This is a genomic window from Sphingopyxis sp. C-1, assembly GCF_001047015.1.
Classification (GTDB): Bacteria; Pseudomonadota; Alphaproteobacteria; order Sphingomonadales; family Sphingomonadaceae; genus Sphingopyxis.
Genome location: NZ_BBRO01000002.1, coordinates 171,319 through 228,989 on the forward strand (window position 1 = coordinate 171,319; position 57,671 = coordinate 228,989).

Here is a 57,671-nt window from a genome sequence, read left to right on the forward strand (position 1 = left end):
GGCCGTCGCGTCGAGCGTGCCCTCGTGCGGGACATAATATCCGCCTCGTTTCGCTCCGCCCGCATCGGCGGCACTCTTCCAGCGTACGTCATCGGCGACACTCTCGAACCGCTCGTCGACTGGCGCTTTCAGATAATTCACCCCCGACGCAAAATAGGAGGTCGGCACGCCATCCGGGCCGGTTCGCTGCTCGGTCCGGAAATCGGGCCCGCGGCCGCGATCGACATATTGGAATCGGACGCGGCGGGCATCTCCCTCGGTCGCAACCGTCATTTCGCCCTTCACGGTCCCCATGATCAATATGTCATATGTGCCGTCGGCTGCGGCTGGCGTCGCGACCCATGCCGCAGACGAAGTGATGCACGCAGCGAGCAGGGCCCGGGTACGGCGAAATGAAACCATCGTTGCGCTTCCTCTTTTTCTACCTTCAGGAAGCGACAGTCTCGACCGGGTCTCATTTCTTTCATGGCATGGCAATATCGGGCCCGACGGGAGCTTCGATCGGCAGACAAGCGCACGACCTCCAGAGATATAGTCCGGCTGCGAACCACATTCTTTCAGCGCGATCGCAAAAAAATAAACCGCTGGAATTTTGCCTTCCGGAATCAAATAATTCCCGCGCCAGCTCATCTTCCCAACGAAGACAGGATCAGTCGATGGATAGCCTTGACGACCAAAAATGGACGGCGCTTGCCGCAATCTGGCAATCGCCCGCCGACGAGCCGAACATCGACGAGTTGAAACGCGCGCTCCGCCGGCGTTCGCGGAACGCAAACATCCTGTTCCTTTTCGACCTGTTGCAGGGCGCGATCCAGATCGGTCTCGGGATCATGTTGTTCGCGCGCTGGACCTGGCCCTCCAATCTCGTTGGAGTGTCGCTGCTGCTCTTCGGTATCTTCGCGCTCGCGCTCGCCATATGGACCCGCTTCGGCGCCGACGGCGGCGAGGCAGCGAGCGAGGACAATGCCCTGGCGCTGTCGATGCGTCATGCGGAGACCGGCATTCGCTGGGCCATTTCGGGATATCTTGTGATCGGCAGCGGCGTCCTGCTGTTGTTGATCCTTGGCTATGCCCACAGCCAGCCGGGCTATCAGAGCATCATACCTCTCCCCTATTGGCTCAAGGCCGGTTTCGCCGTGAGCTACCTCCTCTTCTGGCTCTGGCGCTGCACTCGCCTGCTCCGCGACAATCGCCGTCTCGCGCAGGGGCTGCGCGCGATCGAACAGGATCTCTATCCGGCGGACACCGGTGCCGGCTTACCCGACCGCGACGTCTGAGATGATGCAACGGGGCGAATTCGAAACATTGATGCGCGAGCATGGCGCCATGCTCGGCCGCATTGCCGCGAGCTACGAGGCCGATCCCGCCAAGCGCCAGGAACTTCAGCAGGATATTTTCGCATCGATATGGCGCGCGCTTCCGGGGTTCCGGGGCGAAGCTTCGCTCCGGACCTTTGTCGCCCGGATCGCGCATAATCGTGCCATCACCCATGTCGCACGCGCAGCGTCCGAACCGCGAATGAGCGAGCTCGACGACGCGCTACCCAGCGATCAACCCTCTCCGTTCGAAGATGCCGAACGCGCCGATCAACAGCGCCGGCTTCTCGATGCGGTCAGGACCTTGCCGCTCAGCCTGCGCGAGCCGGTCGTCCTCACGCTCGAGGACTTTTCGCCGCGCGAGATCGCGGAGATGCTCGCGCTCAATCCGAACATCGTCTCGATCCGCCTGACGCGCGCAAAGGCATTGCTGCGGAGCGCCCTCGACGACGGCAGTTGATCGTCAATCGCTTTCTCTGCAGTCGATCAACCGCGGTCGGCCGACAGGATAGCTTTCAAGATCGCTTCCGACCGGCGTTGGCCATAGCCCCGGCCATATGCACTCGAGGTGATGGCAACGACCATATGCCGGCATGGGATGACATAGAGCTTGTTGCCGCCATTGCCCGAGGCGAAGGAAACAGACACCGGTTCGCCGCCGATATCGTGAACCTTCGAAAACCAGAAATAGCCATAGCCATCGGCGAAGGGGTCATCGGCCGATATATGGACGCGGGGGGCAAGTGCTTCCCCGATCCAGCGCGCACTTATGATCCGGCGTCCGCGATATACGCCCTTGCCGCGCACCATCTCGCCGATGGTCGCAAAGCCGCGCAGCGTGAGCCACAGATTGCCTTGCCCTTTGGTGTACCCCGCCGCATCCGAGGCCCAGTTCCAGCGGTCGATCCCCAGCGGGGCGAATAGCGACGATTTCGCAAAATCGGACATGCTCGTCCCGGTCGCTTTCGCCACGACGATTCCCGCCGCGTAGGAGGTGACCGAATTGTAGCGATAGCGCGACCCCGGTGGATCGGCATTTGGAACCGCAAGGAGGAAGGCGGCCGGATCATCCGCCATATCGAGCTTGTCCTCATTGCCGGGCGACGCCGGATCTTCATCGAACGCGGCCAGTCCCGAACGCATGGTGAGCAGGTCGCGGATCGAAACCATCCCGATCGCGCTCGACCTGGCCTCGGGCCAATATTTCGCGACACGGTCGTCGGGGCCGCTGATCCTGCCCCCATCGATCGCGATTCCCATCACGAGCGCCGTCACGCTCTTGCCGGCTGACCTGACGTCGTGCAGCGTATCGGCCGTTTCGCCGTTAAAATAGCGTTCGGCGACCGTCCTGCCATCGCGCAGGACGATTACCCCGCGAAGATCGGGATGCTCGTCGCGATCGAACGCGACGAGCGCGTCCTGAAGCGCGGCATCCGCTTGCGGCGGTGCCGGCGAAGCCCCGCAAAGCGCAAGCGCGCCGGCAGCAACGCCGATCGACTTCACCCATATATTCAAATCCGCCTCCCTTAGCCTGGACGCTATACCGACGGCCGGAGGACCGCTGCCAGCAATCGGTGAAAATTGCCGCCGATGACGGCTTCTATTTCCTCGTCGGAATAGCCGCGCACAACCAACGCTTCGACCAGGTCGAACATACGCCGTGGATGATCGAAGCCATCGGTGTCCATCCGCTCGCGAAACGCCATGCTCGACTTGTATGACGTCCTGAGCGCTGCATTCATGGCGGGGGGCATGTCGTCATAGCCGTGCAGGTCGATATCCGAACCGACGCCAACATGCTCGATCCCGACCAGTTTGCGGACATGATCGATATGATCGACGATATGCATCACGTTGGTCGGCTCGCGCGAGCGGACGAAATTGCGCATCCCCGTCATGCCGATCACCCCGCCCTTCGCGGCGAGCTTGCGGATCGCCTCGTCGGTCTTGAGGCGGGGGTTATCGTTGAGCGAGCGGCAATTCGAATGGGTGATCGCAATCGGGCCGTCGGACATTTCGATTGCATCGAGCGTCGTCCGGTCGCCGCAATGCGACACGTCGATCAGCATGCCCGCCTGGTTCATCGCCGCAATGATTTTCACGCCGAAATCCGTAACGCCGCCATCGACCCGCTCGGTCGAACCCGCCCCGATCAGATTCTGTCGGTTATAGGTCAGCTGCGAACAGCGCTGGCCGAGGGCATAGAAGGTCGCGACATCGTCCGCGGAACGGAAATGTTCGGAATCCTGTACGCCGAGAACCACCGCGATGCGGCCGTCGCGGCGCGCCCTTTCCATCGCGGGAATATCGGTTGCCAGAAGAAACAGGTCGCTGTGACGCGCAAGAAAGCCGCTCCATCCGGCAAAATAGCGCAGCCCCTCGGCATGGGCGTTCGGTCCCGAAACGGGCAGGGCGCTGTGCAGCACATCCACCCCGCCCGCGCGAAAGGCCTTCCTTTCCTCTTCCGTCAGTGTCCAATCCCACGGGTTGACGGAAAAATCGAGGCGCAGCGGCGCGAGCATGTCGACCACAATATGGCGCTCGACCAACGCCCGCGCCCGGCGGGAATAACCCGCTGACGCAAAACCGATCGCCTCAAAGGGCGCCCCCAACAAAGCAACCCCGAACGCCGTCGCTCCGAGCAGTTGCCTCCGGCCGACCGGCACGCGCCGCTGCACGGGCTAGAACCGCGTATCGACGCTGAGGCCGATGGTCCGCGGTAACGCGACCGGCGAATTGAGCTGCACGATCGCCCCGCCCTGCCTGAGCGCACCAGGAGCCGTATAGGCCCGTGTATCCATAAGATTCTTTGCGTAGATGCGGACGGTCCAGCGATCGCCGACGAGCGCGGCGCTGACATCGACCAGTTCGTGGGGCCTCGCACGTACCGCGGTGGGGCTGCTCTGAAGCGTGTTATAGCTTGCGCCGACGCGGCGCAGCCCCCCGTCGAAATGCAGCTTCCAGCCATCGGCAACATCGGTTTGATAGCGGATTGTCGCGGCGCCGCTGAATCTCGGCACATAAGGCATCCGGTCGCCGTCTGCGCCGCCCAGCGGCACGGCGCCGGCCGTAACCTTCGCATGAGTATAGGCTCCGTTTAGCCCGAGGATCAGGCCGTCGACCGGCTCGATCTCGGTCTCGAACTCGAACCCCTTGCTGCGCGCCTCGCCGCCATTGGCAAAATAGGTGATGTTTCCGGGGCCGAGAAGATTGATCTGGATGTCCGACCAGTCGATCAGGAAAGCCGAAACATTGAAGTTCGCGCGGCCGTCCAGCAGGTCCGATTTCAACCCCACCTCATAGTTGACGGTGGAGTCCGACTTGACCGAGGGCGGCACGCCCGGAAGCGCGAGATTGGGCCCGCCCGGACGATAGCCGCTTGCGATCCGGGCATAGATGGTCACGTCCTGCGAAGGCTGCCAACGCATATTACCCATATAGTTTACGACCGTCTCCTTCGATCGCCCGGGCGTAACGGCTGGCACCGCCGCCGCGCCGCCATCGATCTGTCGGAAATCCTGTTTGTTCCAGCCGACCCGAAGGCCGCCGCTGATGTCGAACCGATCGTTGAATTGATAGGTCAGGTTCGCGAAGCCCGCATATTCCTGATATTTGGTCGGGATCGTCGCGGTGAGCAGCGGGTTGAGGAGTGCCACGGGCGTACCCTGCGCGGTGAATGCGCCGATACGCTGATCCTGCAGCGCTTTTTCGTCCGAATAGAAGAGTCCCGCCATCCACAGGAACGGTCCCTGATCGGGCGAAGCGAGACGGAACTCCTGCGTGAAGCGCTTGAGATCGACCTGGAAATCGAGCGGCGTCAACCCTGGCCCAGGAAGCCCGCCGTTCGCCGCCGCGCATCCCGGCGTGATGCTGCAGAAAACCGGAATCAGTGGGCCGAACGCGATCGACTGGTCGAGCGTCTGGTCAGCGTTGGCCTTCGAATAGCTTGATGCCGAGGTAAAATCGGCCCAACCGAAATCCCAGTCGACGGTCGCCGCGTAATGCTGGATCTTCTGCGAATAGGGCGTCGCAAGCCGGCGGCGCTGCGACAGCGAATTGTCGCCCGTAAACGGTCGCCCGGTCGAGGGGTCGAGCGTGACAACCGCTACGCCGTCGCCCTGGGTCTTCTGGATCAACGCCGACAATTTGACCGAAATATTCGCATCCGGCGTCCACAGCAGCGCCACCCGTGCGCTGTCCTGGTTGGTATCGTTGACGTCGCGACGCCCGAGCAACGAATTGTCGATAAAGCCCGGCGATCGTCGCAGCAGATAGCTCGCGCGCGCGGCAAGCCGTTCCCTTGCCAAAGGCACGTTGACGGCGCCACGCAACACCCATCCCGCATCGGCCGCGCCTCTCGTCGCGAAGAGCTCCCCGCCCGCCTCGGCGCCAAACGCCACGGTATCGGGGAGTCGCGTGACATATTTGATCAGCCCACCCAACGAATTCGCGCCATAAAGCGTACCCTGCGGCCCGCGCAGCACTTCGATCCGATCGATATCATAGGGCGCGAGGTCAAGAACGCGCGTAGACCCCGCCGCCCAGGCGTTGCTCGAGCCGAATGGCGTCTCGTCGACATACATGGCGACCGCCGCGGTTTCCCCAAGCGGCGGAACACCGCGCAGGACAATCCGTCCCTGGCCGGTCCCCCCCTGGCTGACGAAGTTCAGCCCCGCGACATAGCCCGCATAGTCGGAAAGCTGTTGCGCCCCGACCGCCTGTAACCGGTCGGCGCCGAGCGCCGTGACCGATGACGGCACGTCCTGCAGGCGTTCGGATCGCTTGTCCGCCGTGACGACGATATCCTCGTCGTCCGCCGGGCCTTCCGTGCCCGAACCATCCGAACTTGCCATCGCGGTCGGCACGGTCGCGAGCGCGATGCCCGCAACGGCGCTGGTCAAAAATAGGCGCTTATGCATGTCGATTCCCCCCCTGTTCGCCGACGCCGATCGCGAGTTCCGATCGATCCGGGTGCTTCCGGATTTCGGCCGAGGGAATAGTCCCGGGCATGCCGATATGCTTTCAAACAAACTGTAATATACTGAAATTTAATTGTAATTATCGACACCAGCTTGTCATCGGCGACCAACCAGCGTTTTCCATCCCGCTACGATACGCCCGATCAGGACTTTGCGAGTTTCGACCAGCGTCAAACCGAGCGCCCAGGCGATAGCCCAGATCAGTCCCTCGCCCGTGACCGCGGCCGCTATGACGACGAGCGTCCACATATCCCCGTCCAGCCCCATCGACGCGCCCACCAGAAATCCCGCCCAGCTTGCTAAGCAAAGAAGGGCTACCACTTTGACGATCAGCCAGCGAATAGTCCGGCGACCTTCCCCGCGATTCATATCTTCATCGTTCATTGTTCGCCGCTCTTTCCATAGCCGTCCGCAACCTCGCCACGACGCCCGGCCGTGCCGCGTCCAAAGCCGATAGTCGGAGGCGCACGACATTTCTTTCAATGTTCACCGTGGCCGGACGCAGTTCTTGGGACGATGATGGACGTCTATTCGCGCTGGATCGCGGGGAGCCAGCCTGCCCCTCGGCCAATCTTCGATATTTCCAGAGACAGCACTCGGCTCGTATCGCCGGCACATCTTCAGTGCGTCGGCGTCGGGACCATATCTATGTGGGCACGCCAAATATGGTCGACGCTGTCGTCCGGCTGACGGACCGGCCCAGCCGCCCGTCTTCTATTCTAGCGCTAGCAGAAACTCACCTGACGGGGCTGTGGCCGCGGGGTGATCGTCAACAGGCCCATCACGACTGCCTTGGTGATGAGATGCGCTCGATTGCGTGCGCTCAGCTTCAACCGCACATTCTCGATATGCCGCTCGACCGTGCGCGGGGCAATTTCGATTTCGAGCGCTATTTCCTTCGCCGACTGCCCAACCGAGACCAGCTCCAGAATCTGCTGCTCCCTGTCCGTCAGTTGCCGTTCCATCCAAAGAAGACCAGATTCCACGTCGCATCTCCTGCACGCATTTCGCGCGGTTAAACAAGCGACCGATGGAGTTTTTTGCGCGACTCACGCGCTGCCCCTTTGCATGAGACCGTAGGTGCGCCCTATACCCTAGGCAATTGCGATCGCGACGAGTTGGTGCTGGCGCGCGATGATGCTGGTCGCGGCGATAATCCTCCGCCCCGGCCCTATCCATAAATGATGTCGTCGGCTATCTGGACCCGCCCGACGGCCAATGGAGTAATCGATGTCGACATCCCTCTTCCTCGACGATCTGAAAATCGGCCAGCAATGGCACGGCGGTCCGATCGAGATGACCGAGGTCGACATCATCCGCTTCGCACGCGAGTATGACCCGCAGCCGATGCATATCGATCCCGCGGCTGCGGCCGGCGGCCGTTTTGGTGGCATCATTGCCAGCGGCTGGCACGTCGCCTCGGTCGTAATGCGCGATTTCGTGGACAACGCTCCGTTCGGCGATACACCGCTCCTCGGGCTCAAGATCGACGATCTGCAGTGGCGCCTTGCCGTGCGTCCGGGTGACGTCCTGCACATCACGCGCGAGGTGGTCGACATCGCTCAGTCCCGAAGCAAGCCCGACCGCGGCGTGCTCACCATGCGGATGACCGTCACCAATCAGGATGGCGTGGTCGTTATGTCGTTCGTCAATCTGATGCAGATGCCTGTCCGGCCCGCAGCCTGAGCCTATGGGCCTAGCCCGCAGCCAGGCTTCAGCGCGAAATATCCTGCGCGACATCCGATAGCTGATCGACGGTCGCGCGCGAAAAGGGCGCGAAATCACCGCGGATGCCATGTTTGAGGACCGACAGGGCGAGGCCGTGTTTCGCGGCCGCCGCCAGGTCCTTGCCCTGCCATAGCCCGTCGAGAACGCCCGCGGCGAATGCGTCACCGGTTCCGACCCGGTCGATCACCGGCGCGACGACCGCAGGGTCACTTGCCCCGCCTTCGTCGCGAGTATCGATCCGCGCCGTGATCCGGTGAACGTCCGGGCCGACAATCTCGCGCGCGGTCGACGCGACATATTCGAGCGAGGGGAAGCGATCGAGCAGCGCAAGCGCCGCCTCGCGCCGCCGGTCCGCACCCTCACCCGAAAATTCTTTCCCGAGGAGCAGCCCCGCATCGCGATGATTGCCGAACAGAACGGTCGCCTGCGCGACGATCGGTTCCAATATCGCCGCCGGATCGGGCTGCCAGCGTTCCCAAAGGCGGCCGCGCCAGTTGCCGTCGAACGATACGCCGATCCCTGAAGCCCGCGCGCGCGTCACAGCTTCAAGCACCGCTTCGGCGCTCTGCGGTCCGAGCGCGGGGGTAACCCCCGACACATGCAGCCACTCGGGGGTGGCGAGGTGATTATGCCAGTTCCAGGCTTTCGGTGTGGCCTTGGCGAAGGCGGATTCCGCGCGGTCATAGACGACCTCGGCGGGTCGCAGCGGTCCGCCGGGGAGATAATAATAGAGGCCCATGCGGCCTGCGGGGCGGATAACGGAGGCGATATCGACCCCGTGCCGGCGCAGTTCGCCAAGGACGCCGTTGCCGATCGGGCCTTCGGGAACCGCACTGATCATCGCCGTGCGATGCCCGAGCGCAGCGAGCGCAACGGCGACATTTGCTTCGGCGCCGCCGACATGCGCGTCGAAATACGACGATTGCAGCGGCAGTTCACCATGCGGGACCGAGACGCGCATGACAATCTCGCCAAAGCAGGCGATGGTCGAGGGAGTTTTGATCATTTCCCGAATCCGGTTTCCGCGACGGCGACGCAGGCAATATCGGCGGCGGAACCGAAACGCGCGGTCGCGGTCTGGCCAATTGCGAGGGGATGGACCCCGGTAATCGCACCCGCCGAAATCCATTGCCCCGGCTGCAGCTCAATGACGCCGCGCCGATGGAGGTCGACAAGGAAGTTCAGCGATCCCCAAGGCCCGTCGAGCACGTCGATCGCGCGCCCGGTTCCAACCGTCGCGCCATCGACCCGCGTTTCGACCGTCAGCGTCTGGAAATCGGCGTGATCGAGCGATGGGCCGAGGAGCAGGCCATTGTTGATGCCGATGTCGGCGATGATGCCATAGGGCGCATGGTCGTGGACGTCGGGCGCGGGCGAACTCGCGACCTCGAAGCCCGCGCGGATCTCGTCGATCCAGGCGGCGCCATCGGCGCTGGCGGTCACGCGTCCGTCGGGCACCGCCCGCAGGCGCAGCATCACTTCGGCCTCGATCGCGCCCGCGCCGCCGGCAAAGATCGCCGCCCGGCCCGGAACCTCTCCGTCCAGTTCGGCGATACGCAACACCGGCCCGGCGACCCGCTCGGCGCCAAGCGTCTCGATCAGCGCCGGCGGAATACGCCCGACCTTCCAGCCGAGCACCGGCGCTCCTAGTGCGGCGATCAGGCGTTGCTGTATCGCATAAGCCTCTGCGAGCGTGGTCGGCACCGGCGCCGGAAAAGCTGCCAGCGCACGTCCCGACAGGCGTGCATCGAGCAATGCCGCTGCCGGATCCGGCGCGGCCGGTGAAGACGAAATATCAGACATCAGGCCAGTTTTGCGCTCAGCAGATAGCGTTGACGACTTTCGGCGGACTGCCGGCGCAATTCGACCATCGCCCGCTCCTCGGTCTCGTCGAGCATTGATTCGAGCAGGCGGTTGAAGTGGCGCCGCATCGCGAGCCGCGCGCCGGCCGCATCACGCTTGCGCAGCGCGGCGACGACGTCGGCATGTTCGGCCTGACGTGCGCTACCGTCCTTGCGGCAAACCATCGAATGGCTCGTACGCACTTCGGGCAGTTCCATCCGCATCCGCCACAGGCTTTCGATCACATGGATGATCGCCTTGTTGTTCGATGCTGCGGCGATCGTCATGTGGAACTCGCGGTCGATCGCGCTGATGTCATCCTCGCTTGCGGTGTCGTCGGCCATCGCGGTGAGCAGACCTTCGAGCTTTTCGAGCGTTTCGGCAGAAATCGTCGGCGCGGCAAGCGCTGCCGCTTCCGCCTCGAACAGCGACCGTGCCTCCGTCAGTTCGAACGCGCTGACCTTTGGCAGGATCGCATTGTCGCCGGGAAGGATCGCCTCGACATAGGCGCCAGCGCCGGTGCGGATGTGGATCCACCCAGTCGCCTGCAACGCGATTTCGGCTTCGCGGATCGTCACCCGACTGACCTCGAACCGCTCAGACAGTTCGCGTTCACCGGGAAGGCGCGTTCCGGGCGGGTAGCTTCCGTCGAGAATCAGACGCCGGATTTCGTCGGCGATATCCTCAAAAAGGCGGCGTTCGGCCATGGCTCAATCATCTCCCCAAATGCGCTTATGGGAGTCCATACAATCCGGTATGACAAGTTTGAAGCCCATGACCGAACTTAGTTCTAAATCCGAGCCCGGATACCGATGAAATATTTCGCACCATAATAATGATACTGACGGCTGCTGCCATAGACCGGCATATAAGTCGCCTTCGGCTCGTTAAAGATGTTGAGCGCCTCGAAGCGTAGCGACACGCCCTTCATCAGATCGAGTGAGGCGCGGAAATCGACGGTTTCGCTGGGCGCGACATAGCGAAGCTGGCTGTTACCGCCGACGAAGTCCTGGAAATATTTCGCGCGGTAATTGTAGATCGCCTGCAGCGAGACGGGGCCGATTTCATAATAGGCCTGCGCCGACAGCACATGTTTCGAATAGCCCGACAGGTTCGCGGGCGGGATAATCCCGGCGCTCACCGTATCGGTTTCAGGATCATAGACCTCGCCGAGCCGGATATCCTGCGTTTTGAAATTGGAATCGGCGTAGTTGTAGCTGACCTTGGCGCCCAGCCCGTCGAGCGGTTTGGGCAGGAAGCTGAAGCGCGTCGCCGCGGTCAGTTCGAGGCCATAGATGCGCGACTTGTCGGGGCTGTTGCGCGTCTGCGTCACCGGGATCGATACCGACTGGCCGTCGATCGTGAAATCCTCGTCGAACACGACCGGCTGGAAGCCGCCGGTGAACTGCTTGTAATAGACAGTCGCCGACAGCAGGCTGTCCTTGTTCGGATACCATTCGAGCGAGAGATCGCCATTCCACGACATCAGCGGTTTCAGGCGCGGGCTGCCGTTCGCGGTGATGTTGCGGATCGCATCCTCGATCGAGGTGAAGCTGGTGCCGTCCTCAAGCAGGATCGTGCGCCCGGCGCCGAGCGAGCTGGGATTCGGTCGCGACATCGCGCGATAAGCCGCGGCGCGCAGCAAGGTGTTCGGCGCAACTTCGAAGATCGCGTTGACGCTGGGCAGGATGCGCGTGTTCTGGCTCTTGATCGTCACCGTGTCGAAATCGCCCGAGGTAACGAGGCGGATCGAACCGTCCGGATTGGTCACGACGCTGAGGTCGCTGCGCAGGCCGTCAGAGGTCACGCGCGTGTTGACGACGCGCACGCCGAAGTTGCCGCGCACCGGCATATTGCCCAGATCGGCGTCATATTCGGCCATCACATAGCCCGCGAGCGTGCGTTCGGTGACATCGCGGTTCGCAACCGAGCGCGTGTCGGGCAGATTGCCGGGGTCTTCAGCCCCCATATATTCGCGGAACAGGCAGTCGACATCGAAGGTCGCCCAGCTATTGATAGTGTTGCCCTTGGCTGCGGACAGATAATCCTGCTGCGGGAAGGCGGTGCGGCAGAGATTATTGATGCGGCGGTCCTCGGCAATTGCCGGGTTCAGGTTGAAGTCGCCGTTGCGCACGTCATAGTCGCGGTACGTCAGGTGCGACCAGCGACCGCCCGCCGAAACCTTGCTGAGGAAGCCGTCCATTTCATAGGCGACGTCGAAGCGGCCGGCGTAGATTTCGTTGTGCCGCTTGCTCTCGTCGCGGCGGAAGCGCGCATCGTCCCAGAAGAGATTGTGATTATTGAGGTCGAAGCGCGGGTCGATCGTGATCGTCGGCACGAAACTGCCCGGCGTGATCGAGTAGGTGTAGGGAATGCGCATGTTGTTAAAGACGGTGCGCACGCCGTTGACGTCGGTCGGGTCGGTGCGCAGGCGGAAATTGCGCTCGATCTCGGTGCGGACGGTGCGCGAATAGCTGCCGTCCAAGGTGACCGTCAGCCGGTCCGACGGCTGCCATTCGACCGACAGGCCGCCGCCCAGATATTCTTCCGACCGCGACAGCTCGGAGCCGTTCGATTCGAGCGAGCTCAGGCCATTGAGGCTCTGAACGATGCCATTTTCGTCGAAGACGACATTGGTCAGGCCATAGCGGCCTTCGGACAGGTTAAGGTCGCGACGGTTCTCGACATAGGTGCGGTCCGAATATTGGACGTCGAGGTTGATGTTGAACTGATCGGACGGGCGCCACTGGATCGATCCGAAAATCGCGTCGCGTTTGTCGGTCTCGCTGATCTGACGGAACGTGTACGCGTTGGGGACGAGATAGAAGGGCAGATTCTGTCCATACTCGTCGCGCGTATATTCATTGCAATTGTTGTTCGCGACGACGGGCGAGGCCTGGCACGCGGTCCAGGTCGTCGATGCCGCGAAGGTTTCTTCGGGATTGTTCGTGTCGTTACGCTGGACGCCGATCGCGATGCCGATCGTGTCGTTCGCGAACTGGTCGACATAGCTCAAGGTCCCGCGCCAGCCGATGCCGCCCGACCCGACGATGCGGTCGCCATAGGGATTATACTGCGCCTTGACGTCGGCCTGCAGGCGGCGCTTGCCGAAATCGAGCGGCCGCAGCGTGCCGATCTCGATCGTGCCCGCGACGCCGCCTTCGACGAGGCTCGCCTGCTGGGTCTTGTAGATCTTGATATTGTTGACGAGTTCGGACGGGAACTGGTTGAAGTTCACCGAGCGGTCGCCGCTGCCGTTCGTCGCATCGCGGCCGTTGAAGGTCGCATTTGACAAAAAGGGGCCGAGACCACGAAGCGCGATTTCCGACGCGTCTCCCTTTTCCCGGTGCGTCGTCGCGCCGGTAATCGTCTGGATCGCTTGTCCGACCGAGATCGCCGGGATGTCGCCGATGTCGTCCGACGACAGCGCGTCGACGATCGCCGTTTCCGCGCGCTTGGTATTGATCGAATTCTGGATCGTCTCGCGGATACCGGTAACGACGATCGCGTCTTCTTCCGGTTCAGCCTGCGGTGTGGGTGCATCCTGCGCCATCGCGGGCGCCGCGGCGATCAGCAGCGTCGAACCAGCACCAGCCAGCAACGCGGCGCGCAGCGTGCGCGCGCGGATCGGATTGCGAGAATTCACGTCGTCTCTCCCTGAAAATCGATTCTGTTCTGCCGGACGCTGTCGAGCATGTCTGCCATTTTGTCAACAATGATGTATGTCAGATTGGTTAGTCCAATTTGACATACACTATATTTAGTGAACGAGCTGGCTCCGCAGCCCCGGCACCGCGCGCGCAAGCGCCTGCGTAACCAGCTTGGCGGTGACCTCCGCGCCAATGTCGCCGAGGTGGGTGTAGTCGAACTTGCGCGTCACCTGACCGCGCGCGCCATCACCCGCGATCGGCGCCGGCTCGGCGGGCGCCGGTCGAGGGGGCAGCGTCGTGCCCGCCTTCGCCGCGGCGAGTTCTTCATCGGTCGGCGGTTCCTGCGCGAGCTTCGTCGCCATCTCCGCACCCATTTCCTGCGCCTGCGCGGCGCTCAGCGCGTTGAGATCGACGAGCGGCACGTCCATGGCCTTTGCAATGGCGCGCACCTGGTCGGACCAGCTGGAGAGCGTGTTCCGAAGCTTGCCATCCTTGAACTCGCGGCGCGTCAGCGGCGTGACAAGCACCGGCGTTGCGCCCGCCGCCCTCACCTCTTCGACGAAGCGGCGGAGGTTGGCGGGGAACTCAGTCGTCTCGTCGGTCCAACGTTCGGACTTCGACGACTGATCATTATGCGCGAACTGGATCAGCACCCAGGTGCCGCGATAGCCCGGCACCTTCGCCTCGGCGAGGGCAATGTCCCATCCGCCTTCCTGCCGATAACTGCGCGTGCTGCGTCCGCCGCGACCAGCGTTGACGCAGGCGACCGACGATTTGACATGGCGCGAGCAGAACGCCCCGCCCCAGCCGCTGTGCGGTGCCATCGTCGAATCGCCGACCAATATGATCTTGTACGGCTCGAGCGGCGGCGCATCTGTCCGCTCGCGGGTCTGGGCCTGCGCCCCGCTCGCGAGCAGGGCAACGATGGCCGTCGCAACGAGCCGGCGCATCAGGAGAAGCCCAGCCCGCCGTTGATGTCGAGGCAGACGCCCGCGAGGAAGCTGGCCGCCGGCGACGCCAGATAGACGATCGTGTCGGCTACTTCGTCCGGATGGCCTTCGCGGCGCAGCGGGGTGTTGCCGGCGACTGCGGCGCGACCCTCGGGTTTCGAGAAAATGTCGTGGAAGCTCGTCCCGATCAGGCCGGGGCAGACGGCATTGACGCGAATGCCTTGCGGCCCGAGTTCCTTGGCCATCGAGCGCGTATAGGTCATCAGCGCGCCCTTCGCGGTGGCATAGACCGATGCGCCCGGACCACCGCCATCGCGGCCGGCGAGCGACGACACATTCACGACCGCCGAACCTTCGCCGAGGAAGGGCTGCGCCGCCTGCAGGACGAGGAAGACCGACTTGAGGTTCAGCGTCATGACGTGGTCGAAGAAGGCTTCGTCCATTTCGCTGAGCGTCTTGCGCGCGACCATGCCGCCCGCGAGGTTGACGAGGATGTCGAGGCGGCCGCTGAACGCGATGCCGACCTCGTCGAGCATTGCCTTGACCGCATTGCTGTCGGTGACGTCCGCCTGGATCAGGAAAGCGTCGCCGCCCGCGTCCTTGATGGTCTTCAGCGTGTCCTCGGCGGCTTCGCGACCGCTGTTGTAATTGATCGCGACGCGAACGCCGGCGCGCGCGAGCGCGATCGAGACCGATCGGCCGATATCGCGGCCGCCGCCGGTGACGAGCGCGGTTTTCCCCTGGAGGTTCATGTGATGCAGTTCCTTATTCTTGGGTGTTGGTGGGTGGGGTGACGACCGGTTCGACGCGTCCGCCGATCAGCCAGAAACAGAGAAAGGAGATCGGTACGATCGCCGCGCTCAGCGCGAAAATCGGCGCGTAGCTCGTCTTGGTGAGTACGGGGACGAGCCAGGTCGTGATGAGCGTCCCGGCGACCGCGGCAGTGCCGCTGATCCCCGCGAGGCTGCCGACCGCGCCGCCGCCGAAATAATCGCTCGGCAGCGTCTGGATATTGCCGATCGCCATCTGGAAACCGAAGAGGATGCACGCGATCAGCAGCACTGCATTTAGCGGCTCGCTCGCTCCGATGGTGAACAGCAGCGACGGCAGCATGATCGCGCAGCCGATCGCGATCGTCAGCGTGCGCGCTTTGTGAACGCCGCCGCCAGCGGTGATAATGCGCCCCGAAAGCCAGCCGCCGAACAGGCTGCCGAGCATCGCCCCGACGAAGGGCACCCATGCGAAGAGGCCGATCTGCTTGACGTCGAAGCCGAAGGTTTCAGCGAGATAGATCGGCAGCCACGACACAAAGAGCCACCACACGGGATCGAGGAAGAAGCGCGACAGGATGACGCCCCAGCTCTGGCGATAACGCAGCAGCTCGCCCAGCGGCACGCGGCGGCTGTCGTCGCGGCCGGCCTCGGTGCGGCCGGTGAGGATATATTCGCGCTCTTCCTCGCTCAGGCCGGGGTGTTTTTCGGGGTCGGCCTTGTAGAACCAAAGCCAGGGCACAAGCCAGACAAAGCCGAGGACGCCGATCAGCAGAAAGGTGCCGTGCCAGCCGAACTGGACGAAGAGCAGCGCGATCAAAGGCGCCGAGATGATGCCGCCGAGCGATGCGCCCGCGTTGAAAATACCCTGCGCCAGCGCGCGCTCGCGGGAGGGGAACCATAGCGCATTTGCCTTCGCTGCGCCGGGCCAGTTACCCGCCTCGCTGATCCCGAGCGTAGCGCGCAGCACCATCAGCAAAGGCATCGAGCGGACCAGCGCATGGGCCGCGATCGACAGCGACCAGACGACGATCGAGATGGTGAAACCCATGCGCGTGCCGATGGCGTCGAAGATGCGCCCGAAGATCGACTGGCCAAAGGCGTAGAAGATCATGAAGATCGTCACCAGCAGCGCATAGTCTTCCTTCGACGCGCCGATTTCCTTCGACACCTCGGGCCACATCACGGCAAGCGCATTGCGGTCGATGTAATTGATTACGGTCGCGAGCGCGATCAGGGCGATGACGCACCAGCGGAAGCGGCCCTTGATATTGCTCATTTTTTCGCTCCGGTTTTCGCGAGATCGAGGCGGCCTACGGGGCCGGTCCAGGCGAGGGTGCGTCCGTCGACGGAGAGACTGTGCTTCGCATCTGCCGCGACGTCGTCGGCGACCGCCAATATGATACGCCGCCCGTCGACCAGGGTGACAAGGACCAGATCGACGCTCTTTTCCTTGCGGTGCTCTAGCCCCGACACGCGCGCGCTGCTCGCGACCACCGTCTCGGCCGATGCGTCATAGGCGCCGTGCGGTTCGAGCAGGCTAACGAAAGTCGCGTCCGCCGCGCCATCGACGCGCTGGATCAGCGCGGGTTCACGGCGCAGGTTGAATTCGGGATCGTTGGCGCCGCTTTCGGCGACGATGAAACGCGCACCCGCGGGCGGTAGCATATGATAGGAATAGAAACGGCTGCCCTGCATCCATGTCAGCCGCGCCTTGCCCGCCTTCGTCCCTTCACCGTCGACCCACAAATGCTCGTAGCCGTTCGCTTTGCCCAGCACCGGCCGTTCGGCGAGCTTGCGGTCGAACGCGATGTCGCTGTCGATGATATGCCCGGAAAAATGCAGCGGCAGGTCATAGCGATGCCTGCCGCTGCCAGTCCCGTGGAGGATATCGAGCGTGAGGGGATTGGCGAGGCCTTCGACCTCGACCAGCAATAGCGTGCGGCGGATTTCGACGTCTTTGTACGCGCTGTCGATTTCGCCGATCGCATAGCGCGTCGGTCCTTCGAGCGACGCAGCGAGTTGGCGCGTTCCCGATTTCTCACCGGCTTTCCAGTCACCCGCGAAATGGCTTTGTTCATCGACGACGAGCGTGTTGTGCGCGATCGTCGCGCTGGCCCAGCTATCGTTTTCGGGCAGGTATCGCCCGCCGCGCTTTGCCTCGACATTGAGGAAGCGCGCGGCGCCATAGTCGGTCACGACCGCGCCGGTCTCGTCATAATAGAGCCAGCCGAGGCGGTCGAAATGGCCATGCCCCATGCCCTGCACGGTGTTCTTGGCGACGAGCAGCGGGCCGGTCGGGTCGGGCTTCGTGCGCAGGAGCACAAGCGCGCCGTCCTTGCCGTCGGGGCCGTCGGAAAGCAGTCGCGATCCGAACGGCCAGGGCTTCGCCTTGCCCGCTGCGAGATCGGCGGCCATTGCCTGACCCGCGGGCGTCAACACGGTGCGCCCCTGCCAGTCGGCGATCGACAGGAAAGTCGGATCCTTCGTCGCGCCATATGCGATCGCGACGGCGTGATAGAGTTCCTCGGTGCGCAGGCTCTTGTCCGGCATTGCGTCATTGATCGGCAGAAAATAGCCATCGTGCGTTACGTCGATCGCCGTGCGGATCGCCTTCAGCACGATGCCGTCGCGATATTCGAAAATCTTGCGGTCGGGATCGTTCGCCGCAATCGCAGCGGCGAAGACGACGAACGGCTGCAGCGCATAGCGCTGATAATAAGGCCCTTCGGCATAATAGCCGTCGGGCGAGAAGAGCAGGTCGAGCTGACGCAGGAAGCCCGCCTTGCCGCTCTTGTCGAGGCCGAGCAGCGCCTTGTCGACAAGGTCGCGGTCGCCGAGCAAATAGCCTGAGAGGCCGACGCCCGCCGCGGCCCAGGTCGCGTGATTATGGATACGATTGATGACTTCGGGCGAGCCGTCCGAGAGGAAATGCGCCATTGGGCGGATCACCTGATCGTCGATGCGCTTGCGGTCGGCGGCAGAAAGGGCACCGCGGATCTCCGCATAGCCCTGCACCGCGTTGACGAGGAAGACGCTGTCGTTGAGGCTCTGCCAAAAGAGGCGGCCGGGAACCTGGTTCGACGCAGCGGGATGCGGTCCGAGTTTCGGATAAAGGTCAGCATAGGCCAGCAACAGGTCGCGGACATGATCGCGGTAACGCACGTCGCCGGTCAGGCGGAAGAGCTGGCCGCCCTCGAAGATCGTACGGTAATTGCGCTTGTGCTGTTCGTGGGTGAAGCCGCCGCCCGGGTCCTTGGGCACGGGCACGTTGATGCCCGCCTTGATCGAAGCGTCGACATCCCGCCGGGCGCGCTCGACCTCGCCCGCGAAGAGCGGCGCATAGGCCTGCTGCGGCGAAGCTGCCGGTGGAGTTTGCGCCTGTGCCGCGGCAGAGGACAGCGTGGCGGCGGCGAGCAGAAGTGCAAGACTACGGGTCACGGGCGCGCCTCGACGTTGTTTTCGATCAGGCCGCGCGGGGGGCCTTTCCACGCAAGTTCCTCGATGCGCGGCGACGGCGTTGCGGCAAAGGCGTTCGAGGCGATCCGGGTTTCGGGGGCGCCGACCGAATGAATGACGACGATGCCGTCCGACTTCGCAAAGCTATTCTGTACGATGTCGGCGTGCTGGGCGCCCGAGATGCGCAGCGAAGCACCGTCCATTCCGCTGTCGGCAACGCTCGATCCGGTCATCGCGAACCACGGACCGAAAGTGCTTTCGTCGGTGCCTTTACGCAGCAGGTCGGCGACCATCGCGACGCGCGCGAAACGGCTGCCGGCGATTGTCAGCCGTTCCATCGGATACCAGCCCTTCGGTTCCTGTTCGCCGGTCGCGGCGACGACCACGCCCATCTCGGCAAAGTCGCTGTTCTTGATCGACACATCGTCGGCAAAGGTGCCGGGCGCCATCGCGATCCCGTTGAGGCGGCCCTTGCCGGGGCCGCGCACCGAAACGCCTGCAAGCGCGACGTCATAGTTGGGCGCGACGCCGCTCTCAACCACGATCAGCGCGCCGTCGCCGGACGCGCCGCTTGCATCGATCGCGACATTTTCGAGCTGCAATCCGCCGCCGCCTTCGATTTGCGCGAAGCTGGAGGCCACGCGTAGCACGGGTTTCGCATCCTTCGATCCGGCGATCGTCAGGCGGTGCTGCACCGTCAATGGCGCCGCGATGTCATAGGTGCCGGCGGCGAGCGCGAGGGTATCGCCCGCCTTCGCATCGGCGACGGCCTGCGCGAGCGAGGCGCCCGCCGTAAGTGGGCGCGTATCGCCGGTGCCGAACGCCGCTTCGGGCGTGTCGCCGCGATACCAATTGGCGCCAACCTCCGCCCGCGTCACCGGCTTCAGGTCGCGCGGCGCGCCGACCGCGGCGAGCGCTGGATCGGTCGGGTACAACAACCCGTTGGCGGCGCGTTCGAGCTTGACCTCGCGCTGCTCCACCCCCGCGCCCAGCAACGGCTTCGCGACCTTGGCCTCGACATTGCCGGCGAGCGCGATGCCGCCGATTTCGCCCTCGGCGCGGAACGGGTCCTGCCCCTTTGTTCCGACGATCAGATTGCGTTCGAACTTGCTGTCCGTGGGCGCTGCCGAACGCTCGGCATCGGCGCCCGCGGCCAAGGTGATGCGCGCGCTGTCGATGATGCTGTTGCCCTCGATCCGCGCGTTCGCGACCTGATGATAGCGGTTGATCACCGAGTTCGGCACGCCGTTCATCACGCTGAGCGCGCTCTTGAACGAGGTGCCCGCGAGCCCTTCGAAATAATTACCGCGCACGATCTGGTCGCGGTTGATTACGCGTACGCCGCCGGTATCCGCCACGCCCTTGCCGAGGAAGATGTTGCGCTCGACAAGGTTGCCGTTGCCGTGGCGAAGCACGAAGGCGCCCTGCGCTTCGAGAACGAGATTTTCGCGGATGACATTGCCGCCCGACTTGATCGAGACGATCTCGACCTCGCCGCTGGTGCGATCGAAGATGTTGCGTTCGATGATCGTGTTCGACGCCGACAGCGACTCCTCGCTGGTACCGATGCGGATCGTCTCGCCGCCGTTCGAGCCCAGCGGCGGGCGCGGGCCGAAATAATTGTGATCGATGCGGTGGCGATTGTCGAGCGGATCGCCCGCGCGGCGAATGGCCGCGAGGGTGACGCCCGCATTCGTCTTACCCTCGAAATGCGAATGATCGACGCGGTTGCCGGTGCCATAGAGCGCGACCCAAATGTCCTCGGCACGGCGGTCCGCCTTGCTGAACCCGTCGATGACGACCTCGGTCACGCGCACGTCGGTCGCGAGCGTTTTCGAATCGCGCCGGAAGCTGATCACTTCATCGGTCGGGCTGGCGCCATTTTTGAAGACGAGCCCCGAAACCACAAGGTTTTGACCACCGATGCGCAGGTTCGACTGGCCGGTGAGCAGCACCTTGCCCTTGGTCTGCGCGGTCAGGGTGATCGGCTTGGCGGCCGTGCCGGTGCCGGTAAAGACGATCTGGAAGTCGCGCCATTCGCCGTCGCCAAGGATGATCGTATCGCCCGGCTGCGCCTTTTTCACCGCCGCCTTATACTGAACCTGATCCGATACCAGCATGTCGCGCGCCAGCGCTGGGTGCGCCGTCGAAACCAGCATCGCTATCGTTAGAACCACCCTCATCTGCACTGCGCCTCACCCTTCTTATGATTCTTGCAAACTGGACTACACAACAGGTAGGACAATATCAACCGCATTTCGGTATACAAGATGGGTTGACATATTGGTCTGACAAGACGAGCCTGCCTCCAAACAAAGTCATTGAGGGAGAGTGGGATGATTCGGGGCAGCCTCGTGCGCGTTTCGCGCGGCAACATCAATTTCGCGGCGGCGCTGCTGGGATCGACGGCGATGGCGATGCTCGCCACGCCGGCCTTTGCACAGGATGCGGCCGCCGAAACGTCTGCCACCGACGAAGTGGGCGATGATGCGATCATCGTCACCGGCATTCGCAGCTCCCTTGCCACCGCGCTGGGCGAAAAGCGCGCCACCGACAATATCGTCGAGGTCATCCAGGCCGAAGATATCGGCAAGCTGCCCGACCAGAACCTCGCCGAAGTGCTCGAAAATGTCACCGGGGTTCAGATTACCCGGCAGGCAGGCGTCGGCAACGCAGTGCAGATCCGCGGCACCGATGCGAACCGCACCGAAATCAACGGCGTGTCGACAGTGGGATCGGGCGCCGGTCGCTCGGGCATCAGCTTCGAAGATCTGCCCGCTGCGCTGATCGCGTCGGTCGAGGTCACCAAGGTTCCGACCGCGCAGACGATCGAAGGATCTGTCGGCGGCACGATCAACCTGCGGACAATCCGCCCGCTGGACCTTAAGGACCCGCTGATCGCTGCGCGCGCGCAGATGGAAAATAGCGATCTGTCGAAGTCGACGCTGCCGCGCCTGTCGGCGACGCTCGGCAACCGGTGGGACACCGGCATCGGCGAAATCGGCATCGTGGTGAGCGGCAGCTATGCACGGCAGGACGTCGCGTCGTTCAAGCCGCGCGTCGACCGCGACGCGCTGGTGCTTCCGGGCTCAGGCCCAAGCGCCGAAGCTTTTCCGTTTCTGCGTATCCAGTTCCTGCAACAGGGGCTCGAGAATTACGAATATGAGACCTATAACGGCACCGCCGCGCTTGAGTGGAAGCCGAATGACGACCTGAAATTCTATTTCGACGCGACACTGAACAACCAGCGCCGCGGGCAACAAAGCCATCGCGTCCAGATTTCGGGTACTGCGACGCCTTCGGTTGTCGATGCCATGAATAACACGGCCTTCGAAACGGTCGATTTCGGCACGCTCAATGGCCCGAACGGCCCGATCGTCCTTGGCTCCGTCGAAGCTGCGCTCGCCGGCACCATCGGAATCGGCGGCACGACCGGAAGTGTGATCGATCCGAACCTGCGCACATCGAGCGACACCGGCGCGCGCGTCACCAAGAGCCGCGTCTTCGATTTCGGCACCGACTGGCAGGCAACCGACAAGCTGAATGTCCGCGCTGAAGTATCGCTGTCGACCTCGAAATCCGACTTCCCGAATTTTTCGACGACGCTCGACTTCATCAACCCGAACGGTCCGCAGCCGGTAATCGGTCGCAGCATCGACAATGGCGTGCCGATCGAATTCGACCTGCGCGGCGGCACGTTGCAATTCGGCATCGATCAGGCGAGCCCCTTTGCGCCGACGACCGCGCAATTGCTCGACCCCGCGAACTATCAGCTACAGCAGGTCACGCAGGGCGCCAATTCGACCGACAATCAGGAGCGCGCTGCGCGGCTCGATTTCACTTATGACACGACCGACCTCAACCCGTTCGTCACCTCGGTCGATTTCGGCTGGCGCTGGAACCGGACATCGGCCGAGAACAGCGAATTTTCGAACAATGTCAGCCTGACGAACACGACCAGCGCGTGGAACCGGCCGTCGGGCGACCTGTTTTCCGACATATTGATCCCGGGCCCCAGCAACTTCAATGCCGCCGACGGGCGCCGCCTCTATTTCCCGGACTTCCTGCTGATCGACGGCGGGCTGGCGTTCCGCGACCCGGCGAGCGTGCTGGCGTCGCTCAACGAAGCCATTGCCGCAAGCAACGCGGCGCGCACGCAAGGTCCGGCCGTCGCCTCGCTGGCGACGCCAACCGAATCCTTTGCGGGTTTCTTCAAGATCAAGGAAACGACGAACGCCGCCTATTTCCAGGCGAATATGGAGGGCGAGATTGCCGGCATGCCCGTCCGCGGCAATGCGGGTTTCCGCTGGCTTCACACCAAGCTGTCGTCGACGGGCAACAATATCGCGAATGGCGCGGTCACCGGCCAGACCGTCGCGAAAAGCTCGTACAACTTCCTGCTCCCGCGCTTTAGCCTCGTCCTCGAACCCGCCGACAAGCTGCTGGTCCGCGCCGGCATCGCGCGTGACATTCGCCGTCCGAATTTCGACACGCTGTCGACGTCCTTTTCGTTCGGCACCGGTGCGAACACACCGGTCGCGGTCGGCAATCCCGGCCTCGTCCCCGAAGCGGTGTGGTCGTTCGACCTGTCGGGCGAATATTATTTCGCGCCGTCGAGCCTGATCAGCATCGGCTTCTTTCACAAGAGCCGCACCAACCTGTTCGCGCAGCGGCAGGAGGATCCGGCGCCGAACCTCGACGCGAACGGCAATCTCAATATCTCGATCGATCCCGCCTGCCCGGGCGGCGGCATTTATAACCCGATCGCCAACCGCAACATCAATAACCCCATTCAGGGGGTCGGCATCTGCGTGCCCCGGAGTTCGACCTTCAACGTTCCGGGAACGACGACGCAAACGGGTATCGAAGTCGCATTCCAGCACGATCTGTCGGCATGGGAAGATGTGCTCGGCTTCGCCTCGGGCTTCGGCTTTATCGGCAACTTCACCTATCAAAAGGCGGGCGGCTCGGCGCGCGAATATCGCGTCGCCGATGGTCCGCGGACCGTGTTCACGCAGCTCGGCCATCCGGGTTCGCAGGATCTGATCTCGCTGACCAACCTGTCGAAATATGCCTACAATACGACGCTGTTCTACGACAAATACGGGCTGAACGCGCGCCTGCGCTACACGTGGCGGTCAAGCTATGTGTCGAACGATCCGTTCTTCTTTGGGCTGCCGCTGATCAACGGCGCACGCGGACAGCTCAACGCCAGCATCAACTACGACATCACCGAGAATATCAACGTCGGCGTCGAGGGCATCAACCTGCTGCGCGGCGATCAGAACCAATATTGCGTGAACGACAAGGCGCTGCTCTGTTTCCAGGGCCTCACCGATCGCCGGATCACGGCGGGGCTTAGCGTAAAGTTCTGATATGCTCCGAACGGACCGGAAGGCATCGAAGACTGCCTTCCGGTCCGTTCGGAGATCAGGCCGTCAAGGCGGCTTTGCCTGCATCGGCATAGGCGCGCTTCATTCGCGCGAAGGTCACGACCTGCCCGGTCATGATGTCGAGCTGCGACGCGATACCCTGATCGGTCAGCATCCCGTCGGGATCGAAAAGCGGCTGGCTGGAATTGGCGGTGACCGCCATCGGGGTGGGCCAGCCGCGCAACGCATGGGTGATCGAGCGCAGCGTCGCAAGCGTGCTCCCCGCCGCCTGCCACCCGCCGGCGACCGCAATCAATCCCACTGCGCGGCCATCGAAATAGGGCTGCGCGTCCGAGACAAGATCCTGCGCATAGTCGAGCGCGTTCTTGACCACCCCCGACACGGTGCCGTGATAGGCGGGCGATGCGACGATGATGCCGTCGGCATCGCGCAGCGCGGCCATCAGCGCCTGCGCCTTCGAACAACGTTCGCTGCGGTGCGGGGCGTACATCGGAAGGTCGATCGCCTCGCCCGCGAAGAGGCTTGTCTCCGCGCCTTCCGCTTCGCAGCGCATGAGCGCGTGGCGGAGCAGGCGCTCGGCCGATCCGCCGGCAGTGGCGTTGCCGCCGAGTGCGACGATGCGGGGACGATCGATCATGATATCCTCCTTCAGTTGAAGGTCACCTGGCTGCCGCCGCGCAGGAAAGCGATCGCGTTGCGGCGGAGATGGTTGGTGCCGGGGTTGAGGATCGGTTCGGGCGAATATTGCGCGAGGTAGACGCGGCGCATGTTCGGGGTCGAATTCGATCCGGTCGCATGGAGCGCGAGGCTGGAGAAAGCGACGACGCTGCCCGCGGGGACTTCGAGCGTCACGCCCTCGCTGTCGCCGGTATAGCCGACGAGGTCGTTGCTGCCCGGCTGGCGGATGTGCGGGACGATGCCGTTGCGAGTATCGGGCGCCTGCGAGAAAGGCAGGATGCGGACGGTGCCGTTGGCGACCGTCGTGTCGTCGAGCGTGCACCAGCAGGTGAGGTACGGCTTGTGATCGGCGGGGCCGCCGTTGCCGACGACATAGCCCGAATCCTGGTGCCAGCTGAACGGCATGCCTTCGCTGGCGCCCTTCACGACATATTGATCGTAGAAGAAATAGGCATCGTCGCCGAGCGTCGCGCGGCAGATATCGGCCATCGTTTCGCTGAACAGCATCTTGCGCAGATCCGGCTGTTGGCGCTGGCATTCGCCGGCGAAATAGCGCTTGCCCTTGTGGCTGATGCCGTCGACCTCGACGCCGAGGCTGTCGAGCCGTGCATCCTCGCGGTCGATCACCCGGCCGCATTCTTCGCGGAGCAGGTCGAGCAGTGGGCCTTCGAGGATGCGTTCGAAGACCGCATAGCCTTCGTTGGCGAATTGTTCGCGCTGGGCCGAGAAATCCATCTTCACTCTCCCGATGTTGTCTAAGGTGCCACGTAGCGTAACATCGTCCATCGCATCCAATCGAATTGCATCCAGCAATCATACGTCTATACTATGACCTATGCGAATGAGACAGGTCGAGGCGTTTCGCGCCGTTATGATGAGCGGGGGCATTACAGCCGCCGCGACGATGCTGAATATCAGCCAGCCGTCGGTCAGCAGGCTGATCGCCGACATGGAGCGCGCGGTCGGATTTCGCCTGTTCGACCGCCGCGGCGCGCGCGTGCATCCGACGGCGCAGGCGCAGGCGCTGTATGAAGCGGTGCGGCGAAGCTATGCGGGGCTCGACCTGCTCGACCAGGCGGCGCGGCGCATTCGCGCGCACCCGGTCGGCACGGTGCGGATTGCGGCGCTGGCGGCGATCGCGATGGCGATCCTGCCGGCGGTGATCGCGCGCTTTCGCATCCTCTATCCCGACATCAAGATCATCGTCGAATCGCTTGGGCAACGCGCGATCGAGGAGCGCGTGTTCCTGGGACAGGCCGACCTGGGCGTCGGGGTCGATATGCAGGGACGCGAGGGCATCAGGTCGACGCCGCTCGCGCGCGCCGAATATGTGTGCATCCTGCCCGCCAACCACCCCCTCGCCGCGCGCGAACGACTGGCGATATCGGATTTGGCGGGCGAGGAGTTTGTGGGCCCGATGCACGAAGCCGACGCGCTGTGGACCGGGATCGACACCGCGCTGGAAACATCGGGCATCAGCGTATCGCGGCGGCTGGAGACGCAGCATTCGCAGATATTATATGCCTTCGTCGAAGCCGGGCTGGGCGTGACGATCGCCGAGCCGTTCAGCGCCCCGCGCTTTCACCGGCTGGGGGTCGCGGTGCGCCCGATTTCGCCGCCCGTCACGCTCGATTTCGCGCTGCTGGAGCCCGATATCGGGCCGACGCCCGAGATTGTTGCGTGGCTGAACGCCGATGTGGCGCGCGAGACCGAGGCGTGTCTGGCGCATGTTAAGCGCGTGGTGGCGTTGCAATAGGGGGGGCACCCCCGGTGGGCCTGTGCGTGTCGGGTTTGGGGTGGGGAGCTGTCGCTGCCCTCTTTGGACATCGCCCGGCTGGATCCGGATCGGGTCGGCGCAAGGGCCGCGCAATATTCCAAAGTTCAGGAAAGTTCAGCCCTATGAGCGCGCCGATTTGCAAGTCGCGGCGTGCTGGATGTGCGAGGCACGTCCGATCATGGTCGTACCCGCAATCAGGGCAGCGACCACCTTTTTGTTCACCGAATGAAAGAGCCGGATGAAGGCTGACACGGCCGAATAATGTAGGAAAGACCTAATTGAAGGCGGTATTTGTTTTATATTGGGGAGCGGACACCCCGTCCCCACTTCCGTCGTCCCGGGCGTGACCCGGGATCCCGCTTCTTGAGGCGCCCACTGGTTTCGACTTCAAGCGGGACCCCGGATCAAGTCGAACGAGCCACGTGTCGCGTTCGAGGGTGACGATGATGGGGAAGTCGGCAACCCGTCACCGACGGACCATGCTCAAGTCATAGCATTTGGACATAATATACCGACATTTCTCGATTAGACTGCAATGATTTTGACGCGCATCCCTAGGTCGGCTGGTGGGCAATGGCGCCTTTCAGCCGATTCGTGGCTGCGAGCGACATAAGTTCGCGGCCTGATGTCGAAGCGGACGCGCGATCCGTCACGACAAGGGAAAGGTTGCTGATGACAAGGCCGACACGCGAGCCCGAGCGCATAGCCAGTTCCTCGCACTGTCCTGCAAGCCATAGCATATGGACATGGCATCGCGACATTTCTCTATTGGACCACAAAAATAATAGCGCGCATGGGTCGGCTCGAGATTGTCAATTGAATTAATTGACATACCGAACGGCAGCGCATCAAGGGAGGATCTGAATATGGTTTCGTCGAAAGCCAAAGCCTATCTGACAATCACGACGGCATTGGGAATGGCGATGATCGCTGCCCCCGCCGCAGCCCAAGACGCGGCCGCGCAGGCCCCGGCCGAAGCCAACGCGCCCTTCGCATCGACGGACATCATCGTCACCGCGCAGAAGCGCGAGCAGAATCTGCAGGACGTGCCGGTCGCGATCTCGGTCGTGTCGGGCGAACAGCTCGAACGCTCGAACGTCAATTCGGCCGAACAGCTTTTCCAGCGCGTGCCCACGCTGACCTTCCGCAAGGGCAACACCAACAAGGACTCCGCTCTCTCGATCCGCGGCGTCGGCACGATCAGCTTCTCGTCGGGGGTCGAGCCTTCGGTTTCGACCGTGATCGACGGCGTCGTCTATGCGCGCACCGGCCAGCAGACGTCGGACTTCCTCGACGTCGAGCGCATCGAAGTGCTGCGCGGCCCGCAGGGCAGCCTGTTCGGCAAGAATGCCAGCGCCGGCGTGATCAACATCGTGTCGCGCGAACCCGGCAACGAGCTGGGCGGCTATGTCGACGCGGCCTGGTACGAGGGCAATGAATATCGCATCCGCGGCAGCATCGGCGGCCCGATCGGCGACGGTATTCGCGCCTCGCTCACCGGCTTCTGGTCGCAATATGACGGCAACGCCCGCAACGTCTTCAACGACCATAAGGTCAACGGTTATGAACATTGGGGCGTGCGCGGCAAGTTGATCGCCGAGCCGGCCGATAACCTGAAGATCACGCTGATCGCCGATTATTCGAAGAATAGCGACAATGGGTTCGCCGACAGCATCGGAACCGTCTTTTCCTCGGCATTCAACAATGCGGTGTTCATCCCGAGCCTCGCGCCGCTGACGCTCGACGGCAAGAACAAGGATATCGACAACGACCTCGATCCCTATACCAAGGACAAGAATAGCGGTGTTTCGGGTCAGATCGATCTCGACCTGGGCGGCGTCACGCTGACGTCGATCACCGCCTATCGTCACTGGTACAACTTCCAGCAGCGCGACGGCGATTTCCGGTCGGATGCGCCGCGTTACGTCAACACCGGTACGGCCGCAGGCGACGTCCGCTCGCACGATCGCGGCGACCTGAAATTCGACCAGTTCACACAGGAATTGCGCATCGCGTCGGCGAACCCGCAATTCTTCGAATATGTCGCAGGCCTTTATTATTACCACACGAAGGAAGTCGATTTCTTCAACCGCACGGTGACCGCCTGCACCGCTTCGACGCTTCCGACCGTCGGCGGGCTGACGCCCTGCGCCGCCGGATCGTCGACCTATACGACCAACGAGGGCAACGCCGATTTCACGACCAAGCTGACGAGCTATTCGGCGTTCGGTCAGGGCACGCTCAATTTCACCGACGCGTTCCGCGGCATTTTGGGTCTGCGCTATACCGAGGACAAGGTCAGCTATGACTTTGCGCGCCGGTCGACGCAGACGGCGGCGTTCACGGGCGTGAACCCCGCCTTCGCTTCGGCGGGCTCGATCAAGGACAATGGCTGGTCGGGCAATGCCGGCCTGCAGTACGACCTGACCGATGATATCATCGCCTACACCACCTATACGCGCGGCTATAAGGGCCCGGCGCTCAACGTGTTTTTCAACATGCTGGCGCGCGACACCGGCCGCATCGACCCCGAAAAGTCGAATGCCTATGAAGTGGGCCTGAAGACGCGGTTGTTCGACCGCCGCCTGACGCTGAACATCGCGGGCTTCTATGCCAAATATGACAATTATCAGGCGAACTTCCTCGACATCGTCGCGGGTCAGGTCGTCACGCGTCTGACCAATGCAGGCACGGTGTCGACGCGCGGGATCGAAATGGACTTCAACGCCGCGATCACCGACGATTTCTCGCTGTCGGGCGGTTTCAACTATACCGATGCGCACATCAACCAGTTCATCTGCCCGCCGGGCGCCGCGGTGACCTGTGCCGATGCGATCAACGGCAAGCCCCTGCCCTTCGCCCCGAAATATAAGGGCACGGTCACGATGGACTGGCGCCTGCCGCTCAATATCGACGGGTTCAACGTCGATCTGAACAGCTCGCTCGTCTATCAGAGCCGCACCCAGTTCGACATCAACCAGAACCCCAATGCGTTCCAGGGCGCCTATGCGATCTGGGATGCGGGCGTGAAGGTGAGCACCGACGACGACAAATACAGCCTGTCGTTCATCGTCAAGAATCTGACCGACAAGCAGTTCGTGATCCAGCGCATCCCGAACGGCACGTCGTTCATGCGCCAGATCACCCCGCGCGATGCCGAGCGTTATTTCGGTGTCACCGCGCGGATGAATTTCTGAACATCCCCTGCCCCCGCCGTGGGTCGCTAGCCAAGGCGGCGGGGGTTTTTATGAAGAATATTAGCGCAGAGGCACAGAGGAGAAGAATTTCGCGCGGAGACGCGGAGACGCGGAGAAGTTTCTTTCTCTTCGTCATCCCGGACTTGATCCGGGATCCCGCTCAGCGACGGTGAAAAGCGGGACCCCGGATCAAGTCCGGGGTGACGAAAGGGGCGCGCGCGACGGTGGACAATTGAGCCACGCTCTATTCCCAAACCCTCCGCGTCTCCGCGTCTCCGCGTGAACCAAAAATCTCTGCGTCTCTGCGCGCGAAATGAATAGGTCGCCCCTGCGAAGGCGGGGGCCGTTGTTGGTTTGAAACTTGGCCGCTGTGTTCGACTTCGAGCGGCCCCCGCCTTCGCGGGGGCGACATGTGGGGTTGATAGGCGGCGTAAAAAAAAGGATCCTCCCCCATGGCGCTTGATGTGCTCGACACCGGTTTTGCGCTTCGCCTCGGCGGGCAGACGATCCTTTCGCACAAGGCAGGCGCGCCCTGTTTCTTCATCGGGCGCGGTGAGCCGCATGTTCATTCGAAGCTGGGCCATTTCGATGTGCGCCAAGAGGTGATCGAGCGGATCGCGCTCGATCATGTCGAAGTGGCGGGCGACGTCGTGCGTTTTGCCGAGAATGCGGGGGCGCCTTGGTTGCTCGAAGCGACGCTGTCGGGCGAAGGCGACAATGCGAAGATCGCGTTGAAGGCGCTCGACCCGACGCTCAACCGATTGTGGCTGCGCGTTGCCGCCGAGGCGGGCGAGCATGTGTGGGGCGGCGGCGAGCAATTCTCTTATTTCGACCTGCGCGGGCGGCATTTTCCTTTGTGGTCGAGCGAACCCGGCGTCGGCCGCGATCCGGCATCGCCCTTGTTCAAACAGGTCGAGGCGCATCGCAAGGGCGGCGGCGGCAGTTATGCGCACACCAATTATCCGCAGCCGACCTTTGTCAGTTCGCGGCGCTATGCGCTGCATATCGACAGCTTTGCCTATGCGGCGTTCGATTTTCGCGCCGCCGATTTTCATGAAGTCGAAATGTGGGAAATTCCCGCGCAGGTTGAATTATGGGCGCGGCCGCGCTTTGCCGATCTGGTGTCGGCGCTGTCGGAGCGCTTCGGGCGCCAGCCGCCACTTCCCGAATGGCTGCTGAAAGGCGCGGTCATCGGGTTGAAGGATGGCGACAACAGCTTTGCGCGATTGAAGATCTATGAGGATGCCGGGGTCGCGGTATCGGGGCTGTGGTGCGAGGATTGGGTCGGGCTGCGCATCACCAGCTTCGGCAACCGGCTGTTCTGGGATTGGCAGTGGAATGCCGAGCGTTATCCCGAATTGCCCGCGCGGATTGCCGAGCTGAAAGAGCGCGGCATTCGCTTTCTCGGCTATGTGAATCCCTATCTGGCGGTCGACGGCCCGCTCTATGCCGAGGCGGCGGCGCAGGGTTTCATGGTGATGCATCCGACGAAGGATGAGCCCTATGTGATCGACTTTGGCGAGTTCGATTGCGGCCATGTCGACTTCACCAATCCGGCGGCGGCGGCGTGGTTCGCCGATACGATCATCGGCGAGAAGATGATCGATTTCGGACTGTCGGGCTGGATGGCCGACTTTGGCGAATATCTGCCCGTCGACGTGCGGCTGGCAAATGGCGAAAGCGGGATGACCGCGCACAATCGCTGGCCTGCGCTTTGGGGCGAGGTCAATGCCAAGGGCGTTGCGGGGCGCGGCGCGACGGGCGAGACGATGGTTTTCATGCGGTCGGGCGCGACGGGCGTGCAAGGCCATTGCCCGATGCTGTGGGCGGGCGACCAGGCGGTCGATTTCGGCCGACACGACGGGATCGGCACGGTGATCTGTGCAGCGCTGTCGGCGGGGATGCTCGGCAATGCGCATCATCATAGCGATTGCGGCGGATACACCAGCCTCTTCGACACGACACGCGATGCCGAACTCGCGATGCGCTGGGCCGAAATGTCGGCGTTCACGTCGATGATGCGGACGCATGAGGGCAATCGGCCGCGGCAGAATGCGCAATATGACGACGATCCCGAGCTGCTCGCGCATTTCGCAAAGATGACGCGGATTTACGCGCATCTGGCGCCTTATCTGCGGCGGTTGTCGAAGGAGGCTTCGGAGACGGGGTTGCCGGTGCAGCGGCCGCTGTTCCTGCATTTCGAGGACGACGCGGAGACCTATGCGATCCAGACGTCGTATCTTCTCGGCCCCGACCTGCTCGTCGCGCCGGTGATCGCGGCGGGGAAAAGCGAGTGGACGACTTATCTGCCCGCGGGGGCCGACTGGGTGCATGTCTGGTCGGGGCGGCGCTATGTCGGCGGGAGCGATGTGACGGTCGCGGCGCCGTTCGGGCAGCCGCCGGTGTTCTACCGTGCGGGTTCGGCCGACGCGGCGCTGTTCGACGCGATCGTATCGGCCTGAGCGACCTCGCGCAGCACTGCGACAAAAGCGGCGACGAGCGCGCTGCGGCTGCGATTGCGGAGGAGGTGGATCGCGTCGCGCGTGACTTCGGACGCTGGCAGCGCGATCTGGTGCAGTCCCGAGCGGGCGGCGAGCGCGCGCGGGACGACAGTGATCGCGCGGCCGCTCTTGGCCATGTCGAGGCACGCAGCGGTCGAATCGAGCTCATAATCGGGAAATTGCCCGGCGGCGTAGCGGGCGCGCAGCGCGCGCGGGAGATTGCTGCCCGGCGCGGGACGCGGGAGCGCCCAGGGGAAATCGGCGCTTTCGCCCTGCCCCTTCGCGAGCGGATGATCGGGCGCGCAGACGAGCATGAGTGGCTCGGGCGGCAATGGGATGCACAGCACTTCGTCGGCGTGGGCGGATGCCGCGAACTTAGCGCGGTTGCAGACAACCAGATCGAGACGACGGTCGACGAGCGTTTCGAGAAGCTGCTCCGACGGCCCGCCCGTCACGGTGACGCGGACGCCGGGGTGCGCGGCGGCAAAGCGCGCGATCGTGTCGGTGAGCAAAGGTTGCAGCGGATAGGGGCCGCTGCCGACCGCGACGGTGCCGCTGGTCGGATGGCCGAGCCCGCGCGCTTCCTGTTCGAGATTCGCCGACGCGGCGATGACGTCGCGGGCGGAGCGGATCAGGCGGTCGGCGTCGCTGGTCGGGCGGACATAATGGGTCGTTCGGTCGAACAAGGTCGCGCCAAGCTCTTCCTCGAGCTTCTGGATCGAGCGCGTGAGCGCCGATTGCGTGAGACCGAGTTCGTCGGCGGCGCGCGCGTAGCTAGCGAGGCGGTAGAGCGTGTCGAAATGGCGAAGGCGGCGGAGGTTCATGGACCGCACCATATCATTCCCATTATGCAATACCAATGCACCTGTGATGCGCTTAGCGTGAGCGCATGAACAGCATGTCGCTCGATGCGCGCCGCCGTGCGCAGGTCTTTGCCGAGCTGGAATCGCGCAGCTTCGATCTTGCTGTGATCGGCGGCGGGATCACCGGCGCGGGGATTGCGCGCGATGCCGCGATGCGCGGGCTGTCGGTCGCGCTGGTCGAGGCGCGCGACTATGCGAGCGGGACGAGCAGCCGGTCGTCGAAGATGATCCATGGCGGGCTGCGCTATCTGGCGCAGGGCGATATTGCGCTGGTCAAGGAAGCGGCGTCGGAGCGGCAGATATTGCGCCGGATCGCGCCGCATCTGACGCGGCTGTCGCCCTTTCTGATCCCGACGACGAACATGGCGATGACCGCGAAGCTGCGGACGGGACTATGGACCTTCGAGAAATTGGGCGGGGTTCCCGAGGCCGAGAAGCATGAAGTGATCGGACTCGCCGAACTGCAGCGGCGCGAGCCGCTGATGCGCACCGAGCGGCTGAACGGCGCGGTGCTTTATCCCGAATTTCTGACCGACGATGCGCGGCTGGTTCTCGCCAATATCCGCAGCGCGCAGGGCGCCGGGGCGGTGGTGATCAACCATGCGGCGGCGTCGGACCTGACCGGCGACGGGCTGGTCGCGACCTCGACGCTGGGCGACAATCTGGGCGCGCGCATCAAGGCGAAGCTGGTGGTCAATGCCGCGGGCGCATGGGTCGATGCGGTGCGCGGGCTCGAAGCGGGCGAAAGCGATACGCGCATGTCGATGAGCCGCGGTATCCATCTGGTGCTGCCGCGCGCGCGCCTGCCGATTGAAGCAACGACCATCATCCGCGCCCCCGACAAGCGCAGCATCTTCGCGGTGCCGCGCGGCGCCTTCACCTATATCGGCACGACCGATGTGTTTCATGATGGCGCCGATTACTGGCCCGCGCCGACGCGCGAGGACATCGACTATCTGCTGCGCGCAACCGAGGCGGCGCTGACCATCGATCCGATCCGCGATGCCGAAATCGTGTCGCTATGGTCGGGGGTTCGCCCGTTGATCGCGCAGCCGGGGAAGAAGGCGAACGAGGTGTCGCGCAAGGACGAGATCTGGACCTCGCCGAGCGGGATGATCTCGATCGCGGGCGGGAAACTCAGCGCCTATCGCGCGATGGCCGAGCGCGTCGTCGATCTGGCGGTCGAACGGTTGGGCCAGACCGCGCAGGACTGTGCGACCGCCGATGCGCCGCTGCCCGGCGGGTCGCGCACAGCAAGGCTGGACGGGCTCGATCCGCTCGCCGCCGAACGGTTGGCCGGGCTCTATGGCGACGAGGCGAACGAAATCGTCATCGCGGGCGGCGATGTCGCGGCCGAGGCGAGGCGCGCGGTCACGCATGAGGGCGCGGCGACGCTCGAGGATTATTGGGTGCGCCGCAGCGCGCGGGCGTGGTTTGATGAGGGTGCGGGTCTTGCGGCGCTTGCGCCCGCCGCCGAGGCGATGGGTGCGCTGCTTGGCTGGGATGACGCGATGACGGCAGCGCAAATCGCGCATTGCCGAGCCATCAACGATGCGAGCCGCAGGCTTTTGGGAGAGTGAAATGCGTTCGATAACCGAAGCTCTGGCCAGCGCGATCGGCGCCGACCGCGTCGCGAGCGATGCCGATACGCTGAACACACGGCGCTACGACCAATGGGCGGTCAAGCATCTGCGCGATTGGCGCGGCGAAGCCGTCGCCGCGCCGGGTTGCGTCGTGCGGCCGCAGTCGGTCGACGATGTGCAAAAGATCGTGAAGCTCGCCGCGGAGAAGCGCGTGCCGCTGATCCCGTTCGGCCTGGGTAGCGGGGTTTGCGGCGGGATCGAACCGACTCCACAAGCGATCCTGCTCGACATGAGCGGCATGAAGCGCGTGCGCTATATCGACAGCGACGATCTGCTCGCGAGCTTCGATGCGGGGCTCAACGGCATGGAGGCCGAAGAGGCGGTCGCGGCGCATGGGTTTACGATCGGCCACTGGCCGCAGTCGATCGCGATCAGCAGCGTCGGCGGCTGGGTCGCGACGCGCGCGTCGGGGCAATTTTCGACGGCTTATGGCAATATCGAGGATATCATCCATTCGATCGAGGCGGTGCTGCCGAATGGCGAGCTGGTGACGCTGGGCAAGGCGGTGCGCGCCGCGGCAGGGCCGGACCTGCGCCATCTGCTGATGGGCGCCGAAGGCACGATGGGTGTCATCACCGGGGTGACCTTCTCGCTGCGCGCCAAGGCGCCGCACCGCGATTACAGCATCTTCTATGCAAACGACATGCGCGCCGGGTTCGAAGCGCAGCGGCAGATCGTCCGAGCCGACTGGCGCCCGCCGGTGATGCGCCAATATGACGGGCGCGAAGTGCGGCGATTGTTCCGCGACTATGAACGTGACGGCAAGGCGATGCTGTTGATGGTGCATGAGGGACCGAAAGCGCGTGTCGACGCCGAACTGGCGGCGATGCACGAGATTTGCGCGGGCGCGGGGCTCGAAGCGGGCGATCCGATGGCGGCGAAGCAGTGGATCGAAAAGCGCAACCATGTGCCGAGTTGGCGCGACATGTTCGAGCGCGGCTATGTCGCCGACACGGTCGAGATTTCGGGGCGCTGGAGCGAAATTGGCGCAATTTATGATGCGAGCATCGCGGCGCTGAATGAAATTCCTGGCGTGATCAACGCGTCGGCGCACAGCAGCCATGTCTATCGATCGGGAATCAACCTCTATTTCAGCTTTGCCGCAACGTTCGAGGACAGCGCGCAGATGGAGCCCGCCTATTTCGCCGGCTGGCGCGAGATCATGGAAGCGACCGCGAAACATGGCGGCGGGGTCGCGCACCATCATGGCGCGGGGCGGCTTCGCAAGCCGTATCTGCACCATGATCTGGGCGAGAATGGCGTGGCGTTGCTGCGGCGATTGAAGCAGGCTCTCGATCCCGTGGGAATTATGAATCCGGGGAATCTAATACCCGATGTGTAAATGCGTCGTCATTGCGAGCGAAGCGAAGCAATCCAGAGCGGTTACGCGCACTCTGGATTGCTTCGCTTCGCTCGCAATGACGATAGTGGGAGCGCGGTGTGAGTAGCCACGGCCACCTCCTCCTTGCGCTCGACGCGGGTACGACGGGGGCGCGGGCGATGCTTGTCGATGCGGCGGGGATGGTGTTGGGCGTTGATAAAAGGCCGATCGCCAGCCGCTTCCCGTCCCCCGGCTTTGTTGAGCAGGATGCCGCCGAGGTCTGGACGATCTGCCGCGCGGTAATCGACGGTGCGCTCGCCGCTGCGGGGCGGAGCATTGCCGATGTTGCCGCAATCGGCGTGACGACGCAGCGCGCGAGCATCATCCTGTGGGACCGCGCGACAGGCGAGCCGGTCGCGCCGATGCTGGTGTGGAGCGATCTGCGCGGGATGGACGAGTTTAAGGCGCTGCGCGCGGCGGGCTTCACCGGTTGGCCGCAGGTGCCGTCGGCGAAACTGCCCGCAGCGATCGCGCTGTCGGGGCGTAATCCCGACGATCTGCAATGGGGCACACTCGATAGCTGGCTGACCTTCAAGCTGAGCGGCGCGCATGTCACCGATGCGTCGGCGGCGTGGCTGACCGGCTATTATGACTATGCGAAAGGCAGCGGCTGGGACGCGGCGTTGCTGGCGCACCAGCGCCTGCCCGCGGCGATGTTTCCGACGCAGGTCGAGAGCTGGGGCCCCGTTGCCGAGAGCGACCCGGCGGTGCTCGGCGCGCGCGTCCCGATCACTGCGCTGATCGCCGACCAGGAGGCGGCGATGGTCGCGCATGGCGCGCTGGGGCGCGGCGACTGGAAAGCAACCTATGGCACGTCGGGCGTGCTGATGGCGGGGACCGGTGATGTGCCCGAGACGATCCACAACAGCATGCCCGCCGAGGCATTGGCGTTCGCGGGCGGCGAGGCGCGATTTTGCGTCGAGGGGATGGTGATCACGACCGGATCGCTGATCGAATGGCTGTGCGGCGGGCTGGGGCTGTTCGCTTCGCCCGCAGCGATGGAAGCCGCGGCGGCATCGGTCGCCGACGCAGGGCATGTCGTGGTCCGGCCGTCGCTCGCGGGAATGGGCGCGCCGCACGGCAAGTTCGACGCGCGCGGGCTGATCGCGGGGTTGAGCTTTGCCGACGGACCGGGACAGGTCGCGCGTGCGGCGTTGCAGGGCATCGCCTTTCGCTTTCGCGAGATTGCCGATGTCATCGCAGGTGCCTTGCCGGTGCCCGAAGCCTTGCCCGTTGCCGGCGGATTGTCGGCGAGCGACACATTGTTGCAGTTGCAGGCCGACGCGTTGCAGCGGCCGGTGCGACGTCATGCGGTGCGCGAAGCGAGTGCCTATGGCGCGGCGCTGGCGGCGGGCATGGGTGCGGGGTTGTTCGGGACAAGCGATCTGAACCGGCTGGCGCGCTATGATGCGGAGTTTCTGCCGAAGGTCGGGCGCGATGAAGCCGATGCGGCGTTCGCGCGCTGGCGGGATATGGTGATGGTGTGAGGCAATTCCACTCTCTTCCCCTCCCTGAAAGGGAGGGGCCAGGGGTGGGTCCAGCATTGGGCGGGGCTCGACGCCCCGGCCGATGCTTTTCAGGCGCGACGGCTGCTACTTCTTCCGGCGCGCAGACGCGCGCACCCACCCCCAGCCCCTCCCTTTCAGGGAGGGGAGCCTTATGCGGTCCCGCTCACCTCGCTCCACAGCCCGCGCACGATATCGCGCATCCGTTGCGCCTCGTCCCAGCGGTTCGTCAGTTCGCTGCCGTCGGGCGCGGTGATCGCGTAGGGCGGCGGGCCGAGTTCGCACATGAAGGTCAGCGCGTCGCCGTCGCGTGCCTGTTCGAGCCACAGTTCGAAACCGCGGCGCCACCAGGCGATATGCTGGTCGAGCCAACGGGCATGCTGGGGCGCGTCCAGCGCGACCTGGACTTGATGCGTCGTCGAGACGCGGCCGTGGAAATTATGGCTGCCCTGCAGGATCGTTTCGATCGCGGCGAGTTGGTCGTCGCGCAACGGCAACTCCATCTCGCCCGCGACCGGATAATGCGACAGGTCGGCGGTGAGCGGAAATCCGGGGCGTTCGTCGAGCAATTGCAGCGTGAAGAGCAGGTCGTTGGTGAGGCGGCCTCGGTGGGTTTCGAACCAGACGGGGAGCGGCGCGTCCTTCGCCGCGGCGACGAGGCTGTCGATCAGGCGCAGCGCGGCGCGAAAATCGGCGGTCGGGCCAGCGATCTGGACGTTGAGGTGATGCGCGCCGAGGCGGTGGGCTTCGGCGATCCAGTGCGTGAGCTGACCCGCGTCATGGACGAGCACCTGCCCTTCCCATGCGAGGCCGAGCGGGTTCATCGCACGCGCGACCCCGTCGGTGCGCGCGGTGCGCGCGAGGTTGACGCCGACGCCGTCGAAGCCCGCGGCGACGACCTGGCCGAGCGCTTCGTCGAGGCGGCTTTCGATGTCGAAACCGGGGCATTTGTCGAGGCCCCAGACCGATTGAAGAACGAGCAGTTCGGGCAATGGCTTTCCTTTTCAGACAACGCTGTCATATCGGGTTGGAGAGGGGAGTCAATTGGGCGCGGAGCAAATCAACACGTCGTCATGCCGCGCTTGACCCGCCATCCCGCTTTTTGCGGCCAGAGGCGGAAAGCGGGACCCCGGATCAAGTCCGGGGTGACGAAGAAGCGGATAGGATTCACGCAGGGGCGCAGAGATTTGGTTCACGCGGAGACGCGGAGACACGGAGACAGGGTGGCGGCTTGCCGCCCTTCCCCTTCTCTGCGTCTCTGCGCGAAAATCTTCTCCGCGACTCCGCGTCTCCGCGTGAACCGATAAAAACAAAGTGAGAGGATGAGATGATCAACGAAGCCCCCGCCCCGCCGATCATCAGGCCGGTGTCCCCGGCGTACCGTCGCTACGCGCTGACGGTGCTGCTGATCATCTATATCCTCAATTTCCTCGACCGGCAGATCGTCTCGATCCTCGCCGAGCCGATCAAGAATGAGCTGCACCTCGCCGACTGGCAGCTCGGCGTGATGACAGGGCTCGCGTTCGCGCTTTTCTATACCGTGCTCGGTATTCCGATCGCGCGCTTTGCCGAGACTGGCGACCGGCCGCGGATCATTGCGGTCGCGGCGGGGCTGTGGAGCATGTTCACCGTCGCGTGCGGCTTTGCCCAGAATTTCTTCCAGCTCGTGCTCTGCCGCGTCGGGGTCGGGATCGGCGAGGCGGGGTGTACGCCGCCCGCGCATTCGCTGATCACCGACTATACGCCGAAGGAGAAACGCGCCTCGGCGCTCGCCTATTACTCGCTCGGTATTCCGCTCGGCGGGCTGCTCGGGCTCGCGCTGGGCGGACTGATTGCCGATGCTTACGGCTGGCGCACGGCATTTCTGTTCGCGGGCGCACCCGGGGTATTGATGGCGATCATTGCGTGGACGACTTTGAAGGAACCGCGACGGCAGATGCACGGCGACCTGGCGGCGCTCAAGGCGGCGCGGCCCGACTTCAAGACTGCGATGACCGAGATCCGCGGCAAGCGCACCTTCTGGCTGATCGCCTTTGCCGCGGCGATCAAGGCATTCATCGGCTATGGTGCCGCGGCCTTCCTCGCCCCCTTCTTCTTTCGCAATCATGCCGAGGAGTTGACGGTGATCGCGGGCGGTTTCGGGCTGGGATTGACGGGCTTTCTTGGCGTCGCCCTTGGCATCGTGTTGGGCCTGACCGGCGCGCTCGGGACCTGGATGGGCGGACAGCTCGCCGACAAATATGGCGCGCGCGATCTGCGCGCCTATGTCGCGATCCCGGCGGTTTCGACCTTCCTCGGCATCCCCTTTTACATCGCCGGGCTGATGGCGGATTCGGCGGTGTTCGCGCTGATCATGTTCGCCTTTCCGCCGGTGCTCAACACGCTATGGTACGGCCCGGGCTTTGCCGCCGTGCAGGGGCTGGTGCGGCCGCAGACGCGCGCGACCGCGTCGGCAGTGCTGCTGTTCATCATCAATCTGCTCGGGCTCGGGCTCGGCCCGCTCGGGGTCGGCGTGGTTAGCGATTTTATCAGCGGACCGATGGGGCTAGGGTCGGCGGAAGGCGTGCGCTGGTCGCTGATGATCTTCATCATGTTCGGCGCGGTGGCGTCGGCGCTGTTCTGGATGGCGCGCAGCTCGATCCGCGAGGAGATGGTGAGTTGAGTATCGCAAGCATTGCCCTGCCCCGCATCTTCCGCATCGGCGGTGGTGCGTCGAAGCAATTGCCCGAGGTGCTGGGCGCGCTGGGCCTGTCGCGTCCGCTCATCGTCACCGATGGCTGGCTGATGAGCAGCGGGCGCGTCGATGAACTGACCGATGGGCTGGCGGCGGCTGGCATCGCCGCGCGGGTGTTTGCGGATACGGTGCCCGACCCGACGATCGCTTCGGTCGATGCGGGAGTGACGTTCCTGCTTGAAGGCGATCACGACTGCGTCGTCGGTTTCGGCGGCGGCAGCCCGCTCGACAGCGCGAAGGCGATTGCGCTGCTCGGCAAGTTCGGCGGCGCGATGGCCGATTATAAGGCGCCGCATGTGCAGGATGCGCCGGGGCTGCCGATCATCGCAATCCCGACGACCGCGGGCACGGGGTCGGAGGCGACGCGCTTCACGATCATCACCGACGAGGCGACCGACGAGAAGATGCTGTGCCCCGGGCTCGCCTATCTGCCCATCGCGGCGCTCGTCGATTATGAACTGACCTTTACCAAGCCGGTGCGACTGACCGCCGATACGGGGATCGATTCGTTGACGCACGCGATCGAAGCCTATGTGTCGAAGCGCGCGAATCCGTTCAGCGACGGCATGGCGTTGCTCGCGATGCGCGCGATCGCGCCCAATCTGCGGCGCGTGTGCAGCGACCCGATGGATGCCGCAGCGCGCGAGGCGATGATGCTGGGGGCGACGCAGGCGGGGATCGCTTTCTCGAACAGCTCGGTCGCGCTGGTTCACGGGATGAGCCGTCCGATCGGAGCACATTTCCATGTCCCGCACGGGCTGTCGAACGCGATGCTGTTGCCCGCGGTAACCGCATGGTCCGCGCCCGCTGCGCTCGGCCGCTATGCCGATTGCGCAAGGGCGATGGGGGTGGCGGACGAGGCCGAGGGCGATCAGTCGGCGGTGGCGCGGCTGCTCGACGAGTTGGCGGCGCTCAACCGAGAGCTCGAGGTGCCGGGGCCAGCGGCCTGGGGTATCGACGCGGCGCGCTGGGATGCGCTGGTGCCGACGATGTGCGCGCAGGCGGCGGCGTCGGGATCGCCCGCGAACAATCCGCGGGTGCCGGATGCGGACGAGATGGCGGAGCTTTATGCGGCGGTTTGGGCCGGATAACACCTTCGGTTAATCGACTGGAAAGGCAGGCTCTGCTTAAGCGCGCTCGCCCCGTCTCCTTCTCTCCTACGTCTCAAACGTGGAGGCGGGGTATTCACTCTCCATCGTCATCCCGGACTTGATCCGGGATCCATATTTTGAGGATGACGCTTGCCTTCGTGGACCCCGGATCAGGTCCGGGGTGACGAAGTGGGCGGTTTCGTAGGGATCAGACCTCCAGCGGGCCGTGCTTCATCTTGGGCAGGACATGGCGCGCGAAAAGGTCGGCTTCGGCGGCGTGCGGGTAGCCCGAGAGGATGAAGGCTTCGATGCCGAGGTCCTGATAGCGGTTGAGCTTTGCGAGCACCTGGTCGGGGTCGCCGACGATCGCGGCGCCGCAGCCCGAGCGGGCGCGGCCGACGCCGGTCCAGAGATTATCCTCGACATAGCCATCGTCGGACGCGGCTTCGCGCAGGGCGACCTGCGCGTTGACGCCGAACGATTGCGAGTCGAGCGACTTCGCCTTGATCTCGGCGCCCTTGGCGGCGTCGAGTTTCGAGAGCAGGCGGTCGGCGGCGGTGCGCGCTTCGCTTTCGGTGTCGCGCACGATCATGTGCGCGCGGTAGCCGAATTTTAGCGTGCGGCCGTAGGCGGCGGCGCGCGCGGTCATGTCGGCGATGATCTCCTTCACCACCTCTTCGCGGTCGGGCCACATCAGGAATACGTCGCACCCTTTCGCGGCGGCATCGCGCGCAGCGGGGGAAAGCCCGCCGAAATAGAGCGGCGGCGCCTTGCCCGATACCGTGCCGATCCGCGCGGGTTCGACCTTCAGCTTCCAGAACTCGCCGTCATGGTCGAGCGCTTCGCCGTTGAGCAGCGTCTTGAGGATATGCATCGCCTCGACCGTGCGGCGGTAACGCGGTTCGGAGTCCATCGTCTCGCCGGGCATGTCGGACGAGATGATGTTGACCGTCAGGCGGCCGCCGAGGATGCGGTCGATCGTTGCGATCTGGCGCGCGAGTTGCGGCGGCCAGCTTTCGCCGATGCGGACCGCCATCAGCAGGCGGATATTCTTGACCATCGTCGCGACCGCCGCGGCAAAGGCAGTGGTGTCGATGCCGAGCGCATAGCCCGAGGGGAGCAGAATATTGTCGAACCCCAAGGAGTCGGCCTGCATCACGATGTCGCGGCAATGCTCCCAGCTCGATTTGAGCATCGGGTCGGGGACCCCCAGAAATTCATAGTCGTCGTCGCAGAGCGCCGAAAACCAGCTAACCTCGCACGTGCGGTCGGTCATGGCAGATTCTCCCCCATCGATGTTTGCAGCACCGCATACCATTCGGCGCGCGTCCAGCGCGGGGCGAAGGCCTGCGGAATCTCCTTGATGCGTTCGGGGTTTTGCGTCCCGACGATCGGGATCGGGCGCGCGGGATGCGCCATCACCCAGCTATAGGTCGCCGCGGCGCGCGAGACCTCATATTCGGCGGCCTTGGCATCGAGCAGTCCGGCGACTGCGCGCGTGCGCTCGTCGGCCGGATCGCCAAGCCGGCCACCGCCCAGCGGCGACCATGCGAGGAAGCTCATCCCGTCCATCATCGTTTGATCGAACAGTCCGTCGAACAGCGGGTCGAGCTTCAAGGGCGAAAATTCGCTCTGGTGGCTGACCACCGGAACGGGGAGAAATTTGGCGAGCGCCGCGGTCTGCGCGGTGGTGAAGTTCGACACGCCGATCGCGCCGATCTTGCCCGCGCGATGCGCGTCCTCGAGCGTGCGCGCGATTTCCTGCGGGTGCGCGAGCAGGTCGGGGCGGTGGATTTGCCACAGCTCGACATGGTCGGTGCGCAGGCGCTGGAGCGAAATGTCGATCGCCGAGGTCAGATAGGCGCCGCTGCTGTCATAGGGCACGCCGAGGATGATCCCGCCCTTGGTCGCCAGCACCATCTTGTCACGCAGCGCCGGCGCTTCGGCGAAGACGTCGCCGAGCAGCGCCTCGGCCGAGCCGAAACCGCCGGGCGTGTCGCAGCCGTAGATGTCGGCGGTGTCGAAGAGCGTCACACCTGCCTCGAACGCCGCATCGATGCGCGCGCGCGCGGTGGCGAGGTCGGCACCGGCGAAGCGCCACATGCCCCAGGCGATGGGTGAAACCTCATGACCGGCAAGAGTCACATTGGCGGGAGCGGGAAGAAAATCTGACATCGCTGTCATATACTCCATAAGTCAGGACGAGGGAAGCAGGTTTGTGATGGCCGGCTATCAGTGCGCGATCACCGGCACAGCTTCGCCACCCTCCTCCTCGTCTACCGCAACGATACGCGGCAGGATGAGGTGGATGGCGGCGAGCGCGACGAGGTAGGTGAAGGCGCAGACAAGGAACATCGGCAGATAACCGCGCCCGGTGTCGAGCGACCAGCCAGCGAACTCGATCATCGCCATGCCCGAGAGATTGCCGGCAAAAGCGCCGATCCCGATCGCGGAGCCGACGATGCGCGCGGGAAAGACGTCGGTGGTGAGCCCGAAGAGATTGGTCGAAAAACCCTGATGCGCAAATAGCGCGAGGCCGAGGATCAGCGCCGCGACCCACGCGCTGTCAACGCCGACGAGCAGGGGCACGGGCAGGATCAGCAAGGCATAGATGAGCATCGTCGTCTTGCGGGCGGCGTTCACGGTCCATCCACGGCGGCCCATCAGATAGGAAGGCAGATAGCCGCCGGTGATACCGCCGAGCGCAGCCATGAAATAGACGAAGGCCACGGGCAAGCCCAGCGTGCCCTGCGTCAGCCCGAAGACCCGGTGGAATAGGTCGGGCATGAAAAAGAGCAGGAACCACCACACCTGGTCGGTGAGCGCCTTCCCCAGGATTACCGCCCATTGGCGGCGGTCGCGGAGCAGGCTGCTCCACGCGATCTTGGGCGCCGCAGCGTCGCGTGCGGCGTTCGGCTGTTCGGGAATCCGAACCGCGAGCCAGACGACGACCCAGACGAGACCGAGCCCGCCCGCGATCAGGAAGGTCGCCTGCCAGCCCCACATCAGTGCCATCAACGGGATGAGCAACGGCGTCAGGATCGCGCCGACGTTCGGGGCGATGCCGCCGAGACCGAGGACGAAGCTGCGCTCCTTGGCGTTGAAATAGGTCGCGGCGGTTTTCACCGCGGCGGGCGTGCCGATCGATTCCGCGGCACCGAGGACAGCGCGCGAGGCGACGAACCCCGATACGGTCGAGGCAAAGGCATGCGCCATGCCCGCAAGGCTCCAAACGCCGACGCCGATCGCGAAGCCCCAGCGCAAGCCCACCTTATCGATGAACCAGCCGGTGCCGAGAAAAGCGAGCGCAGCGGCGAACTGAAAGGCCGAGGCCATGTGGCTGTAGTCGCGGTCGGTCCAGTCGAATTCAAGTTGGAGCGTCGGCTTGAGCAGCGCGAGAATCTGGCGGTCGACATAGTTGAGGACGATCGCGATGAAGACGAGTCCCACGACGAGCCAGCGGCGTTTATCGGCGATCTGCGCCACTTGTCTCTCCCCGAATCTATCTGTCTTGGCGATAAGATAACGTTGTCATACTGGAAAGGACAAGGCTTTTCTTCGTTGTTGCGGGAGGATTGTCGGGCACAAGCCCTTTCCATCGTCATTGCGAGCGGAGCGAAGCAATCTAGGGCGGTTTGCGCGCCGCTGGATTGCCACGTCGCCTGCGGCTCCTCGCAATGACGTTACTTCCGCCACAGCTAACGGCCATCGACTTGATAGCGGTGTTCCATATCCAGCGGCCCCCGCCCTCGCGGGGGCGACGATAAAGGTCACTCGTCACAGACTGGCGTCGGAAGAGCGGTTCCGTGTTCCCCGGGGAAAGCCGGGGCCCAGAGGGGACCGCGCTGCCCCGCTTGGGCCCCGGCTTTCGCCGGGGAACAGGAGGTTTTCGTTGGCGCAACCGGCATGTCGATCGGGGCCAGCGTGACGATTATGGTGAGGTCAGTTTTTGGGCGCGGCTGTCGATCCGCGAACGACCAGCTTGTGCGGAAGCTGCCGCCGTTCGATCGTCTCGCCGAATTCGAGCAGCAGGTCGGCGGCGGCATAGCCCAGGTCGCGGATCGGCTGGTGGATCGTGGTGAGCGACGGCCAGACGACCTGTGCGAGGTCGGTGTCGTCGAAGCCCGCGACCGATAGCTGATCGGGCACCGCGACCCCCAGCCGATGCGCGGCGGCGAGGACGCCTGCGGCCATATCGTCGCTGCTCGCGAAGATCGCCGTCGGCGGTTGGTCGAGCGCCAGCAGCGCCTCCGCCGCCGCGGTCCCCGACTGGAAATCGAACTGCCCCGGAAAGACCAGCGCTGCATCGAAACCGATGCCCGCGCGCTGCAATGCCTGCCGATAACCGGTCAGCCGCTGGCCGCTGGCGAAATAATTGCCGTGCCCGGTGACGAAACCGATGCGCCGATGCCCGAGCGAAATCAGATAGGCGGTCATGTCGTCGGCGGCCTGCACATTGTCGATGTAAACCGCCGAGGTCGCGGTCAGATCGGTGCCCGGCTGGACGCGCACGACGGGGATCTTGCGGCGGAACAGTTCGGCGAGCGCGGTGCCGACGTCGGTCACCGGCGGCGTCATGATGATGCCGTCGAGCTGCGCCTGATCGATCAGCGCGCCGATATCGTCGACCAGTCCGGGCGAATTGATGTCGCACGGCTGGACGATCATGCGGAAATCAGCCTCGCGGCAGCGCTGGCCGACGCCTGCCTGCATGTTGAAGATATAATAGGGGCTGGGATTGTCGTGGATCAGCCCGATCTGGAACGAACGTTTCCCCGCGAGCGTGCGCGCCGCCTGGCTCGGATGATAGTTGAGGCGCGCGACCGCTTCCTCGACCTTTTGCCGCATGTCGTCGCTGACATAGCGTTCCTTGTTGAGCACGCGCGATACGGTCTTGATCGACACGCCGGCGACGCGCGAAACATCCTTGATTGTCGCCCGAGTCATGCGCGCTTGCGCTCCGTCCCCGGCTGGCAAATCCCTGTCACGGCTCCGCATCTCCCCGTTCGGCCTTGCTGACCACGTTGTCTGCTTTGGCGCGCCGCGCCGCGCACTGCAAGAGAAGCCTTGCGCCAGCGCACGGGTTAGCGATAAGACGCTGCCTTATGACAACGTTGGACAGAAACGATCTGACATCGATGCGTCATGCGCATTGGAATAATCTGCCGAGCGGCGGCGACCTCTTCGGCGAGTTGCACCTTGCGCAAACCGTCGCGGGGACAGCGCCCAAAGGCAGCCTCTTCCCCGGACTCGCGGCCTGTGCCGCGGCGTCGGCGGCAGCCGCATGGCTATCCGACCATTATGGTTTTCCGATCATCCTGCTTGGTTTGCTCGTCGGGCTAGCGCTAAACTTCATCTCGGCAAACGAAGCGACGCATCGCGGGCTCGACTTCGCGTCGCGCACTTTCCTGCGCATCGGCATCGTCGTGCTGGGACTGCAAGTCACCTTCATGCAGATTGCGGTGCTCGGGCCGGTGCCCTTTGCCGCGCTCATCATCATCATGACGCTCACGATGGGCGCCGGATTTCTGGGCGCGCGACTGTCGGGACAGACGCCCTATGCAGGGCTGCTCGCTGGCGGAGCGACGGCGATCTGCGGCGCGAGCGCAGCGCTCGCACTGTACGGCGTGATCGGGCGCCAGCGCCTGTCGCAAGCCCAATTCGCGCTGACATTGGTGGGCGTCTCGCTCGCAAGCGCGCTTGCGATGACCATCTATCCGCTGCTCGCCGCGCGGTTCGGGCTCTCCGACGCGCAGGCGGGGTTCCTGATCGGCGCATCGGTCCATGACGTCGCGCAGGCGATTGGCGGCGGCTATGCCTTTTCGGATGCGGCAGGGGCGAGTGCGACGATCGTGAAGCTCGCGCGCGTCGCGTTGCTCGCGCCCGTGGTCGCGCTCGTCGGCTTGCTGCTGACGCCCGAGGACGGTGGCGACACGCAGATTTGGCGCCGCCTCGCCCTGCCATGGTTCATCGTCGCCTTTTTCGCGGTGGTGGCGCTCAACAGCGCCGTCCCCATCCCAGAGGCGGCGCGTGGGGCCGCACTGACCGCCTCAAAGGCGCTGCTGTTGCTCGCGGTCACCGCGACCGCGATGCGCACGCGGATGGATTTGCTGCTCGAAATGGGCTGGCGCGCGACCATACCGGTCCTGCTCGCTTCGCTCACGAGTTTCACCGTATCGCTGCTCTTCGCGCTCGCGATCGTCTAAAGCCCAAGCAGTTTTCGCGCGTTGCCCGAGCGTATCTTGGCGCGCTCCTCGTCGGTCAGGTCCAGCTTCGCGAAAGCCTCGAGCGTTTTTGGCAGCGAGATTTGCGGGAAGTCCGACGCGAGCAGCACATGGTCGACGCCGACGTTGCGGATCGTCCAGACATATTCGGCCTCGATCGGCGAATCCGCGGCGAGGATCACGCTCGCCGAAATATCGAAATAAATATTGTCGGCGAAGAGATTCTCAGCGGTGCGCGCGAGCGCGAGGATGTTCCAGAAGCGGAAACCCAGCCCGCCCATATGGCCGAAAATGAACTTCGTTTTCGGCGCCGCAAGCGCGAGATTGAAGAGTTTTTCATTGTCGTCGGGGACGATGCCCGCATTGTCCATCACGACGACCAGGCCCTTGTCCCCGGCCCGCTTGACGAGCGCAAGCACGCGGGGGTCGGCGGCGTCGAATTTCTGGGTGTGGGGGTGGATTTTGAGGACGCGGACGCCGCGCGCTGCGACGCGGTCGACCTCGGCCAGCGCGGCATCGCCGTCATAGGGATGAACGGTCGCGATCGCGATCATGTCCGGGTTCTTTGCCGCCAGTGCGATGAGCGCGTCGTTGCGCTGGCTAATGTCGGCGGGATTGCCGGCGAGCGCCTGGTTCGGGCCGCCGAACCACATCACACCGAACGCGGCCACGGGCTGGTTCGCGGCCTTTAACTGTGCGCGATATTCGGCGAGCGACGCCTCGCCCTTGTGCAGATGGACATGGGTGTCGACGACGGCATCCTGCGCAAACGCGGGCGATGCGGAGGTAAGCAGGGCGATAGAAAGCAGCAGGGTTCGCATGAGGGCTCCGGGGGAGGAAGGAATGGGATGCCCTGACCTGCCACAAAGCCGGCGTCCGGCCAATTACCCGCGAAGCAAATGCCGCTCCCGCCGGGAGAATGCGGGGGCGGCATCGGCCTACACCTGTCGGGCGCTTATTTGCGTACGATGACCTTGAGATAGGTTGCCGGTATCTCGGTGCGATCGGCGCCGCCACGATTTTCGCGTTCGAACAACTGCTCAAGCTCGGTCTGCAACTCCGCACGACGGCCGCTCGCCTCGGCCGCCGCGAAGGCGTTCATCGTCGGGCCGTAATAGTCGCGGAAAATCGCGAGGAACTCACGCGGCGTTCCGGCAAAACGGAAGGTGTAGGTCGCGCGTTCGCAGTCGATACGGTCCTGCGCGATGCCCGCGGCGGCGAAGCGCTCACGCACGACATCTTCCTGTCCCCACGTCACCGGGCTGACGAAGCCTTCGGGCGGCGGCGGCGTGTAGGCGGCGCAGATTTTGAGCACATGCGCGATGAGGGTCGGATCGCCGGGGATCCAGTTGCCCATCACGATACGGCCGCCGGGACGCGTCACGCGGACCATTTCCGCCGCGGTGTCGAGCGGCCGCGGCGCGAACATCGCGCCGAAGATGGTGACGACGAGATCGAAGCTGTTATCGGCCAACGCGTCGAGGCGCGAAGCGTCGCCCTCCTCGAAGCGCAGGTTCGACAGGCCGGCTTCACGGGCGCGAATGTTGCCGGCGGCGACGAGGTTCGATGCGATGTCGACGCCGAGGACATTGGCGCCGCGATAGGCCGACGGCAGCGCGGTCGTGCCGTCGCCGCAACCGAGGTCAAGGACGTCGAGTCCGGCGTGGACGCCGAGGCTGTCGATCAGTTCATCGCCGCTTTCACGCATGCAGGCCGCGAGACGGGTAAAATCCCCCTTCTCCCAAAGGGCCTTGTTCGGGTTGGCGGGGGTTGATAGGTTTTCGGTCTGCGGCGCGGTGGGGGCCGCATCCGGCTTGATGGTTGTGAGCGTCACTATAGTCTCCTTGGTCCGAGCCGGGGGATAGCTCGATGGAACGCTCAATAGGTTTTCCGTGGTCCCATGCTTGAAGACGGCATGGAGAATTTATGGAGAAATGCTGGTTTGTCGTTCGGCGCCGCCCTGATCTACCGCTTTGAAGGTTTCCAGCTCGATCCCGGCAAGTTCGAACTTCGCGAGCGGGGGCAGGCAAAGCATCTTGAACCGCAGGTTCTGTCGCTGCTGATCCTGCTCGCGAGCAATGCCGACCGCCTCGTCAGCAAAGACGAGATTATCGAGAAGATCTGGGGCGGGCGGATCGTGTCCGAAGCCGCGGTCGCCTCGCGCATCAAGGCGGCGCGGCAGGCGCTGGGTGACGACGGCAAGGAACAGCGCTTCATCAGAACCGTGCACGGCAAGGGTTTTCGGTTCGGCGCGCAGGTAATGTTCGATCAGACCCCCGAGCAAGTGCCCTTCCTTGCCGCGACAGTAACCGAACCGGCGCCCGCCCCGGCCGCGGCGGAAGAGCGTCCGTCGATCGCCGTCCTTCCCTTTCACCTCGTCGGCGGCCCTGGCCCGCTGTCGATCGTCGCCGACGCGCTCGCCGACGAATTGATCGGCGACCTGTCGCGCCTCCGCTGGCTGCTGGTGATCGCGCGGACATCGACCTTCCGCTTTCGCGGGCAGGATATTGGGTGCGAACAGGTCGGCGCGGCGCTGAATGTTCGTTATTGCCTGACGGGGACGCTTGAGGAGGCACGCGGCAAGGTCATCCTGTCGGTAACGCTGGCGCGAACATGCGACGGCGCGGTGGTGTGGGCGGACCGCTTCTCCGCCGGCCGCGACGAACTGCACGAGCTTCGCTGCGAGGTACTCGAAGCCGTGATCGCCAATCTGGAAACGCGCATCATCCAGAACGAGGTGGAGCGCGCGCGCCGGATGCCCGAGGGCGGGCTAGACGCCTGGTCCTCCTATCACCTCGGGCTCGACCATATGTTCCGCTTCAACCGGTCGGACAATGCGCGTGCGGCGGCGCTGTTCGCGCAGGCGCTCGCGCGCGATCCCAATTTCTCGCGCGCGCTGTCCGGCCTGTCCTTCACGCGCTTTCAGGATTGCTTCCTGCAATATTCGCCCGATCCCGACGCAATGGCTGAACAGGCGCGCGCGTTTGCCGAGCGCGCGGTGCAATGCGACCCGCTAGATCCCTTTGCGCACCTCAACCTCGGACGATCGCTGTGGTTCGCCGACGCGGTGCCCGAAAGCATGGAACGGCTATCGGCGGCGATCGCGCTCAGCCCCAATTATGCGCAGGCGATCTATTCGAAAGCCTGGGCCGAGATGACCCAGTGCGACGTCGCGCACAGCGACGAAAATGCCGAGCTGGCGTTGCGCCTGAGCCCGCTCGATCCGCTGCGTTATGCAATGCTGGGCGTGCGGTCGGTCAGCGCGTTAATGCGCGGCGATTACGAGAGGGCCATCGAGTGGGGCGAACGCGCCGCGCGGTCGCCGGGGGCCCACAAGCATATCGCAGTGATCGCAGCGATCGCCGCAGAGGCGTCGGGCCATCACGACCGCGCAACGCAGTGGATCGACCGCGCCCGGCAACTCGACCCGCAGGTGTCGCGCGCAACTTTCCTTCGCTCCTTCCCCTTTGCGGCGACGGGTGGACGCGAGATTATCGAACGGGCGTTGCAGGACGCGGGGCTCTGACAGCGTCAGAGCCCCATCGCCGTCAAAGCGGCGAACCGCCGAGCTTGTAGGTCAGCTGCAGGAAGACGCTGCGGCCGACGCTGTCGAACCAGCTGGTGTTGTAATAGGGATAGCTCGACCAAGTCGGGTCTTTCACAGGGTTCTTGTCGAACACGTTCCGTACCGTCAGCGACCCGCGCATATGATCAGTGAAATCATATTGCAGCGTCGCGTTGAACAGATAGCTAGCCTTGATAAAGGCATCCTCATCATAGTTCGGCAGCTTGCCGAGGCGCGTGCCCGAGAAGGTGAACTGCACCCCATCGGATGCCCAGGTGATGCTGCCGTTCGACTTGTCGCGCGGCAGATAATAGCCGCTGTCCGCCGCCAGCTTGTTCTCGATCGGATCGCCCGTGTACTGGATCAAAGTGTGCTTGAAGACATGGCTGTGCGCGAGTGACAGGGTGAAGTCGCCAAAACTGGTCGGAAGTGTACCGCGGAAGGCGATGTCGATGCCGCTCGTCTTTTCGCGCGCGACATTGATCGGGTTTATCGAGATGGATTCGATCTCGCCAGCCAGCGCACCGGTCGCGAAGCGGTTGACGCGTGCGAGCGCCGCCTGACAGGTTGGCGAATTCGGGTCGAGCGCGGTGTTCCCGGCGCCATCGGGTCGGCAATCAGCCTCGTCGCGCGTCAGTTCGCTGGCGCGCAAATCATTGACCTGATTGTCGAGTGACACGCGGAAATAGTCGACCGAGAGGCTGATCCGGTTCGAGGGCGCGAAAACCAGCCCGGCAGTCAGCGTCTTGCCGGTTTCGGCCTTGAGGTCGCGGTTACCGCTGCGCTGCGCGACGATATCGACGTCATAATCTTCGCAGTCGCTGATCCCGGCACCAGGATCGTCCTGCCGACAGGTATAATAGTCGATCACGCTGCTTTCGACATTGCCCGGCCCGGTGAACAGATAATGGAGGTCTGGCGCGCGGAAGGCGGTGCCATAAGCAGCACGGAACAGCAGGCTATGCGTCGGGCGCACCTCGATGCCACCATTATAGGTGAATTTGTCGGCGTGGCGCCCGGCGTAGCCGAAACGGTCGTAGCGGCCGGCACCGGTCAGCGTCACGAAATCAAGTACGGGTACGCGCACTTCGCCGCCGACCGCGGCATGGCTGCGCTTGCCGGAGCCATCGCTGTCCTTCCAGCTATAGTAATAATCGGTGAGCGCGAGCGGGTCCGGACGGAGGTTGTAACCCTGCTTGCCATATTCTGCGACGACGGCAACCCCGACCGCGCCAGCCGGCAGCTGGAACAGCTCGCCGTTCGTCAGCGTCACCTGCGCGTTGTTTGTCCAGCTGTATGGACGATAGACTGTATCGGCCGAGATGCTGTCATATTCGGCGGGCGTCAGTTGGCGATAGAGGTTGGCCGGGTTGGCGTTGAAAGACGGATAATCGTCGTCGCCAAGACCATTCTGCACGCCGAGGAAAAAGTCTTTCGCCTTCTGATTGATGATCTGCGGCCAGCGGACGATTGACTGGTAACGGCTGTAGTTGAATGATGCCTCGTAGTTCCAGGCATTGCCGAAATTGCCGCGGATGCCGGGGGTGATGCTATAAGTCGTCTGCTTGCTACGCTGCATCTCGAACCCGCCGGTCTCCTCCGGCGTGAACTGGCGACCCCAATCTTCGATCTGTCCCGTAAAGCTGTTGTAGAAATAATTGTCTGAGCTGCTCGACGACTGTTCGAAGGCCCAGCTCGTTACGTCGTACATCAGCCGGACCTTGCTGATCCCAAGCTGCGCGTCGACAAACAGTTTGGCATTGTCCGACAGTTCATAGGTCGCGGTAGCGAAGCTGTTGAAGCCCTTGCGACCTGAAATGATAGTGCCGTAGCCGATAGATTCCTTGCTGCCGCAGAAATCGCCATAACGAGGGCGGTTGAACAGGCCGACCGAGCCGAAGTTGAGGTTCGACAGCCGCTCGCACGTCCCATCGTCGGGCGTGATATAGTCGTCGTTATAGTCAGCACGATAGAAGGTACGCCGCGCGATCGCAGTCGAGGGCACGGGGCTATCATCTGTGCTGTCCTGAATTTTGCGCTGGAAGCCCCAGAGCGGTCGCTGGTCGAGATATTCGATGCCACCCACGATGCTGAACCGGTCGGTCGACCAGCCGCCCGTCGCAGTCACGCGGTGCGACAGACCGCCGCCATGCTGGGTCCGGCCATGCCGATAGTCCAGCGTGATGCCGTCGAGCTTTTCCTTCATCTTGAAGTTGACGACGCCCGCGATCGCGTCCGAGCCATAGATTGCCGAGGCCGCGCCGCTCAATATTTCGACCTTGTCGATCAGGCTGACGGGAATGTTCGAGATGTCGGTGAAGTTGCTGCGGCCGATATAGGGTAGCGGGAAGTCGGCGATGCGGCGGCCGTTGACCAGCACAAGCGTGTGGTTGGGACCAAGACCCCGCAGATCGACCTGCTGCGCGCCAGGGGTGAAGTCGGCGCTGCTGCCCGATTGGGGACTTTGCGTTTCGCCACTGTTCTGAGTCATCGCGGCGAGCAGTTCCGGAACGCTCGTATAGCCGTTGGCGCGGATTGTGTCGGATGTGATCGTGGTGACCGGCGAGGGCCCCTCGTCTCGGATCGTCGGGATGCGCGAGCCCGTGACGATGATTTCCTGCGGCTCGCCTTCAGCGTCCTGTGCAAAGGCCGGCGCAGCTAGCGCAGGCATGCAAACGCCAAGCCCTAGGGCGATCCGAAACGCCCGCTTCCCGAAATTCCTCATTTTTTACCCCTCGTTCATCCAGGCACGAATCGAAACCGTTCGCTAACCCACCGGATATTTCGTCCTTTCGACCAGAAAACGTAGATAATTTCAATCACTATGACAAAATGGGAAATCATATTGTCATTTGCTGCTGTCATTATGTAACGTCTCGCTTTCAAGGGGCCGCCAGAGGGAAGATCGATGCTGCGGATTATGATGCGGGGAATTTGGCTTCTGATTGCCGCGACGGGGCTTGCGCTCACGCCCGCCGCAGCGAAGGAAGCCAAGGAAAAGCCCTATGAACATTATGTCTATGGCAAGTTGAACACGCCGACGCCGGGCCCGGTGTCGGGGGGCCTGCTGCTGATGGGCGGCGGGGACCGCAACATTGATGCGATGAAATGGTTCTTCGGCAAAGCCGGGAACGGCCATATCGTCGTGATCAGCGCGTCCTATGGCAAAGAGATCGGCGAGGAATTTTTCCACGACATTGGCGGCATCCAGTCGACCGAAATCTTTGTCTTCCACGCCCGATCGCAAGCGACGAACAAGAAGATCCTCGACCGGCTGAAGAAGGCCGACGGCATCTTCATCGCGGGGGGCGATCAGGCCCGTTACGTTCGTTATTGGCGCGGCACGCCGGTGGGCGATATCCTCAACGCGCATGTGGCGGCGGGTAAGCCGCTCGCGGGAACCAGCGCCGGGCTGGCGATCCAGGGCGAGAAGCTTTACGGCGCGATGGACGACGGAAGCATCCGTAGCCCCGAAGCGCTCGCCGATCCGTTCGGCCCTGCGAACACGATCGAGGGCGATTTCCTGCATTTCGCCCTGCTGAAGGGCGTCGTCACCGATACGCATTTCAAGGAACGCGAACGGCTCGGCCGCCTGTTCGCCTTCGTCGCCAAGGCACAGGTCGGACGCCCGGCGGACCAGCCCGCGATGCTGGGCCTTGGCGTCGACGAGAGCGCGGCACTCGCAGTCGAACCCAACGGCAGCGCGCGTATCTATGCAACCGAGCCCGACGGCTATGCCTGGGTGGTCGACGGAGCAGGGCTGCGCGGCCTGTCGCAGCGCGGGCCGCTCGATGCCCCTCGCGTCAAGGTGACGGGAGTCGGCCCCGGGTCGGTACTCCACCTGCCCTCGGGGCAAGTCGATGCGCCGGTGTTCGTGCGCAACTATGCCGTGCGCGCCGGCGAGATCGTCGAGGCGCCGCGCTGGTCGCTTGCGATTCATGGCGGTGCCGGGGTGATCGAGCGAAAGACGCTCTCGCCCGAAAAAGAGAAGGCGTATCGCGCCGGGCTCGACGAGGCGCTGCGCACCGGTGGCGCGGTGCTCGACAAGGGTGGTGCGGCGCTCGATGCGGTCGCCGCGGCGGTGCGTGTGCTCGAGGATAATCCGTTGTTCAATGCAGGGCGCGGCGCGGTATTCACTGCCGAGGGCAAGAATGAGCTGGATGCCGCGATCATGGACGGCAAGACGCTGAAAGCCGGCGCGGTCGCGGGCGTGACGCGCACGCGGCATCCGATCGATCTGGCGCGCGCGGTGATGGACAAGAGCCCGCACGTGATGCTGGCGCGCGATGGCGCCGACCGTTTCTCGATCGAGCGCGGGCTCGAACAAGTCGATCCGAGCTGGTTTCGCACCGAGGAACGCTGGCAGGGGCTGCTGCGCTGGCGCGAGAAGCAAGTGTCAGCGATCGATCCGACGCATCTTTTCGGCACCGTTGGCGCGGTCGCGCTCGACGCCGAAGGAAATTTGGCGGCCGCGACCTCGACCGGCGGGATGACAGGCAAACGCTGGGGCCGCATAGGCGACTCGCCGATAATCGGCGCCGGCACCTATGCCAAGAATGGGCAATGCGCCGTGTCGGCGACCGGATCGGGCGAATATTTCATTCGCGAGAGCGCCGCGCGGCAGGTGTGCGACCGCGTCGCGTGGAAGGGCGAAAGCCTGAAGGACGCCGCACAGGGCACGATCGATGCGGTCGGCGCGATCGGCGGCGACGGCGGGCTGATCGCGATGGGCCCCGATGGGCGCCCCGCCTTTGCCATCAACGACCTTGGCATGTATCGAGGGCGGATGAGCGCCGGGGGGACACCACAGATCGCGATCTTTGCCGACGAGAAGCTGGCCGACTGATGCCGCACTCGGGCGTCAACCTCGACGAGACCGACGAAAAACTGCTCACCCTGCTGCGCGACGATGCGCGGCAAACGATCGCACAGCTCGCCAAGGAGCTCGGCCTGTCGCGCGGGGCGATCTATTCGCGGCTCGCGCGGCTGGAGGAAGAGAAGGTCGTTGCGGGCTATACGGTAAGGCTTGGCAACGCCTTTGCCGCGAGCCGCGTGCGCGCGCATATGATGATCAAGACCCTGCCGCGCTTTCACCGCGAAGTCGAACAGGCGCTCGCAAGCTTTGCGCTGGTGCAGGCGATCCACGCGATCAGCGGCGAATATGACATCATCGCGATGTTGGAGGCCGAGGATGGCGCACAGCTCAACGAGTTGATCGACGAGATCGGCCTTCTCGAAGGAGTCGAGCGCACGACAACGTCGGTTATCCTAGCAACAAAAGTTGAACGCTAACCCCGTCAGTTCGTCCAGTAGATATAGTCCTGCCCGTCCTTCCAGGGCGCGTCGAGCGGGACGTCGATACGCACCGGTCCTTCGATGAGACCGGGCCAGATCGGCTTTGCCATACCCTTGTTCTGTGCCTCGATCATCGCGCGGAGCGTGGCGACGCGCTGCGGATCGCTTGCTGCGAGATCGTGGCGCTCGGTCGGGTCGACCGCGAGGTTATAGAGGCGGGCCTTGTCGGGGCGTTTCGTCACCTGCAGCTTCCAGTCACCCGCGCGCACGGCGCGGTAATCGCCCGAACGCCAGAACATGGCGGGGCGTTTGGCGGGGCCGGCCAGGATATCCTCGCTGTCGATCGTCCGGCCCACCGGCAACTTCGCCCCCGCTGCGGCGGCGATCGTCGAGAAGATGTCGAGATGACCGGTCATGTCGGCGCGCCGCGTTCCCGGTGCGATCGCGCCCGGCCAGCGCATGAACAGCGGCGTGCGGATACCGCCTTCGAAGAAGGTCGCCTTCCACCCGCGGAACGGTGCGTTCAAGTCGGGCATGCCATTGTACCAGGCGCCGCCATTGTCGCTGGTGAAGATGACGAGCGTATTGTCGTCAATCCCCGCTTGTTTCAGCTTCGCCATCACGTCGCCGATGCGGCGGTCGAGCTGCGCGATCATCGCGCCATAGACGCGCGTCTTGTGATCCTTGATCTGCGGGAACTTATCGTAGTCGGCTTTTGTCGCCTGCAACGGCGTGTGCGGGGCATTGAACGCGAGATACATGAAGAACGGGCGATTTTTATTCGCCTCGATCGCCTTGATCGCCTCGTCGGCAAAATAGTCGGTCATATGGCCCTTGGGGTGGAAACGCTTGCTGCCGTTGAAGGTGACGGCATGGCGCAGGTTCGCCCAGATGAAGCGGTCGATCGGATCCCACGGCAGCTTTGCGTTGATGCTGTCCGGGTCGTCTTCGGGCAGGAACATTGCGGCACCGGCAAGGATCGCAAGGCTTTCGTCGAAGCCCTGCGCCTGCGGCTGTAGCTTCGGCGCCTCGCCGAGGTGCCATTTGCCGATGTGGAGCGTGTGATAGCCTGCCGCCTTAACCGCTTCGGCGATCGTCACTTCGTTCGCGGGGACGCCCATATCGGGATA

At 63.9% G+C, this 57,671-nt stretch carries 42 protein-coding genes and 1 pseudogene (2 of these 43 only partly in view); 16 read left to right on the plus strand and 27 right to left on the minus strand.

The window, feature by feature from the left end; genetic code table 11:
• Positions 1-402 carry the start of an amidohydrolase family protein gene (locus SC1_RS15495; protein WP_062184650.1) on the minus strand. Its footprint begins 1,638 nt before the window's first position, so the window shows 402 of its 2,040 coding nt (coding positions 1-402); its start codon is at positions 400-402; its stop codon lies beyond the left edge, outside the window.
• Between the two features lie 254 nt (positions 403-656).
• On the opposite strand from SC1_RS15495, the gene SC1_RS15500 reads away from it, so the two are divergent.
• Together SC1_RS15500 and SC1_RS15505 are read left to right on the plus strand one after the other, a co-directional pair.
• A complete protein-coding gene (locus tag SC1_RS15500; RefSeq protein WP_062184653.1) occupies positions 657-1,277 on the plus strand; it encodes a hypothetical protein in 621 nt (206 codons plus the stop codon).
• Between the two features lie 31 nt (positions 1,278-1,308).
• On the plus strand, positions 1,309-1,776 hold the full coding sequence (locus SC1_RS15505; protein ID WP_202966820.1) for an RNA polymerase sigma factor: 468 nt from the start codon (positions 1,309-1,311) through the stop codon (positions 1,774-1,776).
• A 26-nt stretch (positions 1,777-1,802) separates the two neighbouring features.
• Here the strand turns inward: SC1_RS15505 and SC1_RS15510 are convergent, their stop codons facing one another.
• The 5 genes and pseudogenes from SC1_RS15510 to SC1_RS15530 all read right to left on the minus strand — a co-directional run.
• Positions 1,803-2,831 (minus strand): serine hydrolase, encoded by a 1,029-nt coding sequence (locus tag SC1_RS15510; protein ID WP_202966821.1) that lies wholly within the window; start codon positions 2,829-2,831, stop codon positions 1,803-1,805.
• A 23-nt stretch (positions 2,832-2,854) separates the two neighbouring features.
• Positions 2,855-3,865, minus strand: coding sequence for a dipeptidase (locus SC1_RS15515; RefSeq protein WP_238586742.1), 1,011 nt, complete (start codon positions 3,863-3,865; stop codon positions 2,855-2,857).
• Positions 3,866-3,997: 132 nt separating this feature from the next.
• The gene (locus tag SC1_RS15520) at positions 3,998-6,235 is read right to left on the minus strand and encodes a TonB-dependent receptor (protein WP_062184662.1); all 2,238 of its coding nucleotides are present in this window, start codon (positions 6,233-6,235) and stop codon (positions 3,998-4,000) included.
• 156 nt (positions 6,236-6,391) lie between these two features.
• Positions 6,392-6,679, minus strand: coding sequence for a hypothetical protein (locus SC1_RS15525; RefSeq protein ID WP_062184665.1), 288 nt, complete (start codon positions 6,677-6,679; stop codon positions 6,392-6,394).
• Positions 6,680-7,020: 341 nt separating this feature from the next.
• Positions 7,021-7,299, minus strand: a pseudogene (locus SC1_RS15530) (response regulator transcription factor); the annotation flags it as partial.
• 226 nt (positions 7,300-7,525) lie between these two features.
• On the opposite strand from SC1_RS15530, the gene SC1_RS15535 reads away from it, so the two are divergent.
• Positions 7,526-7,981 (plus strand): MaoC/PaaZ C-terminal domain-containing protein, encoded by a 456-nt coding sequence (locus SC1_RS15535; RefSeq protein ID WP_062184670.1) that lies wholly within the window; start codon positions 7,526-7,528, stop codon positions 7,979-7,981.
• 28 nt (positions 7,982-8,009) lie between these two features.
• Here the strand turns inward: SC1_RS15535 and SC1_RS15540 are convergent, their stop codons facing one another.
• The 9 genes from SC1_RS15540 to SC1_RS15580 all read right to left on the minus strand — a co-directional run bounded on the left by SC1_RS15540 (position 8,010) and on the right by SC1_RS15580 (position 20,877).
• Entirely contained in the window at positions 8,010-9,029 is a 1,020-nt protein-coding gene (locus SC1_RS15540) for a sugar kinase (protein ID WP_062184673.1), read from the minus strand.
• Positions 9,026-9,826, minus strand: a complete 801-nt coding sequence (locus tag SC1_RS15545) for a 2-keto-4-pentenoate hydratase (protein ID WP_062184676.1) — start codon at positions 9,824-9,826, stop codon at positions 9,026-9,028. The genes SC1_RS15540 and SC1_RS15545 overlap by 4 nt, the downstream gene beginning before the upstream one ends.
• Positions 9,826-10,572: a FadR/GntR family transcriptional regulator gene (locus tag SC1_RS15550; protein WP_062184679.1), complete on the minus strand. Its 747-nt coding sequence runs from the start codon at positions 10,570-10,572 to the stop codon at positions 9,826-9,828. The genes SC1_RS15545 and SC1_RS15550 overlap by 1 nt, the downstream gene beginning before the upstream one ends.
• 83 nt (positions 10,573-10,655) lie before the next feature.
• The gene (locus tag SC1_RS15555; RefSeq protein WP_062184682.1) at positions 10,656-13,511 is read right to left on the minus strand and encodes a TonB-dependent receptor; all 2,856 of its coding nucleotides are present in this window, start codon (positions 13,509-13,511) and stop codon (positions 10,656-10,658) included.
• 114 nt (positions 13,512-13,625) lie between these two features.
• The gene (locus SC1_RS15560) at positions 13,626-14,465 is read right to left on the minus strand and encodes a rhamnogalacturonan acetylesterase (protein WP_152682466.1); all 840 of its coding nucleotides are present in this window, start codon (positions 14,463-14,465) and stop codon (positions 13,626-13,628) included.
• Complete coding sequence (locus tag SC1_RS15565) at positions 14,465-15,217, minus strand: SDR family NAD(P)-dependent oxidoreductase (RefSeq protein WP_062184688.1); 753 nt, start codon at positions 15,215-15,217, stop codon at positions 14,465-14,467. The genes SC1_RS15560 and SC1_RS15565 overlap by 1 nt, the downstream gene beginning before the upstream one ends.
• Before the next feature lie 13 nt (positions 15,218-15,230).
• Complete coding sequence (locus SC1_RS15570; protein WP_062184691.1) at positions 15,231-16,514, minus strand: MFS transporter; 1,284 nt, start codon at positions 16,512-16,514, stop codon at positions 15,231-15,233.
• Positions 16,511-18,676, minus strand: a complete 2,166-nt coding sequence (locus tag SC1_RS15575) for a heparinase II/III family protein (RefSeq protein ID WP_062184695.1) — start codon at positions 18,674-18,676, stop codon at positions 16,511-16,513. Before SC1_RS15575 ends, SC1_RS15570 begins: the two co-directional genes overlap by 4 nt.
• On the minus strand, positions 18,673-20,877 hold the full coding sequence (locus tag SC1_RS15580) for a chondroitinase-B domain-containing protein (RefSeq protein WP_152682467.1): 2,205 nt from the start codon (positions 20,875-20,877) through the stop codon (positions 18,673-18,675). Before SC1_RS15580 ends, SC1_RS15575 begins: the two co-directional genes overlap by 4 nt.
• Before the next feature lie 153 nt (positions 20,878-21,030).
• Here SC1_RS15580 and SC1_RS15585 point away from each other — a divergent pair, with 153 nt between their 5' ends.
• Positions 21,031-24,069: a TonB-dependent receptor gene (locus SC1_RS15585; RefSeq protein ID WP_062184700.1), complete on the plus strand. Its 3,039-nt coding sequence runs from the start codon at positions 21,031-21,033 to the stop codon at positions 24,067-24,069.
• A gap of 55 nt (positions 24,070-24,124) precedes the next feature.
• Here the strand turns inward: SC1_RS15585 and SC1_RS15590 are convergent, their stop codons facing one another.
• Both SC1_RS15590 and SC1_RS15595 read right to left on the minus strand, forming a co-directional pair.
• Positions 24,125-24,724, minus strand: coding sequence for an NADPH-dependent FMN reductase (locus SC1_RS15590; protein WP_062184702.1), 600 nt, complete (start codon positions 24,722-24,724; stop codon positions 24,125-24,127).
• Positions 24,725-24,735: 11 nt separating this feature from the next.
• Complete coding sequence (locus SC1_RS15595; RefSeq protein ID WP_062184704.1) at positions 24,736-25,500, minus strand: phytanoyl-CoA dioxygenase family protein; 765 nt, start codon at positions 25,498-25,500, stop codon at positions 24,736-24,738.
• Positions 25,501-25,600: 100 nt separating this feature from the next.
• Between SC1_RS15595 and SC1_RS15600 the strand changes: the two genes are divergently transcribed.
• The 3 genes from SC1_RS15600 (at position 25,601) to SC1_RS15610 (ending at position 32,201) form a co-directional block, all read left to right on the plus strand.
• Entirely contained in the window at positions 25,601-26,521 is a 921-nt protein-coding gene (locus SC1_RS15600; protein WP_083435952.1) for a LysR substrate-binding domain-containing protein, read from the plus strand.
• 887 nt (positions 26,522-27,408) lie between these two features.
• On the plus strand, positions 27,409-29,739 hold the full coding sequence (locus SC1_RS15605) for a TonB-dependent receptor (RefSeq protein ID WP_062184710.1): 2,331 nt from the start codon (positions 27,409-27,411) through the stop codon (positions 29,737-29,739).
• A gap of 452 nt (positions 29,740-30,191) precedes the next feature.
• Positions 30,192-32,201, plus strand: coding sequence for an alpha-glucosidase (locus SC1_RS15610; RefSeq protein ID WP_062184712.1), 2,010 nt, complete (start codon positions 30,192-30,194; stop codon positions 32,199-32,201).
• On the opposite strand, the gene SC1_RS15615 is transcribed toward SC1_RS15610, so the two are convergent.
• Positions 32,147-33,064, minus strand: coding sequence for a LysR family transcriptional regulator (locus SC1_RS15615; protein ID WP_062184715.1), 918 nt, complete (start codon positions 33,062-33,064; stop codon positions 32,147-32,149). The genes SC1_RS15610 and SC1_RS15615 overlap by 55 nt on opposite strands.
• Before the next feature lie 65 nt (positions 33,065-33,129).
• On the opposite strand from SC1_RS15615, the gene SC1_RS15620 reads away from it, so the two are divergent.
• The 3 genes from SC1_RS15620 to SC1_RS15630 all read left to right on the plus strand — a co-directional run bounded on the left by SC1_RS15620 (position 33,130) and on the right by SC1_RS15630 (position 37,614).
• The gene (locus tag SC1_RS15620; protein WP_062184718.1) at positions 33,130-34,683 is read left to right on the plus strand and encodes a glycerol-3-phosphate dehydrogenase/oxidase; all 1,554 of its coding nucleotides are present in this window, start codon (positions 33,130-33,132) and stop codon (positions 34,681-34,683) included.
• Between the two features lies 1 nt (position 34,684).
• Positions 34,685-36,088, plus strand: coding sequence for an FAD-binding oxidoreductase (locus SC1_RS15625; RefSeq protein WP_062184722.1), 1,404 nt, complete (start codon positions 34,685-34,687; stop codon positions 36,086-36,088).
• Between the two features lie 98 nt (positions 36,089-36,186).
• On the plus strand, positions 36,187-37,614 hold the full coding sequence (locus tag SC1_RS15630) for an FGGY family carbohydrate kinase (RefSeq protein WP_062184724.1): 1,428 nt from the start codon (positions 36,187-36,189) through the stop codon (positions 37,612-37,614).
• 170 nt (positions 37,615-37,784) lie between these two features.
• Here SC1_RS15630 and SC1_RS15635 read toward each other — a convergent pair whose 3' ends face one another.
• Positions 37,785-38,624, minus strand: coding sequence for a sugar phosphate isomerase/epimerase (locus SC1_RS15635; RefSeq protein WP_062184727.1), 840 nt, complete (start codon positions 38,622-38,624; stop codon positions 37,785-37,787).
• 335 nt (positions 38,625-38,959) lie between these two features.
• On the opposite strand from SC1_RS15635, the gene SC1_RS15640 reads away from it, so the two are divergent.
• Positions 38,960-40,294, plus strand: coding sequence for an MFS transporter (locus SC1_RS15640; RefSeq protein ID WP_062184730.1), 1,335 nt, complete (start codon positions 38,960-38,962; stop codon positions 40,292-40,294).
• Positions 40,291-41,457, plus strand: a complete 1,167-nt coding sequence (locus tag SC1_RS15645) for an iron-containing alcohol dehydrogenase (protein WP_083435955.1) — start codon at positions 40,291-40,293, stop codon at positions 41,455-41,457. The genes SC1_RS15640 and SC1_RS15645 overlap by 4 nt, the downstream gene beginning before the upstream one ends.
• 208 nt (positions 41,458-41,665) lie before the next feature.
• Here the strand turns inward: SC1_RS15645 and SC1_RS15650 are convergent, their stop codons facing one another.
• From SC1_RS15650 to SC1_RS15665, 4 genes are all read right to left on the minus strand, one after another.
• Complete coding sequence (locus tag SC1_RS15650) at positions 41,666-42,733, minus strand: LLM class flavin-dependent oxidoreductase (RefSeq protein WP_062184733.1); 1,068 nt, start codon at positions 42,731-42,733, stop codon at positions 41,666-41,668.
• A complete protein-coding gene (locus SC1_RS15655; RefSeq protein ID WP_152682468.1) occupies positions 42,730-43,632 on the minus strand; it encodes an aldo/keto reductase family oxidoreductase in 903 nt (300 codons plus the stop codon). Before SC1_RS15655 ends, SC1_RS15650 begins: the two co-directional genes overlap by 4 nt.
• 57 nt (positions 43,633-43,689) lie before the next feature.
• On the minus strand, positions 43,690-44,943 hold the full coding sequence (locus tag SC1_RS15660; protein WP_062184739.1) for an MFS transporter: 1,254 nt from the start codon (positions 44,941-44,943) through the stop codon (positions 43,690-43,692).
• Between the two features lie 456 nt (positions 44,944-45,399).
• The gene (locus SC1_RS15665; protein WP_062184741.1) at positions 45,400-46,404 is read right to left on the minus strand and encodes a LacI family DNA-binding transcriptional regulator; all 1,005 of its coding nucleotides are present in this window, start codon (positions 46,402-46,404) and stop codon (positions 45,400-45,402) included.
• A 191-nt stretch (positions 46,405-46,595) separates the two neighbouring features.
• Here SC1_RS15665 and SC1_RS15670 point away from each other — a divergent pair, with 191 nt between their 5' ends.
• On the plus strand, positions 46,596-47,663 hold the full coding sequence (locus tag SC1_RS15670) for a YeiH family protein (RefSeq protein WP_062186809.1): 1,068 nt from the start codon (positions 46,596-46,598) through the stop codon (positions 47,661-47,663).
• On the opposite strand, the gene SC1_RS15675 is transcribed toward SC1_RS15670, so the two are convergent.
• Positions 47,660-48,502, minus strand: a complete 843-nt coding sequence (locus SC1_RS15675; RefSeq protein ID WP_062184744.1) for an amidohydrolase family protein — start codon at positions 48,500-48,502, stop codon at positions 47,660-47,662. The genes SC1_RS15670 and SC1_RS15675 overlap by 4 nt on opposite strands.
• A 134-nt stretch (positions 48,503-48,636) precedes the next feature.
• Positions 48,637-49,515, minus strand: a complete 879-nt coding sequence (locus SC1_RS15680) for a class I SAM-dependent methyltransferase (protein WP_238586743.1) — start codon at positions 49,513-49,515, stop codon at positions 48,637-48,639.
• An 81-nt stretch (positions 49,516-49,596) separates the two neighbouring features.
• On the opposite strand from SC1_RS15680, the gene SC1_RS15685 reads away from it, so the two are divergent.
• A complete protein-coding gene (locus tag SC1_RS15685) occupies positions 49,597-51,207 on the plus strand; it encodes a winged helix-turn-helix domain-containing protein (RefSeq protein WP_238586744.1) in 1,611 nt (536 codons plus the stop codon).
• Positions 51,208-51,229: 22 nt separating this feature from the next.
• On the opposite strand, the gene SC1_RS15690 is transcribed toward SC1_RS15685, so the two are convergent.
• Positions 51,230-53,917: a TonB-dependent siderophore receptor gene (locus SC1_RS15690; RefSeq protein ID WP_238586745.1), complete on the minus strand. Its 2,688-nt coding sequence runs from the start codon at positions 53,915-53,917 to the stop codon at positions 51,230-51,232.
• Between the two features lie 252 nt (positions 53,918-54,169).
• Between SC1_RS15690 and SC1_RS15695 the strand changes: the two genes are divergently transcribed.
• Positions 54,170-56,092: an isoaspartyl peptidase/L-asparaginase gene (locus SC1_RS15695; protein WP_238586746.1), complete on the plus strand. Its 1,923-nt coding sequence runs from the start codon at positions 54,170-54,172 to the stop codon at positions 56,090-56,092.
• A complete protein-coding gene (locus tag SC1_RS15700; RefSeq protein WP_062184752.1) occupies positions 56,092-56,538 on the plus strand; it encodes an Lrp/AsnC family transcriptional regulator in 447 nt (148 codons plus the stop codon). The genes SC1_RS15695 and SC1_RS15700 overlap by 1 nt, the downstream gene beginning before the upstream one ends.
• Before the next feature lie 5 nt (positions 56,539-56,543).
• Here the strand turns inward: SC1_RS15700 and SC1_RS15705 are convergent, their stop codons facing one another.
• A protein-coding gene (locus SC1_RS15705) for a sulfatase-like hydrolase/transferase (protein WP_062184755.1) crosses the window boundary here: on the minus strand, positions 56,544-57,671 show its 3' portion. The gene runs 507 nt beyond the window's last position; 1,128 of the gene's 1,635 nt are visible here — the last part of the coding sequence; its start codon lies off the right edge, out of view; the stop codon is at positions 56,544-56,546.

Excerpts from the sequence above, each read along its gene's own strand:
- SC1_RS15695 (WP_238586746.1), top strand. The coding sequence starts at position 54,170 with ATGCGGGGAATTTGGCTTCTGATTGCCGCGACGGGGCTTGCGCTCACG.
- SC1_RS15665 (WP_062184741.1), bottom strand. The coding sequence starts at position 46,404 with ATGACTCGGGCGACAATCAAGGATGTTTCGCGCGTCGCCGGCGTGTCG.
- SC1_RS15525 (WP_062184665.1), bottom strand. The coding sequence starts at position 6,679 with ATGAACGATGAAGATATGAATCGCGGGGAAGGTCGCCGGACTATTCGC.
- SC1_RS15535 (WP_062184670.1), top strand. The coding sequence starts at position 7,526 with ATGTCGACATCCCTCTTCCTCGACGATCTGAAAATCGGCCAGCAATGG.
- SC1_RS15605 (WP_062184710.1), top strand. The coding sequence starts at position 27,409 with ATGGTTTCGTCGAAAGCCAAAGCCTATCTGACAATCACGACGGCATTG.
- SC1_RS15540 (WP_062184673.1), bottom strand. The coding sequence starts at position 9,029 with ATGATCAAAACTCCCTCGACCATCGCCTGCTTTGGCGAGATTGTCATG.
- SC1_RS15565 (WP_062184688.1), bottom strand. The coding sequence starts at position 15,217 with ATGAACCTCCAGGGGAAAACCGCGCTCGTCACCGGCGGCGGCCGCGAT.
- SC1_RS15650 (WP_062184733.1), bottom strand. The coding sequence starts at position 42,733 with ATGACCGACCGCACGTGCGAGGTTAGCTGGTTTTCGGCGCTCTGCGAC.
- SC1_RS15625 (WP_062184722.1), top strand. The coding sequence starts at position 34,685 with ATGCGTTCGATAACCGAAGCTCTGGCCAGCGCGATCGGCGCCGACCGC.
- SC1_RS15570 (WP_062184691.1), bottom strand. The coding sequence starts at position 16,514 with ATGAGCAATATCAAGGGCCGCTTCCGCTGGTGCGTCATCGCCCTGATC.
- SC1_RS15545 (WP_062184676.1), bottom strand. The coding sequence starts at position 9,826 with ATGTCTGATATTTCGTCTTCACCGGCCGCGCCGGATCCGGCAGCGGCA.
- SC1_RS15560 (WP_152682466.1), bottom strand. The coding sequence starts at position 14,465 with ATGCGCCGGCTCGTTGCGACGGCCATCGTTGCCCTGCTCGCGAGCGGG.
- SC1_RS15700 (WP_062184752.1), top strand. The coding sequence starts at position 56,092 with ATGCCGCACTCGGGCGTCAACCTCGACGAGACCGACGAAAAACTGCTC.
- SC1_RS15520 (WP_062184662.1), bottom strand. The coding sequence starts at position 6,235 with ATGCATAAGCGCCTATTTTTGACCAGCGCCGTTGCGGGCATCGCGCTC.
- SC1_RS15675 (WP_062184744.1), bottom strand. The coding sequence starts at position 48,502 with ATGCGAACCCTGCTGCTTTCTATCGCCCTGCTTACCTCCGCATCGCCC.
- SC1_RS15500 (WP_062184653.1), top strand. The coding sequence starts at position 657 with ATGGATAGCCTTGACGACCAAAAATGGACGGCGCTTGCCGCAATCTGG.
- SC1_RS15620 (WP_062184718.1), top strand. The coding sequence starts at position 33,130 with ATGAACAGCATGTCGCTCGATGCGCGCCGCCGTGCGCAGGTCTTTGCC.
- SC1_RS15580 (WP_152682467.1), bottom strand. The coding sequence starts at position 20,877 with ATGAGGGTGGTTCTAACGATAGCGATGCTGGTTTCGACGGCGCACCCA.
- SC1_RS15640 (WP_062184730.1), top strand. The coding sequence starts at position 38,960 with ATGATCAACGAAGCCCCCGCCCCGCCGATCATCAGGCCGGTGTCCCCG.
- SC1_RS15505 (WP_202966820.1), top strand. The coding sequence starts at position 1,309 with ATGCGCGAGCATGGCGCCATGCTCGGCCGCATTGCCGCGAGCTACGAG.
- SC1_RS15655 (WP_152682468.1), bottom strand. The coding sequence starts at position 43,632 with ATGTCAGATTTTCTTCCCGCTCCCGCCAATGTGACTCTTGCCGGTCAT.
- SC1_RS15615 (WP_062184715.1), bottom strand. The coding sequence starts at position 33,064 with ATGAACCTCCGCCGCCTTCGCCATTTCGACACGCTCTACCGCCTCGCT.
- SC1_RS15585 (WP_062184700.1), top strand. The coding sequence starts at position 21,031 with ATGATTCGGGGCAGCCTCGTGCGCGTTTCGCGCGGCAACATCAATTTC.
- SC1_RS15600 (WP_083435952.1), top strand. The coding sequence starts at position 25,601 with ATGCGAATGAGACAGGTCGAGGCGTTTCGCGCCGTTATGATGAGCGGG.
- SC1_RS15610 (WP_062184712.1), top strand. The coding sequence starts at position 30,192 with ATGGCGCTTGATGTGCTCGACACCGGTTTTGCGCTTCGCCTCGGCGGG.
- SC1_RS15690 (WP_238586745.1), bottom strand. The coding sequence starts at position 53,917 with ATGCCTGCGCTAGCTGCGCCGGCCTTTGCACAGGACGCTGAAGGCGAG.
- SC1_RS15595 (WP_062184704.1), bottom strand. The coding sequence starts at position 25,500 with ATGGATTTCTCGGCCCAGCGCGAACAATTCGCCAACGAAGGCTATGCG.
- SC1_RS15685 (WP_238586744.1), top strand. The coding sequence starts at position 49,597 with ATGGAGAATTTATGGAGAAATGCTGGTTTGTCGTTCGGCGCCGCCCTG.
- SC1_RS15670 (WP_062186809.1), top strand. The coding sequence starts at position 46,596 with ATGCGTCATGCGCATTGGAATAATCTGCCGAGCGGCGGCGACCTCTTC.
- SC1_RS15550 (WP_062184679.1), bottom strand. The coding sequence starts at position 10,572 with ATGGCCGAACGCCGCCTTTTTGAGGATATCGCCGACGAAATCCGGCGT.
- SC1_RS15590 (WP_062184702.1), bottom strand. The coding sequence starts at position 24,724 with ATGATCGATCGTCCCCGCATCGTCGCACTCGGCGGCAACGCCACTGCC.